This window comes from Paraburkholderia phytofirmans PsJN (assembly GCF_000020125.1).
GTDB classification, from domain to species: domain Bacteria; phylum Pseudomonadota; class Gammaproteobacteria; order Burkholderiales; family Burkholderiaceae; genus Paraburkholderia; species Paraburkholderia phytofirmans.
In genome coordinates this window covers 1,264,207-1,320,634 of the sequence record NC_010676.1, presented here as the reverse complement: position 1 = coordinate 1,320,634, position 56,428 = coordinate 1,264,207, and the positions used below count along the sequence as shown (strand labels likewise).

The following is a 56,428-nucleotide window of genomic DNA, read 5'->3' as shown; positions in this document are numbered from 1 at the left end:
TCACCGCGGCGAGGATCGCATCCGGCTCGAGCCGCTTCCGGTAATCGACCTCAATACTGGCAAGCGCAATATGCCCATCGGGGCCAATCACGTACGTGGCAGGGAGCGGCAGTTCCCAGCTCCCGTCGCCATTGATTACGGGGAGTGCCTTGTTGTTAGAGCGCAGCGCATCGCGGAGGTCCTCGGGGAGTGCATAAACAAGCCCGTAGCGGCGTGCGACGGCATCGCCGACATCGCTGAGGACATCGAAGGTGAGTGCGTTTGTCTGCGCGGTGCTGAGCGAACCGTCGGGAAGCTGCGGCGAAATCGCGACCAACCGGGCACCCAGCGCACCCATCTCTGGAAGGATTGTCTGGTAGGCACGCAACTGGATATTGCAATACGGACACCATCCGCCGCGGTAAAACGTGACGACGACGGAACCACGCAGCAACAGATCAGACAGCGAAACTGGATTGCCTCCTACATCCGGCAACGAGAAGTCAGGTGCCTTATCGCCGGTTCTCACCGCTTCCCCCAGCGCGAAGCTGGCGCGCAGTTCTTCGATCCTGGCCTCATAGAGCACGACGCGCCCCGACGGCGCAGTGCGCGCAAAGTCGGCCCTGAAGGTGTCCAATTGCTCCTGCAGTCCCACGGCTCTCTCCTCTTCAGAGCAAACCTTTCCCAAAGTTCATATGCCCACGGCTGCGTTTGCGCCGTCCTCTCATTTTAGATCATTCGCTCTATAATTGCTCAGCGGAGCGAAACTCGCAAGTGCGTTGCGCGATGAATGGACAGGTGACACAGAATGGCGAGGCGCCGGGAATTTGACGAACAGAAAGTGCTGGATGCGACGACCCAGTGCTTTTGGCGGTTTGGTTATGCGTTCCTGTAATCAGGGCACGGCCAATCGTTTCGATGGAAAGCCGCACTACATCGATATCAGACAGCCGGTCGCGGAGGTGGTCTGGAATAGTTGCTGGCATAAAGTGGCGCATACCTCCTCAGTGGCTATGAGTTCTTGCGGGAGACGGCTGCCCGTGCGCTGCGACCGCTTTCACGGCGTCCTTGGCGGCGCGGCATCAGGCAGCCGCGCTTCAGTCGTCGTCAGGACATCACGGCATTGCCGACGAGGTCGGGCAATTCCCGCAGATCGGTAACGGCGAAGTCTGGCTTTTGCCCCAGCACATCGAGCGTATTCCCGTTACGGTTGACCCAGCATACCTGGTACCCGAAGTGTCGCGCTCCACAGGCATCCCATCCATTCGACGACACGAAAAGGATCTCGTCCCTTGACCAACCGAGTGCATTTTCCGCGAGCCTGTAGACGGCGTCGTGAGGTTTGAAGACTTTGGTGCTTTCGACACTGATCAGGTGGTCAAAAAGATGGTCAAGGCCCGAATTCTTCACGACCGAGCCGATCGAGAACGACGATCCGTTGGACAGGATTGCAAGCGGTAGCCCCCTTTCCCGCAGGCTCGTAAGCGTCGCTTCAACACCGGGATAGGGTTGAAGCCGGAGATAAGCGTCGCACAGATCCTTGTGCGCCGCCGTGGTCAATGAAAGTTTCAGGTGCGATGCGACGAAGTCAAGCGCATCGTCCGTCGCTTTCTCGAATGGCACATAGTCGCCCATGAGGGTACGCAACCATGTGTATTCGAGCTGCTTTTGTCGCCAGAGAATGCTGATCTCGAGGCCCCGCCCCGGGAACCTCTCACCGCACGCGCCGGCAACGGAGTGCACGTCGTAAAGCGTGCCGTAAAGATCAAAAACGAGAGCCTTGATTGGTTTCATGATTGTTCCTTTGAGTAGATCGCCTGGAATGGGTAGCCACGGACGCCCATGGTATGGGAACGGCACTGCCGCTTACCGCGAAGATCTGGATGATGTGGCATCACACACGATGCCCGTTTGCGCACGCAGGTAGAACGCTTCGAAGTCGCCATCCTGCGTAGGTGTGGGCCTTGACAGCATGGTGCAAAGCCACGCGCTGAAGAGTCCGATCGGCAGACTGACGATCGCCGGATTGACGATCGGAAAGAGCGCATGGCTGCCCATGAAAGCAGGACCGACGAACGCAAGGGCAACCGATGAGGTAAGCCCGCCAATGACGCCACCGATCACGCCGGCCGTATTGAAACGGCGCCAGAAAATCGAAAGCAGGATGATCGGAAAATTCGAGGAGGCCGCGACCGAGATGGCGAGAATAACGAGAACGCCGACATTCAGGCCCTGGGCGAGAAGACTCAGACCGATTGCGGCTATCCCCACGGCAACCGTTGCGATACGCGCGACCCGGACCTGTTCAGCGTCGCTGACAGCCCCCTTACGCAGGACATTCACATAAAGATCGTGGGCTATAGCGCCAGAGGAAGCGAGCGTGAGCCCGGCGACAACTGCGAGTATTGCGGCAAAAGCTATCGCGCAGATGCTGGCGAGAAAGATCTGTCCGCCCAGCGAGCCCGCTCCGCCGCCGAGATACTGCGCGAGCAATGGAAGTGCGAGATTGCCCCCCTTGTCCGCGGCGCGTATTGCGTCCTGGCCGACGAACACCGCGGAAGCGAACCCAATCAGCGTGGTGACCATGAAAAAACTGCCGGCTAGAAACATGAGCCATAGGACCGATTTCCGGGCAGTCCTTGCGTCTGGGACCGTATAAAATCGCGTCATGATGTGAGGAAGTCCGGCAACACCGAAGATGAACGAAATGAAAAGCGACATCGTGTCCAGTGGATGATGGAAGTAGCCGCCGGACGCCAGCATTTTTGATCCGTAGAGTCTTTCGACAGATGCAAACAGTGCAAGCGGGTTGAACCGCACAGCCGCCAGCAGCATCGAGACAAGAACGCACGCGGCAACAAGAAGCAGCATCGCCTTCACAATCTGCACCCACGTGGTCGCAATCATTCCGCCGAACAGAACATAGACGATCATGCCAATGCCGACGAGGACGACTGCGACGTCGTAGGGGACGCCCAGCATCAGTTTGATCAACGCGCCGGCCCCGGCCATCTGCGGCACCATGTAGGCAAGATTGACCACCACCGTTCCTACAATAGTGGCGAGGCGCGCGCCCGGCCGTTTCATCCGCTCTGCGATAACGTCACCAAAGGTGTAACGTCCCGTGTTACGCACCGGCTCGGCGATCAGCATGAGTACGACGAGAAACGCAGCGAGCGCAGCGACCGCATACAGCGAACCGTCCATGCCATATAGCGAAACCAGCCCCGAAAATCCCAGAAACGCAGCGGCACTCATCCAGTCGCCGGCAAGTGCGAACCCGTTTTCCCTTGCGCTGAGGTTCCCGCCGGCTGCGTAGAACTCCGATGTCGTCCGTGTCCTGCGTGCGGCCCAGTAAGTGATCATCAGCGTAACCGCCAGAATGATCATGAAAATCACGATGGTAAGTAGCTTCACTTTGGCTCTCCCCGGTGATCGCGGGCGACCTCAAGCGCCAGCACTTCAAACTTTCTGTTCGCCAGTACAACGTAGATTATCGAGACAATCCAGCATGCGAGGTAGATCCCCAGGACGAGCAGGTAGCCAAGGGTGAACGAACCGGCTACCCTCGAAGCCATGAAGCCCGGCGCATAACCGGCCAGCAACGCAACCATGAAGGTGAACAGAAGACTCGTGCCAAGTAGCGGCACAATCGCGCGACGCTTCACTGACATCAGATGGCGGAACGACGCTGATTGCAGCACCGTACGCGCGGGACCATCGACTTTGACCTTATCGATGAATAACGCATTCGGATCAATGAGTGGCACAGTCCTCATAAGCTCAGTCATGGTTGTCTCCAGATTTCATTTTGAGTTTGGCTTGCTGCTGCATATGTTGCGTACCACTTCGCGCTATAGCGTCCGGTGATAGAGACGTTGATTGCAAGGTCTACGCCATGCCGCCCTTAGCAGGCCCACGTTCTTTGTAAGGGAGCGCCAGGCTTGCCGCTCAAGGGGAGCTTGCGCACATCGATACCTGTCGGTGGATGCGTTAATCCGGCTGTTCGAACCAGTTTCGGATCGCAACGAGTCAGATTTGACTCGCCTTTCAACAGCGTGGAACGAAGGCATTTTTCGTTGATGGGTGCTGGTGTATGCTGTCTGACAGCATGGAGGCCTCAGACAATGAAGGAGAATTCGCTTGCTGACCTGCTCGAAACTCATCCGGTGGGGATGGCATGGCAACGCGCAGGCGAACTGGTATGGCTGAACGCTGTTGCACGTTCGCTTCTCGAAGCGACCGACACGACAGTGTCGCGCGCCTGTTTAGAAGCTTTGCAGGAAGTCAGTAACGCTGATGGACGCGGAGTCCTCGTGGCCGGGGCGCAAACTTACGCGCTCAGCGTGTACCGAAAGGAGCGTGAGGCTTTGCTTATGCTGGTTCCTTACGGAGATAGCACGCGAGTCTTCCCCGGCCTGGACCGGCTTCAACAGTCCGCCCTTGACTTCGAAGAAATTTTTCGAAACTCATTCGACGGCATTTTCGTTGCCGACGGTGCAGGTATGACACTCATGGTCAACGAAGGCTGCGAGCGCAATTACGATCTCAGCGCCGCGGACATGATCGGCCGTCACGTCTCGGAGTTCGAGAAAGCCGGCTGGATCCGGCCAGTGGTTGCGGCCCAGGTTGCACGAACCGGCCAGCGGATCTCGACGACGCAGCATACTCACACTGGAAAAACGATTCTCGTCACTGGCATACCGCTGGTCGACGCGGCAGGCACTGTTCGCAAGGTCATCATCAATTCCCGCGACACGACCGAGCTACGCCAACTGCAGGACGCACTGGCACAGACTCGGGAAAAGCTCCGAAAGGTCGACGAAGAAAACGAGGCGCTGCGACTGCAGAACCTGCAGGTGGAACATGTAGTCGTTCGCAGCGAACCAATGAGACGCGTTGCTGAACTGGCGATGCGCGTCGCGCGGGTTGACGCGACCGTACTCATAACAGGACAATCTGGCGTGGGCAAAGACGTGATCGCGAGCATGATTCACGGTCACAGCGCGCGCTCGGCAGGCCCATTCATCAAGATCAATTGCGGCGCTTTACCTCATGACCTTCTCGAATCCGAACTGTTTGGGTACGAACCCGGCGCCTTCACCGGCGCACAGCGTACCGGCAAAAGCGGCCTGGTCGAGCTGGCCAACAAAGGCACGTTGTTTCTGGATGAAATCGGCGATATGCCTCTGGATCTTCAGGTCAAGCTGCTTCAGATGCTGCAGGACCGGACGGTTGTGCGGGTCGGTGGTACGCGCGCGGCTGCGGTCGACGTAAGAGTTATCGCCGCGACTAACCGGGACTTGAAGAGCATGGTCGAGGCCCGGACATTCCGCGACGATCTTTACTATCGCCTCAACGTAATTCCCATTCCGATTCCGTCGCTTGCCGACCGCAAGGACGACGTTGCTCCGATGGTGCATCAGTTCGTCGGGGAGTTCAACGAACGTTACGGCTGTCATAGAACGATGTCAGAACAGACGCTGGCGTTGCTGATCGCCTATGACTGGCCGGGAAACGTTCGTGAGCTCCGGAACGTTGTCGAGCGGCTCATTGTGACGTGTGAAAGCGATGTTATCGATCCCGAATTCCTGGACGGCGTCCTGCCACGGGAAGTGCTGGACGCCGAACCCAATTCCTTCAGACAACGAGTCGAGCGGTTCGAACGCCGCCTCGTTGAAGATGCAATGCGTCAGGTTGGAAATACGAGGGATGCTGCTCGCCTGCTCGGACTGAGCCAGTCAAGCGTTGTTCGTAAACTTCGCGCCGCGTCATAAAGACACGCTCAATTACACATCAATTCCCGCGACGCGCCGCGCGTCCGGCTCACTTACTGGCAGAACAATATGGATCGTATTGACTAAATCCACGTGTGCGCTTCGCGGCCGAGGCAACTTCTGTAGAGCTGCCTCGCTTTCCCGACGACGTCATCTATTCATCTTGTAGTCGAACAGTGCACGGGTCCCGTCTCGTTGACAGGATCCGTTTTCAGGATCGACCAGGAGTTAATCTCCGGGTCTCACACCACAGCACATGTTGGTACAGCTTGCCTATCAATCCATCATCTTGTCTCGCGTATCGCCTGTAATGAGCCGGGTGCTGCGCCGGTAGGTGAGATACGCCCAGAGCCAATCGAGAACAACGATGGCCCGGTTCCGTCCACCGACGAGGAAGGCGATATGAATTGCGCCCCAAAACCACCACGCGGGCTCCCCCCATACGCGAAGTTTGCCGATCTCGGCAACAGCCGCCTGACGCCCGATCGTGGCAAGACTGCCAAAATGCCGGTAGCGAAACGGCGGCGGCGGGCGCCGCCCCGAAAGACTGGCCGCGATCACGCCGGCCACATACAGGCCCTGCTGCTTGGCCGCGGGTGCGAGACCAGGAACAACTGCGCCGCGCCATCCCAGACAGGATGCCGTATCGCCTATCGCATAGATCCTTTGCAGGTCCGGCACGGACAGGTCGGCGCCCACGGCAAGCCGTCCCGACGGATCAGCGGTCCGGTTCAACCATTGAGCCGCAGGCGACGCTGCCACGCCCGCCGCCCATAGAACGGTACGTGCGGCGATGCGCTGCCCTCCAATGTCGACACCCTCGCTGTCGACGCCCAGCACCCGGGTGTCGAGCCGCACCTCGACCCCGAGCGCTTGCAGTGAGCGTTCTGCCGCGCCCGATAGCGTAGCGGCGAAAGTGGGCAGGATGCGCGGGCCCGACTGCAACAGGATCACGCGAGCGCGGGCCGGATCGATCTTGCGGTATTCCTCGGCCATCCCGTGCCGGGCCAGTTCGGCGATGGCACCCGCCAGTTCGATGCCGGTGGGACCGCCGCCGACGATCACGAAAGTCAGCCACGCGGCCCGCTCGGTCTCGCTCGCCGCGCTTTCCGCTTCCTCGAACGCCCGCAACAGGCGACTGCGCACATCGGTCGCATCTTCGATACTCTTCAGGCCCGGTGCAAAAGGCGCCCAACTGTCCTTGCCAAAATAGCTGTGGCGAGCGCCTGTCGCCAGCACCAGATAGTCGAATTTCACGGCTAGCGTACCAACGTGTACCTCGCGCGCGACCGCATCCACCCCCGTCACCTGCCCCAGCATGACCTGAACGTTGCGCTGCCGCCGGAACAGGCTGCGGATCGGCGTGGCGATCTCCGCGGGCGACAGCGCGGCCGTAGCCACCTGATAGAGCAGCGGCTGAAACAGATGATGGTTGCGCTGGTCGATCAGCGTGACCCGACAGCGCGCATTGCGCAGTCCCTGCGCGGCTGCGACGCCGCCAAAGCCGCCCCCGACTACGACGACATGCGGCAGATCCTCTGGGTCGGAATCGTCTTCCTGCGATTTGGTGCCCGTCCACCGGTCGAGCAGCCAATCGACGGAAAATGCGCCACCGCCTGCGACCACAAGCACCAAAAGAAGAAGCAGGACTGCCAGCCGGTCGTCGGTCGACATGGCGATACCGGCCACTGGCACCATCACCGCGATGACGAGCGCGGCAAAGCGCGTCGCGCAGCCAAGCGTCAGCGCCAACGCGAGCGCCGCCGCACACCAGGCTGGGTGAACAGGAGAAGTCGCCGCGGCGCCCAACATCGATTTCTGCAACAACGAACCCGTTGGCAATACGAAGTTAACGAGTGAAGTGGCAAGCCCGGCACGAATAACAAACTGAAGAAGCGGACCCAGATAGCGTTCGAACCAGACATAAAGCCCACGCGTGAGCCTTATCGGGCGAAATGGAATCCATGACACGCCGCGCCCCAGAAGATTGTCGAGCGACATGGCCCCCGCCCCGCTTACGATGAGCCATGAAAGGAGCGCGAGTTTGGCTCCCTGTGCGCCCACCGCCAGCGCACCGTGACTGTCGGCGATTGTTTCGATGAGCAGCACCAGCGCAACAGGACGAGCCAGCAGCCCCATGGTAAGCAGCAACGGCACCACACTGTGCAGCGCTGCATCGAGCCCGGACGGGACATGCAGGCCGCCGGAAAACAGACCATCATTTGGGCCTTCTGCCATCGTCATGATCTGATGCACGAAGACGACCTGTCCAAACCAGATCCGGGCAAACAACAGCACCCAGGGCATACATAGCACGCGCAGCGCGAGGCCGAAACCGCAGGCACGTTTAAGGGTCTTTCGTAACATAGGGATCGATCGTCCGACTATCCATGAACGGTTCGGAGTTCCGCTGCGGACAGAGAGCGGACCGCCGCACCGGTTCGTGGGGTAACGTATTGGCTCAGGACGGCAAGCCAGTCGTAGCGCCTGCCCGTGTCTGGCTGCCCGCAAGACGTCAACGGCTCTCCGAGACCACTACCGTCCACATCCGACTGATAGTTCGTCTCCGGCGGCCACACGGTTACGGCGGTCGAAGAATCTTCTTCGCCGCTCAGATGCCAGGCTGGAGGAAACATTGGATGTGCGTAATCGTCCTTTTTGTTTAGCAATACAAAATAAACATGCAAAACTCAGGCCGTCCAGTCTGTCCCGAACCCGGGTGGCACTCACGCGGTCCGTTCGTGCCCGACGACTGGAACCACTTCAGCGCGTCGACCGTCGATAAAAAAAACGGCAGTGTGCTGCAACCGGCTGGCAACCGGCAGCGAACTACTGCGAGCGGTTGGACCACGGCGCTTCTGGCAGACATCATCGCTCCACACGTCGAAAGCAAAAAAAAGCGATTCCCCTGTAACCAGACATCTACTGCCCACGAATTAGATCACGTATCCATCACGGGTACCTTCCATCCCAACTACTGGAGAAATTCCATGTCCACAAAGATCACGGTCAGCTCCACCCTCCTCGCCGGCGTTGTCGCGAGCCTGCTTGCATCAGTCGCCCATGCAGCACCACTTACACCCGCCGAAGGAGCCGCTGCTGTCGCCGCGCACAAGGAGAAGTGCTACGGCGTTGCCCTGAAGGGGCAAAACGACTGCGCCGCCGGTCCCGGTACCACGTGTCAGGGCACATCCGCGATGGATTTCCAGGGTAACTCGTGGAAGTTCGTTCAGGGCGGCACCTGCACGAGCATCCAAGTGCCGGGTGGCGGCCACGGCTCGCTCACCCCGTTGAAGTCCTGATTCGGCGAACCACACGAGGAAGGGGCGGCCATGGGCAGGTCCACGATGACAACGGCAGTTGGCCGGACAGACCGCCCCCTCCACGCGATGCCTGTCGCACACGGGCTTGCCTGGACCCGTTTCAGGCATCAGCACCTGCGTGCGAGCCTCGCGGACGTGACTGGCCAACCTGGCAGGGACGATCCCAGCCGGCGTATTTGTCGCCGTCCAACTTGGAGATTCACAGAGATGTCGAACCTATAGAACGTAAAACTGCCGATTCCGGACGTGGTCGTATCTGCGATTGGCACGGCGAGGCGGTTGATCCAGCAGCTCGCACAACCGTGGCTCGTTCAACTCGTCCTGCGGCTTGCCCTCGCTGTGCCGTTCTGGAAGTCGGGCATTCTCAAATGGCACGGCTTCCTTCAACTGAGCGATACGGCGATCGACCTGTTCACGGACGAGTTCAAGTTGCACCTCCCAGGTGGTCCGTATCCGTTTCCCGCGCCAGCTGTTTTTGCGTTTCTGTCGGGGCTCGGCGAGGTGACATTCCCTGTGCTGCTCGTGCTTGGCCTCGGAACCCGGTTCGCCGCGGCCGGCCTGATATTGATGACATGCATCGTTGAGCTGACCGTACCGGACGGCTGGCCCATCCATCTGACCTGGTTGGCAATGGCACTGGGAATTGCAGCCTGGGGGCCTGGCCTGATATCGATTGACTATCTGCTTGGCGACAGGTCGCCCAGGTCGTGATCGGGTGATTTCATGGCGATGCACGACTACGTGAGAGGGCGACAGAATCACGGCAACGATGCCACTGTCGTCTAGCGCCTCCGCTCGCTCTAGTCACGCATGCTTGTGTTCGCGTAGCTCACCCGGGATTACTCCGCGCTCAAGACCGCCTTCGTTCAACCATGCACGCGTCTTCGCAGCCGCACGCTCAATCAGGCGGTCGCACTGCGTGTAGTCGTAAGGCGACACATCGAGCGGACACAATGGCGGCACTACAAAGATCTCTGCGCGGGATGAATAGGATTCCAGATCGCGCACAAGCTGACGCGCAATGAGAAGTGTCAGCGCGTGCATGGCCTGCGCGATTGCATTACCGGGCGGCTTGCGCATTGCGCAGGCAAACCCGGCCGGAAGCACAATGACGCGTGTCGCACCAAGTGAGACGGCCACGGAGATCGGCGTATTGTTCGCCACGCCGCCGTCGACCAGATCCACCCCATCAATGCGCACCGGCGGGAACACACCGGGAATCGCAGCGCTCGCGAGGACGGCATCCACCAGCGGGCCAGACGAAAGGATAATTTCTTTGCCGCTTTGCATGTCCGTCGCGACAATGTGAAGTGGTATGGCCGCATGCTCCACCCGGGAATACGACAAATTCTTTTCCAGCAGCATGCGCAGCGCTGTGGCTTCGACAAGGTGGGAGCGCCGACTCAGAACCATCTCGAGCAACCCGAACATGGTGAGCGGCATGATGTCCCGCCTCCTGATCCGACACCACAGTAATTCGAGCATAGCTACGCAATCGCCGTCGGGCCGGCCAGCAAAATACGCCGCATTGATCGCACCGGCGGATGCGCCGATCACGCAACCCGGATGCACACCATGATCGAGCAACTCGCGCAGCATGCCAACTTCGATCGCGCCGAGGCTGCCGCCGCCTGCGAACACAAAGGCGGTCAAGCCGGGTGGAGCGGACAAATTCGGATAAGTAGACATGTCTGCCTCTGCTGCCGTGTAATACCGGGTCCGTTCTCCATGACTCATCGAGCGAACTCGCACCAATGACAGGTGGTCCGATCACAACGACGTCGCCCGGATGGAGCCGACCGCCTCACATCCGGTTGCCGAACCGCTGCTTGTGGGAATGTCGAAATCGCACACAAGGCAGAATCGGGAACGACGCACGGGACAGTATCAGTGCATTTTGGAAAGTTCCAGCAACCGGTTTTGCATTTGCATCAACTCGCGCTCGCGCTTCGTCGCCGTCTGCATCGTTGGTATTGGATCTTCAGTTTCCTTCTCAACAGCCAATCATTAGGATAACCATATACGACACCCGACTCATTCCGACCGGAACCTGGTTTTCGCATACCACGAGACGTGCCTCACGTCATGATCCTCCGTAGCCGCATTACTACCGCGAACGGATTGAACCTCGACGGTCAGTTTTCCTGGCTATTCCCTGCCCTCCGTTTAGCGCCGGATGGAATTCGGTGTGCCGCCAGGCCCATAAGGATCGGGATTGCCGAAACGCGGGATAGTACCGTTCATGCGCGCATGAGCCAGTTCTTCACGCACCTGCTCGCGAGTCTTCGGACCTTGATTCGATCCTGCCGCTATTGAGTTTCCATCAGCGCCCTGCACAGGCTGCGCACTCGCCAGCGCCGACATGCCGAGAGTTGCCACGGCCATGATAATGACCAACTTGTTCACTTTCACAATACTCTCCCAAAGGGGTATTGATCGGAGTATTGGTCGACCTGCCCGAATGCCAACCAATCCTGGCGCTCCAGGTCGTCCGGCATTCCCGGCGTCGATCGCTCAAGCACAGGCTTATACCTGTGCTTCATAAGGTATTTCGCCTATTGGCCCGGATTGGTTACAGAACACGCAAAAAGTAAGGTTGGGTTTCAGGTACGCGGCGCCAGGTGTTCAGCACGCACCTCTGCATAGCGCTGGCTGAACACAGTTTGACCTTCCAGCGGTCCAACTCACCACTTTAGCAACCGGGGCCCCAGCGCCGCGCCAGCAAGCGTGGGGATCAGCATGCCGAGGAGATACCAGACTGCCCAGAATGGCACACCCATCTCGGGGCAGTGGAAACAGTAAGCAACCGCGGCAGTCGCTCCCGCCAGCAGGCCGCCTGCGGCACCGGCCAGCCTGAGACGCGTGGGTGCCAGACCTCGCATAGCCCAGAATACCGTGATGAAAACTGGCACGGAAAGCAACGCGATATTACGTGGACATACGCGCCACGTATTGCCCATTACGAGGGGCAAGCGCGCATCGGGAGGGGCCAACCACAACAGGACGAGCGTCGCAATCCACACGGTGAGCACAGGCGCGGCAAGCGCGGCCCACGCGCGGCCTACCGCAGATCCTGGCCGGGATAGTCGCGCCGTCGCCAGCAACGCAGCGAATGCGAGGCACAGCGGAAGAGCCAGCTTGATCCAGAACAGCGGCGTCTTAATCACCGCGCCGATATCGGGGCGAACGCCATAAACGATTGCCATGAGCACCGTGGAACCGACACCGCCGCATAACATCGCCCAGCTGAATCGCTTTGCCGAAAGGTTATGATCGATCGCGGGCACCCCCGCGGCCAGCAGTGAAACAAGATCCTCTGTCTTCATGATGTGCCTTGAAACTTCAGTGCCAATGCTTTCAAACCGCGGTGCACGCCAACCTTGACCGCCGACTCCGACAGGCCAGTGAGCTTTGCGGTTTCAGTCACCGACAGCCCTTCCAGCTTGACGTGCAGAATCGGCAGGCGCTGACGGTCGGGCAACTGTTCGAGCAGCTTGCTCAGGTCACGCCGGGCCTCCGCAGGTTCGACATCACAGGTGGCGAAGATCTCGAGTTCATCGTCCAGCGGCATGTGCAAGGCTTCCCGGCGCGAGCGTGCGCGAAAAAAGTCCGCCAGTTTATAGCGGGCGATCGCATGCACCCAGGCCGTCAACGGCTGGTCCGGACGGTAGGTATGGCGTCCATTATGCACTGCCAGCAAAATCTCCTGGACCAGGTCCTCGACATCGTCTTGCAGATAGAAGAGACGCTTTCTCAGGAATCCGCGCAGATGCCCGGTCAGGTCGCTGAGAAACGCCTGATAAGCCGCCGCGTTCCCATCCAGACCGCGCACGAAGAGAGCTTTCAGTCTCTCTTCGACGGGACTCGCCGGTCCATTTTCGGTAGTTCGGTTCATTGCGGGTTCGGGTTACAGTTGGCACCAAATAAACTGCGTGATAAACATTTACGCGGATAGCAAAGAAATGTTTCCCTCCTGGAGCCGTGGTGCAAAAATCTCATGCCCGGCCTCCGGCGACAAGTCCATCAAGAACCGGAAGCAGCTCGGCGGGGTCGGGACGTTTCGTGAAGTCCGGACTCACCTCGGCGTAAGCGATGATGCCGTCCTGGTCGATGACGAACCTCGCCGGCATCGGCAGCGTCCACGAGGGGTCGTCGTTAAATGACGACAGGTCGGTCCCGAATGTGGTCAGGTACAGTTCGACAAGATAGTCCGGCAACGCGACGCGCAGTCCGTAGGCTGCCGAAAGTTCACCGCGTGGGTCGCCGAGTATCGGGAAACTGAGGCGGTTCTCATGGATCGTCCTGCGGCTATTGACCGCGTTCTGCGGCGAAATTGCCATCAGGCTCGCTCCACGGGCGACGATGTCGGGCAGTGCCGCCTGCAGCGCCTGAAGGTCCAGATTGCAGTATGGGCTCCACACGCCGCGATAGAACGTCAGTACCAGCGGACCGTCGGCAATCAGCTTGCGCGAACCGATCGGCCAGTGGTCTGGATCCTTCAGGATAAAACACGGCGCAACGTCGCCGACCTTTTTTGCTCGCTCAGCAAGACCGGATTCGATCAGTTCGTCGGTCGCCCGCTGGAGCGTATCGACGGCAGAACGGTGCACATTGTAAGGAGGTAGCCCGGACTCGAATGTCGCCTTGAAGGCATCGAGACGTTTCTGCAATGACATGACAGGGTTCTCCGGTTCGACGTCTGCCCACCGCTCGGCAAATAGCGGAAAGGCAACGCTTCACCTGACTACAACGGACACTTACCTTCCGTCCTTTGGTCGTGGCTCGGCGCCAAAGATGACACGAGATATAACCGGAATTGTTCCCCCTTTCAGGGTTCCCAATAACAACGACGCTGCTTAAGAGGCCCCTCAGCTTTTTCTCGTCGGGCTGTCATATCGCCTGCCCCACCGCGACCAATGCATGAAAGATCCTCACCAGGAGTCAACTCATGCTATCCCGTCTGCTTGCTTCCATTTCACTGCTTGTGGCTCTCCCGGTTGCTGCAGCAATGCCCCGACCGGTGGTTGTCGAACTTTTCACGTCCGAAGGCTGTTCATCCTGTCCGCCGGCTGACGCCTATCTGTCGGAGTTAAGTCAGCAGCGAAGCGACATTCTCCCTTTGGCTTTTCACGTCACCTACTGGAACAGCCTCGGATGGAAGGACCCTTTTTCCCTCGATATCGCCACTCAACGTCAGGCTGAATACGGGCGACGCTTCGGCGACGGCTCCTACACACCCGAAATGGTCGTCGACGGAACAACTGCCCTCGTGGGTTCGGACCGCTCGTCCGCCGAGGTCGCGATTCAGAAAGCGAAGGCTGCGGATTCAACGTCCGCGCCGTTGTCCGCGGTGCGCAAAGGCAACGCCATTATGGTTTCGGTCGGTGCCGGCTCCGGAAGCGCGCAGGTGATTCTGGTGGGTTACGACGCGCAGCACGTGACCGCCGTCGGGCGTGGCGAAAACGGAGGGCGAACGCTGAAGGAGTCCAACATCGTTCGCTCGTTCGAGCCGATTGGTCAATGGACTGGCAAACCGGCTATGTTCAACCCCCAGGTCCCTGTGGGCGAGAAGACCGCGGTATTGCTCGAGGCCCCGGACGGACACATTGTCGGCGCTGCCCGCGTGACAGATGAGCCTTAGCGTGCGCTCCCTCCGTCTCGGTGGGACGCCTTGTGAAAACCCGATGTACTTACAATCTTCTCGATGAGGAGCAAGCGATGCCCCGATTCACTCGTGTTGGCGCCTTCTTCGTCCTCGTCGCAACGCTTCTTCTTGCTCCATCGTTCGAGGCTCGTGCGGCGTCCTCGAACTGGGCCGGCGATCAGCGCGCCAGTGTGCGCATCATCACGGCAACCGACGGCGTAGCCGGGAACACGCTGCAGATAGGCGTCGAATTTCGCTATCCGAACGGCTGGCATGGTTACTGGCGCACCCCTGGCGATGCCGGCATCGCGCCGATTTTCGACTGGTCCCGGTCCCGGAATGTCGCATCGGCATCCGTGTCCTGGCCGGCGCCGTCCCGCCTCGTTATCTCGGGTCTGCAAAACAGTGTCTATACGGGCGATCTGATTCTGCCGGTGAGCCTTAAGCTGGACCATCCGCACGAGGCGACCCGCATTGCGCTGACGCTCGACTATGCGAGTTGCGCGAATGTTTGCGTGCCCGAACATGCGGAGGTGGCGCTCACCTTGCCGCCGGGCATGGACGGACCATCAAGCGAAGCCGCAGCTATCGCCGCAGCGGCGCAAAGGGTGCCGCAGACGCCCGCAGAGGCCGGAATCGGCGTGGTGCATAGCACGCTGGAGCAAACCTCCGCCGGCCGGCGCCTGAAGGTCGATCTGCGCAGCGAGGGCACCCCGTTTCTGTCGCCCGACCTGTTCGTCGAAGGAGCCGAGGCCGGTCTGCCCGCAGCGCCACACGTACACCTCTCAAACCACGGCCACCGGGCTGCACTGGAAGTCGAATTGCCGCCTGCCGCTGCAGCGAAAGAGCCGCTGCGCCTGACGGTGGTGGACGGATCCAGAGCGGCCGAATTCATGACCGCATCAGTCGTCCCCACGGGAGACGACGGTCACGGCATCGTCGTCATTCTGGGCTTGGCGCTGCTTGGCGGCCTGATTCTGAACTTCATGCCATGCGTGTTGCCCGTTCTTTCAATCAAGGTTTTCTCGGTAGTGAAAGCCGCAAGCACCGGACGCAAAACGGCAAGGCGGGTGGCGCTCGCAACGGCCCTGGGAATCGTCACTTCGTTCGGATTGCTTGCCGCCGTGCTGTCCATCCTCAAACTCGCGGGTGCGTCGCTTGGATGGGGCATACAGTTCCAGCAACCGTGGTTCCTCGCAGGCATGGCCGTCGTCACGACGCTGTTTGCGGCAAGCTTCTTTGACTGGCTCCCGATCGGTCTTCCGCCATTCCTTTCCGGAGGTGCGAGCGGTGCAACCAATCGGGGGCCGCTTGTCGAGGCGTTCCTCGGCGGCATGCTTTCTACGCTTCTTGCCACACCGTGCTCGGCTCCGCTCGTCGGCACCGTGGTCGGCTTTGCATTGGCACGTAGGCCGCTCGAGATTACGGCGGTGCTTCTCGCGCTCGGGGTAGGAATGGCACTTCCCTTCCTGACATTGGTACTGGCGCCGTCGCTCGCGACGCGGCTTCCGCGCCCCGGCCAGTGGATGATCCAGTTGCGCAAGATCATGGGCCTGCTGCTGCTCACGACCTCTATCTGGCTGATTGCGTCGTTGTGGAATATTGCGGGGATGGCCGTCGCGTCACTCGTCAGTATCGTGCTGATTGCCATGCTTGCCGTGCGGGCCGCCGAGACCCGATGGGGAAGCCTGCGGACCGCGCGATGGTCAGGCGCAGCGACTGCGCTCCTCGCGTGCTGCGCCATTGCAATTTCCTCGCTCCCCCCTTTCGGCACAGGAGACCGAAGCGCTCCGCCGACCGAATGGCAAGCGTTCGATCCGAATGCAATCAGCGCGCTGGTCGCGAGCGGCAAGACTGTGCTTGTCGACGTAACGGCAAGCTGGTGTCTCACCTGCAAGGTCAATGAGCTATCCGTTCTGGACACGGCTGCCGTGCGCACCCGGCTCAGACAGGACAATATCGTGCGCATGCGAGCCGACTGGAGCCGGTATAACCCCGGAGTGCTCGCCTACATCCAGCGTTTCGGTCGTTTCGGCATTCCGCTCGACGTGGTATATGGGCCTCGCATGCCACAAGGGCAATTGCTGCCTGAGATCTTGCAAACTTCGACGCTCTTCCATGCGCTCGACAACGCCACGCCCGCCAGAACAGCGAAAAGCAATTCATCCGCCGGATGACATGACACAATTTCTTCAGATGAGCGCAGGTCAGTACTCGGTTTGGACCGCATTGCCGTCGCAAATAAATACCCTCTTCCGTGTAACCCGAAGCACTTTCTGAACGAATTCAAGGGGCGAGGTCGCACTGGCATAACACGTCGACCGCACAAAACAAAATGGACAGTCCGTCGTTTGCAGCGGCTTCCCGTTTGCCAGAAATGTCCCTGAGAAATGCTTCCATTGTGACCATGACTCTAAAAACGATGCTCAGCCTCGCTTCACGTCTGTTCGGCCAGGCGGAATCCGCACACAGTGTGGATCGACCGCTTCTTGATAGTCTGCTCGCACTTGCGTGGGTGGTAGAGGCCCGAGACCCCTACACCGGCGGACATTTGTGGCGAGTCTCCCGTTACGCGAGTCTGCTGGCACGACAGATTGGTCTTTCGGATCGCGATGCGGCGAACGTCTCGGTGGGTGGATTCCTGCATGATCTGGGCAAAATCGCCGTTCCCGATTCGGTCTTGCTCAAAACAGAGCGTTTGACCGCTGCGGAGTATGCCGTCATCAGAACGCACCCTGAAGTCGGCAAACGACTGCTTGCGAAGCACCCTTTCGGCGAACGCATCGCTGACGCAGTTTACGCCCACCACGAGCGACCCGACGGCAAGGCTTATCCGTTAGGCCTCGCTGGCAATGAGATCACCCCCATGGCCGCAATCATCGGCATCTGCGACGCCTTTGACGCCATGACCAGTACACGCCCGTACCGTAAGGCAATGCCGATTGACGATGCCTTTGCTGTCGTACGCGACAATCTCGGCACGCAGTTCAATCGCGAATATGGAGAAATGTTTCTGACACTGGGTGGGAGCCTCAACCTGTACCACATCGCAGGCCATAGCGATGAAGGAATACCCCTCCAGTATTGCCAGACGTGCGGTCCAACTGTGGTCGTCAGGTCGGATACACTCAAGGATACCGAAGTATATTGTCCAGCCTGCACAGCAGGCTACCGATTCAAAGGCATGTTCTCCACGATGCTGCCGACGGGAAACAAGGCGAGTGCCGCCGACTTGGCTCCCTCACCAGACCTGGCACTCATTGCGCGCGTTACGGGGCAGCTACACACCTTGTCATGACACCGCTTGCCTGGCGAGTCATGCGGACAGTAGCTCCCTGCGCCGACGTGCCGCAGACCCGTTCTCATAGGGATGTTGTCAGAGTAGTGAGCCAGGCTGGACTGACGGACAGGAGAAGGGTTTCCAACTGACGGTCGACGCCGGTGATGACGATCGTTCCCATGACAACGAAAAGGGCACCGAGCGTCCAGCGGGCCGTCTTGCCCCACGCGGCAAGCGTGCCGCGCACCTTCGTGAGCGAAACTCTCGAGATCGTTCCGAGCAAAACGAGCGGCAGCGCCGCACCCAAACCGAACAGCGCCATCACGATGGCAATATGGCCGAGGTCCTGACCTTGTGCCGCCAGCGACGTTGCCGCACCCAGCGTCGGGCCGACGCAGGGGGTCCAGACGAACCCCAGCAACAGCCCGATCATCGCCTGCCCGAGCAATCCGTTTCCTTTCACATCGTCGAGCGCCTGCTGGCCCTTTGCACCGATGACAGAACTGAGCCGCGAAAAAGCCCTTTGAAGCGTGCCCGATAACATGACAAGACCGAAGAACAGCATCAGGCTCGCAGCCCAGCGTCGAAGAATCTCAGGGTCCAGTCCCGCTGACGCTCCAAGCGTGGCGAGAAATATGCCGACGCCCGCAAACGAAATGGCCAGGCCGGCTGCCAGCGCGATGACGCCGAATCGATGTTTAGCTAATGCTGACGTCGCGAGTATCGGGAGCAGCGGAAGGACACAGGGAGACAGCACCGATGCCGACCCGGCGACGAGACTTAACCCATACGTTGCAGCGGTGAATTGCATCACAGAGCCTGTTCAAACACGGCCCGGATGGTGGCCTCCTGGGTCTGCCCCGTCGAACGCGCCACTTCGTGGCCATCCTTGAAGACAACGAAGGTCGACTGCTGGGTTACCTTGAGTTCTCTTTTCAGTTTCGTTTCCGCATCATAGTCTGCGATGAAAATCGTCACCTGCTTCAGTTTGGGATCGGCAGACAGATGGTCGACGATCGGCTTTTGAACCCGACATGTTGGACACCAACTGGCATGCAGATAGACAACCGCCGGCCGACCCGATGAGACGGTCTGATCGAAGCTTGCCTGAGTAAATGGCATTTCACCCGCGAACGCGGCGGCTGACGCCGCCAGCAACGCTGCACCTACGATGTGTTTAACGAATCGTATCCGGTTCATGATTAGACCCTTTTGGCGGTTGGGAAAAGAGGGGAAACAGTCAATGCTCCAATCCTAGTTCGGATATTCGGCAATCTCGGTTACAGCGCGGCACAAATCTGCTGCCCCCGTCCGTAGCTCTCGACGGACCCAGACGCGTCCGGTGACGCAGAGGCCATTTTCACGTTCGGATGTAACCGAAACGGGTTTCAGATCGAACTAGCAAAGGATCGACTGCAACCGAGGTTAGGCAGTCTTTCGTTTCCCTTTGTGTGTACCTGTATTTCGCTTTCTGAAACCCGAGATCGACATGACCACGGATTTAAACTTCGCATGCACGATGTGCGGCGATTGTTGTCACAATCTTCGTCTGCCCCTGAGCGTCAACGAAGCCATACGCTGGCTGGAACGTGGCGGAGATGTCCAGGTTCTTTGCGAAGCGATGCCGTGGCCCGTCGAACCATCGACGGACGATGGCCAGGTGCAACACAGGCGAGTGCGGTCGTTTGCCGCCGAAAGCGGTGAGCTTCCGATCCGTGTGATGGTGACCGTCGCTGCCGCCTTCGACGGCGCCTGCCCGCACCTGCAACCCGATATGCGATGTGGCGCATACGAGGCAAGGCCCAACGTCTGCAGAATCTATCCGGCTGAAGTCAATCCTTTCATCGAACTTATGCCGGCACACAAGGCTTGCCCGCCTGAGGCGTGGGCCGCCGACAGACCCTCATTCATCAAAGGCAGTCGAATCGTGGATTCCATCACGGCGGATCTGATCCAGAACTCCCGTGAGGCAGCCGTTCGTGATGTTCCTGTGAAGGAGCGGCTGTGTGGAAATGCTGGTTTTCGTACCGCATCTTTGGCCAATGAGGGGTTTGTGACGTACACGCTACCTCCTCGTACAATGCTTGATGAGTTATGCAGAGCGCTGGATCCTGCTGCGCCTGCTACGCAAGCGGTGCCGTGGCGTATTCTGTCAAATCGACGCACTACTGTAGACACCCTCAATTCGGTGGGCGCTCATTCGGAAATGCACGCAGCTCTATTGCCGACTGAGGGCTACATCCCGCTCTTTGAAGCGAATTAGCGTCCGTCCCGTTGGATTCCGAAGGGCAGCAGGCTAGCCCTTGGATGCGCGAATCTGCGAATGTGCGATGCCATGCGCCGCAAATCTTCGCCGCAAGCGGTGGAAACGCCATGTCCGCCCATGCCCACCGCTCAGTCGATGTTGGGCTCGAGAAGCGCCAGCGCCGGCCGTACAACGCCCTCCAGCAGAGCACGCTGCGGCCTTGTGCGGGCAAGCACCCGTATGCCCAGATGCACCCCGAGCAGTAACCGGGCAAGATCATCGGCGGGCTGCGCACTGGAAATCTCGCCGGTCTGCTGGCCCGCGTTCACACAACGCCGGAAAAACGCTTCGACCTCCACCAGTACGTTTGCGATCATCGCCTGAAAATCGGCGTCGTGTGGTGCAACCTCAAGCGCCGAATTTACCAGCAGGCATCCCTTACGGTCCCTGTCGCGGACCGACCGCTCGACAATCTCCCGGAAGAATGCCTTGATGGCTTCCAACGGCGGCAGGCTACGCTCGAATCTCGATACCCGGTCTCCGAAGCTTCTTTCAATGTAATGCGCCAGTGCTCGTTCAAACAGCGACCGTTTGTCCCCGAACGCGTTGAACAGGCTTGCCCCCGTAATTCCCATCCCCTGCGCGAGATCCCGGACGGAAGTAGCTGTATAGCCATAGATCCAGAACTGGTGGGCGGCCGCATCAAGGACTGCATTTTCATCAAATTCCCGTGGTCGGGCCATGTTAACTCCTCACATCGCGTAACGTTTTGCCGGTCGGCATTGCAACGTCACACACGTTACGATATTCTAAATCAACTGATCTAAAATGACCTGATGCGATAGCACTTTCTGGGGTCCAACGAAAGCCATCACGCACGCATCAGGCGGTCTGAACGCAACGCACGGTAAGCTCATGATCGACTTTTATTTTCACCCTACACCCGACCCTGCAAAGGTTGCCCTGATGCTTGAAGAAACGGGCCTCGAGTATGAACTTCGGCCCGTCGACACCAAGAAGGGCGAACAGCACCTCGACGCTTTCCTCAAAGTCAACCCGAACGGCAAAGTTCCCGCCATCGTCGACAGGGCCGGGCCGGGCGGGAGGGAAACGAGGGTGTTCGATTCCAGTGCCATTCTGCTTTATCTGGCCGAGAAGACTGGACAGTATCTCGGCGCCGCAACTGATCGCCCCGAACTGCTCTCCTGGCTCTTCTTCGTCAGTTCAGGTGTCGGACCGTTCTCGGGTCAGTCGGTACATTTCCAGCACGCGGCACCGGAGAAACTGCCGTATGCGATCAACCGGTTCCGCCGTGAAGCGGAGCGGCACTATCGCGTACTCGACGAGCAGCTCGCGGGCCGCGAGTATCTCGTCGGAGAAACCTATACGATCGCCGACATGTCCGCGTGGGGTTGGATAGCACGCGCCGCTTTCGTCCGGCCGGGCACTGATGATCCGTTGGCGCCATTCGCCAATCTCAAGCGCTGGTTCACTGAAATCGACGCCCGCCCGGCTGCGATTCGCGCAAGAGCGGTCGGAACCGGCCACGCATTCAAGCAGGAGATGGATGAGCAAGCCCGGCACGCCCTCTTCCCGTCCAACTACCCAGCCGCATGACGTACAGAAGCGCAGGGGAATTCATCCCCTGCGATAGGCGATCCATAGCTCCGAAGAATCAGACCAGACAAGGAACGCGAGGAATGGAAATCAGCAACAGGCGGGGGTTGACTACGGGCGGCTCCAGCGGCATTGGCCTGGCACTCGCCCAGGCGAAGGAGACACCCATGATGCAGAGTTCACGAGCCGGGGCCGAACTGGGTTTCGTACGTGAACCGGCAATAGCTGTTGCCGATGCGATCTGCTCCGGGCTTGAACAAAAAGCCTTCGAGGTCATCCGGGGCGGTGAGACTCGCACGCAAATGATCGCACTGAATCCCAGCAACCCTGCTGCGCTCGACCGACGCTTTGCCGGCATGAAAGCCGTGCTTGAGAAAGCTGTTCGGGACCACTCTGCTCTTTGACCCGGGAGTCAGAACCGTGTATTCCGCAGAGCAGCGTCTGAAAACATTGCTTGTTGCGGGCCTCGCGGGCAACGCATCCGACTATCGCTTGTTCCTGTCCGAACTGACGCGTCACCTGCGGGGTTACCTTCGAAAGCGGATTCCACAACTCCACGACGACGTCGAGGATCTCGTTCAGGAAATCCTGCTTGCCGTGCATAATGCGCGTCATACCTACCGCCCGGATGAACCTCTCACCGCGTGGGTCCACGCGATCGCGCGTTATAAGCTGATGGATTTCTTCCGGACCCGCGCCCGACGCGAGTCGTTGCACGAACCGCTTGACGAGCACGACGACATTTTCGCCGAATGCGACGACGAGCCGGCGGATGCCCGTCGTGATGTCGGGAAACTACTGGGTCATCTGCCCGACAAACAGAGGCTCTCGATCCTGCACGTCAAGTTGCAGGGACTTTCGGTTGCGGAAGCCGCCCAGTTGACAGGGCTATCGGAATCGGCTGTCAAGGTCAGTATCCATAGGGGACTCAAGGCTCTGGCCGCACACGTCCGGAGAATTGCATGAGAACAGATGATCTTGTCGGATTGCTCTCGACCGGCATAACACCTGTGCGAAGAGGCACCGCAGCCCGTCGTTTCGGCATCTCACTGCCTATCGCCATGCTTGGCGCAACGGCGTTGATGGCTGCTGTGTTTGGCGTTCGCCCCGATCTGGCGGTCGTCGTCAAAACCCCGATCTTCTGGGAGAAGCTCGCGTTGCCGCTATGCCTCGCAATTGGTGCCCTGATTGCGACCGTTCGGCTGGCGCGCCCCGGTACCAAGGTTAAAGCCGCGTGGCCCATCATGGCGACACCGGTGCTAGTCGTCTGGATCGCTGCAATAACGATCGTCGTCACCGCGGCGCCGGAAGAGCGGCTGCCTGCGATACTCGGGCACTCGTGGCGGTCGTGTCCGTTCAATATTCTTCTGCTCGCCATTCCAGGCTTCATCGCCGTATTCTGGGCCGGCAAAGGTTTGGCACCCACGAGGCTCCGGCTTGCCGGCGCTGCCTCCGGACTGCTCGCGAGTTCGATCGCCACAGTCGCGTACTGCTTTCATTGCCCTGAGATGAGTCCAGCGTTCTGGAGCGTCTGGTATATGGCTGGTATGTTGCTCCCAGCCGCGCTCGGCGCGGTGCTTGGTCCCACACTCCTTCGTTGGTGAACAACGCTGCGACAATATGCACTGCAGTCGCCTGGTCAAATGGCTGATGTCGACCACCACAGGCAAAAAAACAAAACGCCCCTGTAACCAGACGTCTGTGACCCACGAATTAGATGACGTATCCATCACGGATACCTTCTAATCTCTGGAGAAATGCGATGTCCACAAAAGCCACTGTTAGCGCCACCCTGCTCGCCGGCGTTGTTGCGAGCCTGCTTGCATCAGTCGCACACGCAGCACCGCTCACAAAAGCGGAAGAAGGCGCAGCCATCGCGGCTCACAAGGAAAAGTGCTACGGCGTCGCACTGAAGGGGCAGAACGATTGCGCCGCCGGCCCCGGCACGACGTGCCAGGGAACCTCAGCAATGGACTTCCAGGGCAACTCGTGGAAGTTCGTTCAAGGCGGCACCTGCACGAGTATCGAAGTGCCGGGCGGTGGCCATGGCTCGCTCACGCCGCTAAAGTCCTGAACCGGCCAACGGCTTGATGAACGGAAGCGGCCATGAACGATACCTCAAGGACAACGGCGGTTTGCGAGCCTGGCTGTTCGAATGGCGTGACGCGTCGCGCTCAGGCGCCTGTCGGAACCAGTTTCAAACATGAACACCTGAGCTCGATTCTCGCGGATGGCCTGAAGGATGGCTTCTTCGAAGTTCACGCCGAGAACTATATGGGCGCCGGTGGTCCGCCCCACCGGGCACTTGCGGCGATTCGCGAGGCCTATCCGATCTCCCTTCACGGCGTGTGCATGTCGATCGGCGGACCTGGGGCGCTGGACCTCACGCACCTCTCGCGCTTTCGCGATCTGGTGACGCGCTACGAACCCGTGCTGGTGTCTGAGCACCTCGCGTGGTCGTCGCACGGCGGCACATTCTTCAATGATCTCCTGCCGTTGCCGTACACGAAAGCAACGCTTGAGCACGTGTGCGAACACATCAGCCAGGTCCAGGACGCGATCAAACGTCCCCTCCTTCTTGAGAACCCGTCGACCTATGTCGCGTTCGCGTCCTCGACATTGAGCGAAACCGAATTTATCCGCGCAGTCGTTCAACACACCGGTTGCGGCCTGTTGCTGGACCTTAATAACGTGTTCGTTTCCGCGACCAATCACGGCTTTTCCGCCGAGGCGTATCTTGAAGGATTACCGCTTGAACAGGTGGGCGAAATACACCTGGCCGGACATAGCGAGCAGCGCGACGACGAAAACGAACTGCTGCTCATTGATAGCCACGATTGCGCCATCTCCGATCCCGTCTGGCATCTCTATCGGGATCTCGTTGCGCGAATCGGGCCAACGCCCACGCTGATCGAATGGGATAGCAAGCTTCCCGCATGGCCGGTGCTGCGGGCTCAGGCACTTTCCGCGCGGCACATCACGGCTGAAGAAGACGTGTCACTCGCCGAGGAGGTCAGCCATGCAGGCTGAACATCTTTCGGGCGGCCACGCCGCCGCGTTTGCACCGGGTTTGACGGACCCATCGATCACCGCGCCAGAAGACGTCACCGCCGCGCCGGGCAAGGGTGTGGTCAAGCGCTACAACGTTTATCGCAACAACGTCACGGTCAGCCTCATCGAGGCGCTGGCGGCGGTCTATCCCGCTATCCAGCGCATCACCGGCGCCGACTTCTTCAGGGCGATGGCCCGTTTCCATCTCCGCGCGACGCCTCCCACTTCGCCGCTGCTGTTCGAGTACGGACGGGACTTTCCCGCGTTCATTGATTCCTACGAATATGCGCGCGAGATGCCCTGGCTTGCGGATATCGCGTGCATCGAGCGGGCTTGGCTGGATGCGTATCACGCAGCCGACCTGCCTGTGCTCGCTGCCGAGGCGCTAGCCGGGATCGAACCGGCGTCCCTCGCTGAAGTCCGTTTCACGCCGCACCCCGCCACGCGAGTGGTTCGATCACGCTATCCCGCCGTGGCCATCTTTGCGATGAACCGGAACGACGGCCCCGTTAGGCCGCTGCGCTCAAGCGAAGCGGAGGACGCACTCGTGACGCGGCCCGAACGTGAGGTGCTGGTATCGCGCCTGCCGGCTGGCGGTGCGGCCTTCCTGACGCGTCTCCTCGAAGGCGCGTCACTGGGCGAAGCGGTCGCGGCGGCGTTTCAGGAGGCGCCCTCCTTCGACATCCACGGCAACCTGGAAGGGATGCTTTCAGCCGGCGCATTCACCGGCATCCGGCACGGAGATTGACCAGGACGTCGGACCGTTTGCCCGGCAGACGGTGCCGGTATTGCATCGCGTATCCGCTTTCAAAAGGTTGGGACGTTTTCCGTCGGGTAACATGAGAACTTCAGATCTGATATTAAGGCTAACTAACAACCTGACACCGGTTGAATCGAATTTTGCTTCGAAGCGGCTCAATCGCGCGCTTAGTGTTGGCATGGCCAGCAGCGCGGCTTTGCTGGTAGTACTTTACGGCATCCGCAGCGACATGCCGGCATTGATATTGACGACGATGTTCTGGGTGCGACTTGCGTTTCCGGTAACGACACTCATCGCTGCGATGAACCTCGCCGGACGGCTTGGACGGCCCGGTGCACCCGTCAGGCTGGCATGGTTAGCGGTGACACTGCCATTCATTATCATGTTGCTCGCTGCCACGTTCGTCGTATTCGCGACCCCGCCAGGTTATCGCCTGCAACTGATGTTAGGTACAACATGGCGAGTCACCACGGCGAATATTGTTCTGCTCTCTCTACCATCGCTTGCCGCAGTGATGCACGCCTTGAAGGGACTCGCTCCCATCCGCCCGATGTTGTCAGGTACAGGCGCCGGGCTGCTCGCTGGCGCGCAAGGACTGCTCGTATATTCGCTTTACTGTTCAGAGATGTCGGTACCGTTCTGGGGTGTCTGGTACGTATTGGGCGTCAGCATCACCGCCGCTATCGGTGCGCTGATTGGTCCGCTCTATTTGAGGTGGTAGTCCGGGAAGAGCAGCAAGTTGAACGTGAAGTGACGCCCCTCGCCTTCGCCTGACAAATGCGGATGTGGGATCGCCCTCGCCAAACTAACATTCCTATGGTGATGCAAACCTTGCGACGGTCGTGTTTATGCTACCTGACACATGGCAGGCATGGCAGGCCGCCGCATGCCGACTCAAGCCAACGCCGTTGACACGTGTTCGACAAAGGCCCTGACCTTTGCCGCGTGCTTGCGCTCGGGCGGGCTCACGAGATGAATAGGCGATTGGGGCGACTCCCAGTATGGCATCAGCCGTACAACTTCCCCGCTTGCCAACTCATTTTCAAATAGCCAGGTGGGCGCGTAGCCAATACCCATTCCTGTCACTACCGCGAGCCGTAGCACCTCGCTGCTGTTGGTCTGGATATGCCCCGCAACACGAACACTGCGAAGGGTTCCCCGCGTGGCCGACGCACCAGCCCCGGCCGTAAATGTCCACGAATTGCTGTTGGACATCTCTGTATAGACAATGCATTCGTGCGCGAGCAGGTCTTCCGGATCGACGGGGGCGTGACTCCCTGGCGAAAGCGCACGCACGTAATCGCTGTGCGCCAACAGCATGCGCTGAGAGGTGCCAACGCGCCGCGCAACTAACCTGCTGTCGTCCAGCGCACCGATACGGACCGTGACATCAATTCCCTGGTCCACCAGGTCGATAAAGCTGTCGTGCAGCCGCAGGTCGACTCTGACATCGGGGTGGGCAGCCATAAACGACTTCACCAATGGCATCAGCTTCAAACGACCAAAGCCCACCGGGGCGGCCACTCGGATCCAGCCGCGCAATTGCTCCTCACCGGTCTTGAGGGCCGATTCCGCCTCGGCAATTTCCGCCACCAGCCTGCGCGCCTGCACGAAATAGCGCTCCCCCTCTTCGGTCAGAGCGAGCGAACGCGTTGTTCTAACCAATAGGTTGGCGCCGAGCGACCTTTCTAGCGCCGCCACCTGCTTGCTGATGGCGCTCTGGGTGGCGTGCAGCTCGTCCGCCACCGCCGAAAAGCTCCTCGACTCGACCACCCTTACGAAGGTTTGCATTGCTGAGAGCTTGTCCATGTCTGTCAATATATTCCATTAACTACTAAATGTTAGTGCGAAACCCCCTCTATATCAATCAAAAGGAATCAGTCACAGTGCGTCATCGCATCTCAACTACCGAAAGGAATTCACCGTGACCACCATCAACGTTCCCACCCGGCAAGAAGTGAGCTCAGTCAACCAGGCGATCTTTGACAATCTCGAAAGACGCTTTGGTGTGGTGCCTAACCTCTTCGCCACCATGGCGCATTCGGGAAGCGCCCTGGCCAGCTACATGGCATTGCAAAGCGCCAAGAGCACGATTTCCGGCAAAGCACGCGAAGTGGTCAACCTCGTTGTGAGTCAAGTGAACGAGTGCGAGTACTGCCTCGCGGCTCACACCATGGTGGGCAAAATGAGCGGGTTCTCCGACGAGCAAATCATCGAAATTCGCCGCGGCCGTGCCAGCTTCGACAGTAAGCTCGATGCCCTCGCCCGTCTGGCCCGGGGCATCGCCCAAAGCCGTGGCCATGTCGATCCGGCCGTGGTGGAGGCGTTTTTCGCTGCGAGCTGGACCAAGGAAAATCTGGTGGACACCATTGTCGCCATTGGCGACAAGACTATTACGAATTACCTGCATTCCACCACCCAGATTCCGGTGGATTTTCCTGCAGCCCCGGCATTGGACTGATCCGGCTAACCTTGAGAGACATACACATGAGCTCCCTTTACGACCCGCTCACCATGGGCAAGCTTCAACTCAAGAACCGCGTCTTCATGGCGCCACTGACCCGCAACCGTGCCCGGCCAGACGGAGTGCCGGGAAGCATGGCGGCCGTCTACTATAGCCAGCGTGCGTCGGCAGGATTGATCGTGACGGAGGCCACCCAGATCTCGCCCATGGGCAAGGGCTATGTGAACACGCCTGGCATACACACCGACGAACAGGTCGCGGAGTGGAAGAAGATCGTCGCGGCCGTACACCAGGCTGGCGGGCGAATCTTTCTTCAGCTCTGGCATGTGGGTCGCATCTCTCACAGCAGCCTGTTGCCAGGCAATGTCGCGCCATTGGCCCCATCGGCCATCAGGGCCAAGAGCCAGACAGTCACCGCATCGGGTTTCGTCGACGTATCCACGCCTCGTGCGATGACAGCCACCGACATCCTCCAGACCATCGGAGATTTCCGCAAGGCGGCGGCCAATGCCCATCTGGCAGGCTTCGATGGGGTAGAGATTCATGCCGCCAATGGCTACCTGATCGATCAGTTCCTCCAGTCCAAATCGAATGCTCGTACGGACGATTACGGCGGTACGACTGCGAAACGCGTCCGCTTCCTCCGCGAGGTCGTCGAGGCGGTGCTCGATGTATGGGAGCCGACGCGGGTAGGTGTCCGCATCTCGCCAGGCGGCACCTTTAACGATATGGACGATGAGGATCCCGAACAAACATTCTCCCAGGTCGTCGATATGCTCAACGGTTTTCGTCTGGGCTATCTCCACGTCGTGGAAGCCGCGCCAGAGGAGACGCCTGCGCGCGAGCAGTTGACCACCCTGTTCAAGTATCTACGGGGTGCATGGAAGGGAATTTACATCGTCAACGGTGGCTACGATGCCGCACGGGGTGAGCTCGCCGTCTCCAGCGGTGATGCCGACGCTGTGGCTTACGGCCGACTGTTCCTCGCGAATCCGGATCTGCCAAAACGCCTGAGCCATCGGGGGCCGCTCAATGCCCCCGATCCCAAGACCTTCTACGGTGGCACCGCAGCCGGTTATATAGATTATCCAGATTGGTCTGCGCATGTCTGATCTACTGGCACTTCCTTGAATCTCGCGCGCACGCTTGGGGTCGAGCGATTCCGCCAGCAACTATGCCACGGTACGCACGAGTAACGATAACTTCGGCGCGATGGCGCGTCGCGTCAGCGCCGCTCCGTCAGGGCCACTCGGCAATGAGGGCGCGGCGAATCGCAATCGGGCGCAAGATGCCGCCGATCGCCGGAGAGAGGATTCAGCTTCACGCAACCGACCTTCAAGCCCAACTAGTCCCGGCGCAGACGAGGCGCTGCAACTCGCTGCGGTGATCCGCACCGTCGAAGGTGCCTTACGCGCCTCGCTGACGGAAAAGTGGGGAGAGAGCTATTGACGGATGTCGACATCAAGGGGCGAGCTGACACGCTTGGCGCCACCCAGCTCACGATTCGTTCTGCAGTTGCGCGATCAACTGCAGAACGAACTCTTTCAATACGGCCGACAGCATGCGCCCAGACAATGTCTGAATCTGTACGCTGCGCAGTGTCATACCGGGATGGTCAATCGGAATCGCCACGAGACCGTCCTGCTCCAGCCGCGCCCGCACCGTAAACCGGCTCGTCAGTGAGACAGCGCCCGACATCTGCGTAAAAACGCACAACGTGCTTGAGTTATTACAGGTTAACACTGGGTCGAACAGCAGGCCTTCAAGACTGGATGTCACGTCGAACATTTGCCGGATCGTCGTGCTCCGATCGAGTAGCGCAATCGGAAAGGGCTGCAGATCGGCCGGCGACACGCTGCTGCGAGCAGCCAGCTCATGGGTACGCTGCATCAACGCATAGATCGGCGCGCTGCGCGCGTATTCGACGCGAATCTCCGGGTCTCGCGCGACACTAAAGGTCAGGCCGATGTCCGCATCGCCGTTGCGCACGCGCAGTGTTACGTCCTGAGGCGCAGTCACCGTCAGCTCGAAGCGCGTACCCGGCGATTTCTCCAGAAAGCGGGCGACGACGTGCGGCAGCATGTCCCGCGCAAATGCCTCCGATGAGGCGATACGAATCGTGCTTCGATCGAACGAGGCAAGCGCCTTGATCTCATCGAGCACCTGCTCACCCTCAAGCAGGGTTCTGCGCACATGAGCGGCCAGAAGTTCGCCGGCCTTGGAGAGCGCCATGCCGCGCGGTTGCCGCTCGAATAGCGGATAGCCCACTTCGTCTTCCAGCTTTGCGATCTGCCGGCTGATCGCCGAGATCGTCACATGCAATCGCTCAGACGCTTCGCTTAGCGAGCCGGTGTTTGCAACCGCCAGAAAGTAACGAAGAGCGACGCTGTGCATGCAGGATGCGCTGGTTTGCGCTTTTGGAAAAGGGAGTCCGCAAATAAGTCAATTGTGGTGCGGCTTTTGGCTTCGTACGCTTGGTTCATCGAAGCAATTACAAGCAGCGTACAAGCCTACTGGTCGGAGACATGATGACACGCGATAAAGCGATCGACAACGCCATTTCATATTTCGATTCAGGTGATTTTCTACGCGACCTGCAGCGCAGGGTCCGCATGGAAACCGAGAGTCAGGAAGCCTCCCGTAAACCGCTGCTCCAGGACTATCTGAGCCTCGAACTGAGCCCTTCGGTCGAACGACTCGGCTTCGAAACGCGCATTGTGGCGAACCCGCTCGAGGGTGGCGGGCCGTTCCTGCTCGCAGCTCGTAACGAAGATCCCGCCCTGCCCACCGTCCTTATCTATGGGCACGGCGACGTAGTGCGCGGATACGAAGGTCAGTGGAAGAACCAGATGCGCCCGTGGGACATCACCATAGACGCAGACCGCTGGTACGGCCGAGGCACGGCGGACAACAAGGGCCAACATACGATCAATCTGGCCGCGCTCGAACAGGTCATGACCGCCAAAAACCAGCGCCTCGGTTTCAACACGAAGCTGCTAATCGAAATGGGTGAAGAGGTGGGGTCCCCCGGACTTCAGGCGATTTGCGAACAGCACAAGGAAATGCTTGCTGCCGATCTTTTGATTGCTTCCGACGGCCCTCGCGCCAACGCCGGCACGCCTTGCGTTTTTCTCGGCTCGCGTGGCCTCATCAATTTCACCCTTTCGGCCAACCTGCGCGACGGCGCCCACCACTCCGGCAATTGGGGCGGCCTGCTGCGCAACCCCGGCACGGTGCTCGCCAACGCAATTGCGTCCATCGTCGACGCGCGTGGCCGGATTCTGGTCGAGCAGTTGCGCCCCCAAGGCATTCCAGACACGGTACGTCATGCGCTAAAAGATATCGCCGTAGACGGTGGACCCCATGATCCGGCCATCGACCCTGACTGGGGCGAACCGTCCCTGACCGCCCAGGAGCGCGTCTACGGCTGGAACGCGCTGGAGGTGCTGGCGTTCACGACGGGAAACCCGGCCAATCCGGTCGGCGCCATTCCTCCGACCGCACGCGCGCATTGCCAGCTCAGATATGTGGTGGGCACCGACGTCGACAACATCGCCGCGTTCCTGCGAAGCCACCTCGACCAGCTTGGTTTCAGCATGGTTGAGGTCGAGATCTGCGAACAGATGGGCGCGACACGCCTGCCGCCGGATGATCCGTGGGTCGAATGGGCACTTGACTCGCTTCGGCAAACAGCTGGAAAGAAACCGGACCTGCTGCCGAATCTCGGTGGCTCGATACCCAATAACGTCTTTATGGACATTCTGGGCATGCCGACGATCTGGATTCCCCATTCGTATGGCGCCTGCTCCCAGCACGCGCCGAATGAGCATCTGCTCGCAAGCGTGGCGCGCGAAGCGCTGCAGATCATGGCCGGCCTCTTCTGGGATCTCGGTGAAACCGGCGCGACGGTTCGAAGTCGACGCCGACGGCAGGACGTCACCGACGAAATGGCCTGAATCCCTTTTGCTCAAGCGAATACTCCTCCCATCCCCAGGACTATCACATGCACACCGCCGCGACTGTGACTGATACCGTTTCAATTGAAACCAGGCGTTCCAGCTTTTACTGGATCATCATGGCCGCCTCGATCGGAAATGCACTTGAATGGTTTGATATCCTGATCTATGGTTTTTTCGCCACCATCATCGCCAAGACATTCTTCCCAGCCTCAAACTCCACAGTGTCGCTCCTGATAACGCTTGGCACATTTGGTATTTCATACCTCGTCAGGCCGGTCGGCGCGCTCGTGCTCGGCTCCTACGCGGACCGGCGCGGCCGCAAGGCATCCATGATGGTGTCGATCGTCATGATGATGTTAGGCACCGCCGTGATAGCCCTGATGCCGGGCTACGCGACAATAGGCGTCGCGGCGCCGATCGCGGTCGTGTGCGCGCGCATGATCCAGGGGTTTTCCGCGGGAGGCGAATTCGGCAGCACAACTGCCTTTATGGTCGAACAGGCACCGGAGCGAAAAGGCTTTATTGCCAGCTTCCAGTTTGCAAGCCAAGGCCTGAGTTACCTGCTCGCAGCAGGGTTCGGGGTCTTACTGACGAATACGCTCGATACGGCTGCGCTTGAATCCTGGGGTTGGCGCTTGCCGTTTTTCTTCGGCATCCTGATCGGACCCGTAGGCCTTTATTTGCGCAAGCACGTCCACGAAGGACAAATTTTCCAGGAAGCCAAGTCGGGAGAGCATCCGGTCAGCACGGTGTTTGCGCGTCAGAAAGGCCGCATGCTCCTCGCCATTGGCACGCTGGTTCTGTCGACCGGAACCAGTTACGTCATCCTTTACATTCCAACCTACGCGGTCCGCCAGCTTCATCTTCCCGAGAGTTTCGGTTTCATGGCGACGATGCTCACAGGTGCCATTCTCACGTTCGTCACGCCGTTTGTGGGCCACCTCTCCGACCGGGTCGGACGGGTGCGCATGATGGCTTGGGCCGGCATCGTCTTCACGTTGACCATCTACCCAGTTTTTAAGGTTATCGGCGAGCATGCCGGCCTCGGCGCACTAATGGCGATGATGGCGTGGGTCGGATTGCTTAAAGCGGTCTATTTCGGGGCCTTGCCCGCTTTGATGGCGGAGACGTTCCCGGTCGAAACACGGGCGACCGGCATGGCGATCAGCTACAACATTGGCGTGACTATTTTCGGCGGCTTCGCACCGTTGATTGTGGCGTCGCTGATTCAGGCGACCGGCAGCAAGCTGGCCCCGGCCTTTTATCTGATGCTGCTCGGCGTTATCAGCCTTGTTGCCTTGTGGCGATGCCGCACGACGCTAAATCTGCGCTGATGCGGACCTGAACTGTTGGCGCTTGCAACTGATACTAGCCGCGATGACAGAAGCATTCGCAAGTTCAGTAAAACTGCGCCGACGCACTTTCAGCGCTGCGCTACGGCCTGCCCGCCGCGCGCAGTGCCGCTCTCAGACTCATTTCTATGTCGACAAGTTTCGCGCCTAGCTCCGCAAAGCTGCTGCGCCCCTCGCCGAATATCTCGCCGTTCATGTAGATCGTCGGCACAACGCTAATATCACGCGCCGACACCTCGCTTTGAAAAATTCCTCCGTCGATCGTAATGTTGTGAACCCGTGGATTGATCACCGTCATCATGTTCAGGGCTTGCACGACGTCCACACAGCTTGCGCAAGAGAGCGAAATATAGGTCTCGAAATAATAGTCACGTTCTAGCGTTCGGATTTGTTCAATGGTCGTATGGTCGGCTATTACGGGGTGTCCTCCCACCTGAAGTATTGCGAGGACAAGAGACGAAAATTCAGGTCCTGAAGGAGTGGCGGCAAACTGAATGCCAGCTTTTTCTCCGACCTGCCTGATTGAAAACGATGGCTTACGTTCGTTGCCACGCGGCTCCTCGATTACCGTCACCAGATCTGTCAACGACGCGATTTCGTTCAACATCGTCCGCATCTCGTGCGACGTTTGACCACCGCCCTGCGACACGATCAGTTCGACTGGTCTGCGGATGTTTTGCAGATATGTCTGCAGCTGTGATCTGAGACTGATGCTTAACATGATTCGATCCCGTACCAACCTGCACAAGGTTATGCGAAGAAGTGCCAGGAACTGAAAGAAATGTGCACAGAACGTGTAGCGTGAGTCTGCGATCGGACCACCCGAGAGCTTTTCGCCGTCTGTTGCACTGCCGCAATGTCGCTCGGCTGCCTGACAACACTGACCGTGGTTCAAAAGGAAGCTTATACGCCCACGGCTGACGTGCCAACCTGCCGGGTCGGGGAGCGGACATTCTCGTCGAGGGCTACGGGCCGCGAAAACACGCGAGCACCCAAAGCCGACGGCGCCCGCCGGCGCATCTGCGAAGAACGCGAGGCAATGCTGCCTCCAACGTCGGTGCCTTTGGTGGGCTAGCCGTACAGATTTAAGGTGTTGGCGATTCGTCTGGAACGGGTGCGCGCGTGCCTGCTCCGGCGGCTACTTCTCTGCGACTGCCGAGCTTGTGAACAATCTTGGGCGGCACGTCAAACTACCGCGTCATCTGCGGCGGGGTCGAAGTTACACCGGCCGCTCGTCGACTCGCATAGGGAGACGTCAGTTTGGTCATAGGCGACATTCACGTACCGTATCCCTCAGACGGCTCCGCCGTCGCTTCGGCGACATTCGCACTTCGGCGGCGGCGAACGTCAGCTTGCACTGGTAACGAATGCGTAGATGTGATCCGCTTCGGCCCGCGCGCGCGAACCCTGCACTACCTTCGGCATCGAAGGGATCAAGCATTCCGACCAGTGCCGTTCCACTTCTGAGCTTCGTCAATTCGGTCCGGGTCGGCGCTCAGACCTTCAGAACCAGTTGTGCGGCAAGCGCATCTGTATCATCGGAAAGCTCAGCGCCTGCTGTTGAATACTGCTCGTCAGAGAGACCTGCATGCATGCCGGCGCCGCGTTGCAGACGGACCGCATGACATCTTGCGACGAACTTCTTTACCGTCTCTGGCGAGGCGGCTACACGCCGCTCTTCGTGCGTCGTCTCCGCTGGAATTCCTATCGAGCCCGTCCTCACATCGTGTTATTCGACCGGGTCGAGACCGCGCGATACGGCGCAATGATCCGCTGCTGGCGAGGCCCGCGAATGTCCACGGTTTTCGCCAGGCCGCATGTTGTTCTTCAATCGGACGTACCGACGTCGTGCCCGCTTGGCGATTACGCCGACTGTTCGAGGAGGATCCTCGGGTTCACGTATTCGTATCCAAGTGCCGAAGCGACTGCTTCATGGGTGACCTGGCCGTCACATACGTTAAGACCGTTTCGCAGATGCCTGTCGGCGCGCAGTGCCTCGCGCCAACCGCGATCTGCGATGGCTAATGCGTGTCCAAGCGTCGCACCGTTGAGCGCGAACGTCGAGGTGCGGGCGACAGCGCCTGGCATATTGGTGACGCAGTAGTGGATGACGCCATCGATTTCATACGTCGGCGCGCCGTGCGTCGTTCCTTTTGACGTCTCGAAACAACCGCCCTGGTCGATGGCAACATCCACTGCGACCGCCCCTCTCCTCATCTTCGCGATCATTGCGCGGGTCACGAGTTTGGGTGCGGCCGCACCGGGCACGAGGACCCCTCCAATGAGCAGATCTGCGTCGACGACCGCGTCTTCGATACTGGACGACGTCGAATACGCGGTCGTAATCCGGTTGCCGAACACGAGGTCCAGCGATCGAAGCCGGTCAATGCTTGTGTCCAGCACCGTCACGCGTGCACCCAGACCAATAGCCATCTGCAGCGCGTTCGTGCCGACCACACCCGCGCCGATGATCACGACGTGTGCGGGCGAAACGCCCGGAACGCCACCAAGCAATACGCCTCGTCCACCCTTACTTATTTCGAGGTGCGACGCACCAGCCTGAATGCTCATTCGGCCAGCCACCTCGCTCATCGGTGCCAGCAGCGGAAGGCCGCCATTCGGTCCAGTGATGGTCTCGTAAGCAATGCAGATGGCCCTCGACTTCACGAGCGCTGCCGTCTGTTCAGGATCCGGAGCAAGATGCAAGTAGGTGTAGAGAATCTGCCCGCTGCGGAGCATCTCCCATTCAGTTCTCTGCGGCTCCTTCACCTTCACCACCATATCGGCGCGTTCGAATACTTCCACCGGGCCATTCGCGATAGTCGCTCCAGCCCATTCGTAGAGGTCGTCGTTGAGCCCAATAGCTGCTCCAGCCCCCTGCTCGACTACGACTCGATGACCGCGTCCAGTCAATTCGCGCACCGAAGAAGGCGTAAGTCCAACCCGATATTCGTGGTTTTTTATTTCTTTCGGAACTCCAATTAGCATGATGTCTCCTCTATTTCGTCAATGAAAATTTCGCCGGCAGATCTGCCGTTCGCAAGCGGCCTGATCACTTCGCGCTCGTGGCACGCTCGGGCATCGCGTAAAGCAGTACATTGCAGCCTGCCGCCAGGTGATCGCGACGAGCATCCTCAATTTCGTTGTGGCTGATGCCGTCCTTGCACGGAGTGTCCAAAGTAGTCCCCACCACCTGAAGTAACGGACATCACTTTGGAAACCCGCTTAAGTTCCGTCCATGCGGCCACGAAATGACGCTTACGTCTCTCGCTCTTATTGAAGTTGCCGATTCGTCGTGCAGTCTGTGGGCGCATTGTCACCGAAGCCCGTTTCGCTAGAGACATGGATAGCGTCGGTTACGTCATCACTCACCAACGCGACGATCGTCTCGATGAGCTTCTTCAGAGAATTAACGGACCCATAAACACTGTGATATTCAATCTGCCCGATTCTCGCATCGAGAATCACAGTCATACCTGACTTCCGAGCGATCTCTAAAACGTCCATTTTTCGCCTCCATAGCTTCCTGGCGCTTGCAGCACATTCACGCGTCGTCGAAGCGTTAGATTGCAGAAGCGTAAAAAGCGCTTCTGTTCATTTTCCTTGCCTCGGGTGGATAGACACGCCACACACCGTCCCAATGTTGGAAAAAGTAAATCACATGTGCCATATCGGCGCTTCTGGACTCGACACGAACGCAACGTCGTGCGCTGCTCACAAGCATGTTGCACTTGCTGATGCGCACACCTGATAAAGGCTCAAACCACTTATCAATCAATGCGCGTAACGACAATGAACTCTCGGCCAATTTGCGCTCCTGAAGTTCGGCTGCTTGCCATTTTGAGTGATCAGACTAGGACAACTCGCGCGTCTGTGAAATATACGGCTGTCGTTTTGCGGAGCTACCGTAGTTTCTTTCCGAAGCTAGCGCAATGTCCCGGTGGTGCACTGTACTAACGTAATCAGCAGTACAGTTTTGGCGTTCTGTGCGCGTTTCGTCGCCAATCACGGCTTAGAGCGCGTTAGGAACTTGGTGAAGGCTGCGGTGATAGAGCAGGACAGTCCTTGGGCAACCCTTGGTATGTGTCTGCGCTCCACACAACTCTCGCGTGCCGGCACGCACCGTGCGCAGCGGCAGCAAGTTCAATTGCCGCAAACCTCAGGGCCATCTCATACCCGTGCGAAGAAGTCGACCGTTTAGCCTCCTAACACCACCCGGCTTTTTGATCCGTGGCGACCTGCGGCTCGCACTGAGGCGTAAAGGAAACTGTGTTGCTCGAATTTTCTAACGGTTTCCCCCTCCCACCGAGACGCTTGACGATGTGAATTCAGAACTGCACATGTTCGGCTGCCTTTTAAACACGGACTATCCGGGCAAGCAACGCAAAGATGCGCCCCTATACGGCACCGTTCGAACTCATATGACTGGTCGTCTTGAAACGTTTTACATAGAAGATGGGGCATGGCAGGACGAGAATCACAGTCAGCAAACCAAGATCTCGCTCCGATTGCGTTCAAGTGTCCCCACCATTTCCCCTTCGATTTCGCCGCGAATTGTGGACAGCCACCACAACCCTCGCGCGCAGAGAAAATGCACTTTTTAAACACGGGAAGGACCGCCATGAAATCACGTGCTGCAGTTGCGTTTGCACCCGGCAAGCCCCTCGAGATCGTCGAGATCGACGTCGAGCCGCCCCGCAAGGGCGAGGTGCTGGTCAAGATCACGCATACCGGCGTTTGTCATACCGATGCCTTCACGCTCTCAGGCGACGACCCCGAAGGCCTCTTCCCCGTCGTGCTCGGCCACGAGGGCGCCGGGATCGTCGTGGAAGTGGGTGAAGGCGTGACCAGCGTGAAACCCGGCGATCACGTGATTCCGCTCTACACCGCCGAATGCGGCGAGTGTCTGTTCTGCAAGAGCGGCAAGACCAATCTGTGCGTGTCTGTGCGCGCGACCCAGGGCAAGGGCGTCATGCCCGACGGCACCAGCCGCTTCAGCTACAACGGCCAGCCGCTCTACCACTACATGGGCTGCTCCACGTTCAGCGAGTACACCGTCGTGGCCGAAGTGTCGCTCGCCAAGATCGACCCGCAAGCCAATCACGAGCAGGTGTGCCTGCTGGGCTGCGGCGTGACCACGGGCCTGGGCGCGGTGAAGAACACTGCCAAGGTGCAGGAAGGCGATACCGTCGCCGTATTTGGCCTCGGCGGCATCGGTCTCGCCGTGATCCAGGGCGCGAAGCTCGCCACGGCCGGCCGCATCATCGCCGTCGACACCAATCCGGGCAAGTTCGATCTGGCGCGCGCCTTTGGCGCGACCGACTGCGTGAACCCCAAGGACCACGAGAAGCCCATTCAGCAAGTGATCGTCGACATGACGGGCTGGGGCGTGGACCACAGCTTCGAATGCATCGGCAGCGTCAACGTGATGCGCGCGGCGCTCGAATGCGCGCACCGTGGCTGGGGTCAGTCGGTCGTCATCGGCGTGGCCGGCGCCGGTCAGGAAATCTCCACGCGCCCGTTCCAGCTCGTGACCGGCCGCCGCTGGCTGGGCACGGCCTTCGGCGGCGTGAAGGGCCGCTCGCAATTACCGGGCATGGTCGAAGACGCGATGGAAGGCAAGATCCAGCTCGCGCCGTTCGTCACCCACACCAAGCCGCTCTCGGGCATCAACGAAGCCTTTGATTTGATGCACGAGGGCAAATCGATCCGCACCGTCGTTCACTACTGATATACAAGGAGAGAGACCATGGCCTCAGCCATTCATCCCACCGTTGACCGCGACATTCAAGAAGGCGCCGAGGACTTCGCGGGCGGCACGCTGCGCTGCCAGTGTGCGCGCGATGCCGTCGAGGTCCGCATCGACTCGCAGGTTGCGTTCAATCATGCGTGCGGCTGCACCAAATGCTGGAAACCCGCAGGTGCGTTGTTTTCCGTCGTGGGTGTCGTATCGCGCGACAAGCTGACAGTGACGGCGAACGCGGCGAAGTTGAAGGTCGTGGACGACAAAGCCGCGATCCAGCGCCACGCCTGCGCAGCCTGCGGTACGCATCTGTATGGCCGCATCGAGAATAAGGACCACGCGTTCTACGGTCTCGACTTCATCCACACGGAACTGTCGAACGATACCGGCTGGGACGGCCCCGGCTTCGCCGCTTTCGTCTCCTCGATCATTGAAAGCGGCACGCCGCCCTCGACGCTGCCCGAGGTCCGGCAGACGCTGCGCGACAAAGGTCTGGAGCCGTACGACTGTCTCAGCCCCACGCTGATGGACGTTCTGGCCACTCACGCAGCCAAGGCCAAAGGCGTCTACCGCGAGGCCTGATTTTCCACGGAATGCATTGACGATCCGGCAGGCGCTGATGAGCAAGCGCAAACGTATGAAAGGATCGTCTGATGGCCGTCATTTCGATCGGGAAATCATCGTGCTGTGTGTGCGCTGGTGGCAGCGCTACAAGCTCAGTCCGCGCGACCAGGTGGAGATGATGGCCGAACGGGGCCTGTCGCCGGCGCGCATGACGACATGCTTTGGGTGAAGCGCTTTATATCGGCATTCGTAAAGAGCTGGAACGGTTCGGGAATCCTGTGGGGTGACCCCTCGGGAGTCCCGCGAACCGCTGCATCGTCAACCTAACCGCGTCCAAGTGTCCTGAGTTACAGGGTCAACTCCCCTGCTCCGTGGCCGAGTTTTTAACGCATGCCGCAGTCGATATCGATCGTCATCGCGTTCAGATACGCGTTCTCGACGATGTGCCGCACGAGCCCGGCAAACTCTTCCGCCTTACCCATACGCCTTGGAAACAGCATCTTTTCGATCAAGCTGTCCGAGACTTTCTGCGGCATGCCGGCCGACATGCCCGACTCGAAAAGTCCCGGCGCAATCGACACGACCCGGATACCGTGTTCGGCGAGATCGCGCGCGATCGGCAGCGTCATGCCGATCACGCCCGCCTTGCTCGCGCTATACGCGGCCTGTCCCATCTGCCCGGCACGGGCCGCGCCCGAAGACGTGTTGATGATCACGCCACGCTCTCCGGTTTCTTCGGGATCGTTTGCGCTCATCACGAGCGCGGCGTGACGAATGACATTGAAAGTCCCGGTCAGGTTAACGCCCAGCACGCGATTCCACAGGTCGGAGGGAAACAGTTGTCCCTTCGATAACGTCTTGCAAGGACCGAGGATGCCTGCGCAATTGACCGCCACATGCACGCGTCCATGCATAGCCACCACGGCGTCGATACCGGACTTCACACTGGATTCATTGGAGACGTCGACCGCGAGACCCTGCATGTCAGCACCCAGCGCTTCGTCGAGCCGTGCCTGGTCGAGGTCGAAACCAACCACCATGGCGCCGGCTGCCGCCAGTCCCTTGCATGTTGCAAGCCCGAGCCCTGAGGCTGCGCCGGTCACAATCGCCACCTTGTTCTGAAGATTCATCTTCTTACTGACTTCCTGTTACACAACGAAAAGAACTGCCCGAACGATGGGCGCGAGCCGCAACGCCCATTCGAGTTCAGAAGCGATACGACATGCCCGTGGCCACCATTGTCTGTGTGGCGTTCTGCCCGCTTACGCTAATACCGGGCCAGCTCATCATCGCGGAACCGTTGTTCTTCATATAACCTGCGCGTGCGTAAAGTGTCGTCCGTTTGGACAACAGGTGCTCGAAGCCGAGCTGCACACCGGGCGTGTTGTCATGCACGCCTCGCACGTCGCGCTCGATAGCTGCTATTTCCACCGTATCGGCCGGGCTCGCCTGGATCGTCGCCCCGACTTCCGCGATGCTGTAGGAATTATTGGCACCCAGACGCGCGGCCAGTGATCCGGCGGGTGCGTCTTTCGAGCGGTTGTATGTGTAGTTGAACTGCAGGTTCACGATGCCGATCCGGTAACCCAAAGCACCGGTAAAGCGCTCCGTGCCAAGCAGATTCAGCGCTGAAGGCAGCCCCGGAATCGCTGCAGTGCCTGCGTGCTGATTCTGGTACGCGAGACCCACGTACGCGCCATAACCGGAATAGGTCAGCGCTAGATCAAGGATATTGCCAAGGGTCTGCGGAACAGGCTGAGTGACGGTCGCGGAGAAACCGTACATCGCGTACAACTTCAGCCCCGCTACTATCGGCGACTGATAGACAATCGCGTTGCTACTGCGCCCGGCGGCACTCTGCGTGGCAAACGTGTGCCTGTCGAGAGCACTCGCCGCAGCCGACAACGGCGAAAGAACCTCATCGCCGCGGAACGGATCGGTGGGATACACCGCCCAGAAAGTAGGTTGATATTGGCGCCCAAAAGTGAGCGAACCATACTTTTCGGCGCTCAAGCCCACCCAGGCTTGCCGATAGAACATCGTGGAACTGTCGACGAAGAATCCGCCATTATTGATGGTGTATCCGTTCTCCAGCGTAAATATGGCCTTGAGGCCGCCGCCAAGATCTTCACTGCCCTTCAGCCCGAAATTGGAGCCCGAATTGCCGCCGCTTCTCATCGACCACGAATGAACTGCGCCGTTGCCGAGAAATTGCACGAATGTATCTGCCACGCCGTACAAGGTCACACTGGATTGCGCTGCCGCTCCGCCTGCCGCGATGAGCATCGAAGCGCCCACGAGGCCTTTACCGATATTACGCATGCATGTCTCCTTCATTGTCGACCGCGTCTTGGACTGCGCGGGTAGAGCGCTTGAGTCGACATCAACCGGAAACCGCTGGGCGTGTTACGGGATTGATCTCGAACTCGGGTTGCGGCGCTTGCGATCAAGGATAGGCGTTTCGACTCATGCGCTACCCCCTCGCTAATGGGGGGCCTCAATCTGCTGTCGTATGGCACGGATCGAACGGAAAAACGCGAGGCGCAACGAGCTGTAGTGCGGCGCCTCGCAAGAATAGGCTCCGTAAAAGTCGCGCCGTCCCCCCTCAAGATTGGGGGAGCAAGGCACTACTCGCACTCTCTACGATGGCTCCTGTCAACATGTACCGAGACCATCACCCATGACAACAAAACGACAAGGTCCGCTCGCCGGGCTAAAAGTTCTGGAAATCGCCGGCATCGGCCCCGGTCCGTTCTGCGCCATGCTGTTCGCCGATCTCGGCGCGGATGTGGTCGTGGTGGATCGCATCGAAGCCGGTCCCGATGCGCTCGACCTCGGCGGCACGCAACTCGCCAATCGCGGCAAACGCTCCGTGGCGGTCGATCTCAAGACGGTCGAAGGCGTCGAGACCGTCTTGCGTCTCATCGAGCAGAGCGACGCCCTCATTGAAGGCATGCGTCCGGGTGTGATGGAGCGACTAGGCCTCGGTCCCGACATTTGTCTTGGGCGTAATTCGCGCCTCATTTACGGACGCATGACAGGCTGGGGGCAGGACGGCCCGCTCGCTCACGCGGCCGGCCACGACCTGAATTACATCGCGCTGTCCGGTGCGCTCTGGTATGCAGGACAGCCCGGCGAAGCGCCCGTGACACCCCCGAGCCTGGTTGGCGATGTGGGCGGCGGAGCGATGTATCTCGCGGTGGGCCTGCTCGCCGGAATCATGAACGCGCGCGCGACAGGCGTGGGCCAGGTGGTGGACGCTGCCATCGTGGACGGCAGCGCGCACATGACGACGCTGCTACTCGCATTGCAAGCGTCGGGGCAGATGCGCAGCGAGCGCGGCCAAAGCCTGCTGGACGGCCCGCATTGGTACAACACTTACCGCTGCGCCGAAGGCGGCTTTATTTCCGTCGGATCGCTCGAACCCAAGTTTTATCGTGAACTGCGAGAAAAGCTCGGCCTCGGCGCCGACCCGCTCTTCGACAGGCCCTACGACGCGAGCAGTTGGCCACAGTTGCGCGAACGCTTCGCCACGCTTTTTCTCGAGCGCAGCCGCGATGAGTGGTGTGCGCTACTCGAAGGAACCGACGCCTGCTTTGCGCCGGTGCTCAGCCCTGACGAGGCGGCGACCCATCCGCACATGCATGCACGCGGTGTCTATACGCGTGATGACGGTGTGCTGCAAGCCGCGCCGGCGCCACGCTTCTCGGCAACCCCGGCAAGCCGCCCCGGACCAATTCCGCGGCGCGGCGAGCACCAGGACGATGTGCTGGGCGACTGGCTGCCTAACCAACCGAAACCTGCCTCAAACGTGAACGGACCCAACCCATGACCGACTCCAACCGCTCGTTCCTCACCGAGCAACAGACGTTGATTCGCGACACCGCGCGCCGAGTGGCGAACGAAATCATCGCACCCACCGCCGCCGAACGCGATCTCCAGTCCGCCTGGCCGCGCAGCGAATTGAAGGCGCTCGCCGAACTCGGTTTTCTCGGCATGCTGATCCCCGAGCAATACGGAGGATCCGGTGCGGGCATCCTCGACTTCTGCATCGCGCAGCACGAGTTCGCGGCGGTCGATGCCGGACTCGCCACCATCATGCACGTGCACAATTTCACTGCGCTCACGATCGTCGAGCACGGCACCGAAACGCAAAAGCAGCGTTACCTGCCCGCCATGGCATGCGGCGAGTCGATCGGTGCGTTCTTGCTGACCGAACCGCACGCGGGCTCCGACACCGCCTCGCTGCGCGCGAGTGCCCGCCGCGAGGGTGATCACTACGTGCTCAACGGCACCAAGCAGTTCATTTCGAATGGCAGCGAGGCCGGCGTCGGGATTGCGTTCGCCATTACTGACAAGGCTGCGGGCAAACGCGGCGCGAGCACCTTCATCATCGACCCGAACGCGCCGGGCTACAGCGTCACTCGTATCGAAAGCAAGCTCGGTCAGCACACCGCGCACACGGCACAGATCGCGCTCGAAGGCTACCGGGTGCCGGCGGAAAACCTGCTTGGCCTGGAGGGCGACGGTTATCGCACCGTGATGGCGGGTGTCTCGGACGGCCGCATCGGCATCGCGTTCATCTCGGCGGGCGTAGCGCGGGGAGCGCTGGACGCCGCCGTCAAATACGCGCGCGAACGCGAGGCGTACGGCGGCCCGCTCACCAAACTTCAAGCCGTCGCTTTCGATCTCGCGGATATGGCCGCGCAGGTCGACGTTGCATGGCAATACTGCCTTCACGCCGCACGACTGCGCGATGCCGGTTTCGACTGTATCAAGGAGGCGTCCATTGCCAAATTGTTCGCGAGCGAGATTGCGGAGAAGGTATGCTCCGACGCCTTGCAGATTCATGGCGGGTATGGCTACCTGACTGATTTCCCGGTCGAACGATATCTGCGCGACGTGCGCATCTGCAAGATCTACGAAGGAACGAGCCACATCCAGAAGCTGATCATTTCGCGCAACCTGGATTGAGCGACCATTAAGACGTTAAGGTCGAAACGAAGTCCGGCTTGCATGAAAGAACTTCATGCAAGCTTTTTTTCGCCCATCGTTTGCACGTGCCCTTGAATTGCATTGAGCAAGCGCTTGAGCGACAAAAAAACCGCCGCAAAAGCGGCGGTTCGTGCGGTTCACGTCAAGTTGATACGGTTACATGTCGCAGACGAGCTTCAGGAAACGCTGCACCTGTTCGCCCGACTCGCCGTATGCACGCGCAGTGCTCCAGTCAGCGATATCGCCGAAGCGAGCGGCGACGCCTTCCGGCGTGACGTCGTCATCGGACAGCAGCACCGGCGCGCATTCGACGATGGTCGCCGCGGCGAATGCGCCGCCGCCCGCTGCGATGATGGTTTTCGACGGCGCGTTCTCGCTCGCGAGGAACAACACGGCGGGCGTCACGCGCTCCGGCTGGATACGCTCGAGCATTGCTTCCGGCAGGATGTCCGCGGTCATGCGCGTCGCCGCAACCGGTGCGATCGTGTTGACCAGGATGTTGTTCTTCCGGCCTTCGGTCGTAAGCGCATTCATCAGGCCAATCACCGCCATCTTCGCCGCGCCGTAGTTCGATTGCCCGAAGTTGCCGTACATGCCGGACGACGAAGTGGTCATGACGATGCGGCCGTAGTTCTGCTCGCGCATGACGTCCCATACCGCCTTCGAGCAGTTGATCGCACCCATCAGATGAACGTCGAGAACCGCCTTGATGTCGGTCATTTCGAGCTTCGTAAAGCTCTTGTCGCGCAGGATGCCCGCGTTATTGACGAGAATGTCGACGCGGCCGAACTCGCTCACCGCGCGCTTGACCATTGCCTGCACCTGCTCGTAGTCCGCCACGTTCGCGCCGTCGGCGATCGCCGTGCCGCCTGCCTGGCGGATCTCTTCGACCACCGCGAGCGCTGCCTCGGACGAACCGCCCGTGCCATCGCGCGCGCCGCCGAAATCATTGACGACCACCTTCGCGCCACGCGCCGCGAACGCCAGCGCATGTGCTCGGCCAAGACCCGCGCCCGCGCCGGTCACGATCGCGACCTTGCCATCGAAACGAATACTCATGCTTGAATCTCCTCGAACATTGTCACTCATGGAATATCAGGGAAATAGGCGCGTGATCGACTCCGCGACGCATGCGGGCTTGTCCGCGCCCTCGCATTCGACGGTCATTTCGATCTTCAACTGCGCGCCGCCGCCTTTTAACTCGCTCCACTCCATGAGTTTGAAGTGCGCGCGGAGCCGTTTGCCGACCGCGACCGGCGCAATGAAGCGCACCTTGTCGAGCCCGTAATTCAGGCCACTTTTCGTTTCCTTGATTTCGAAGGCGGTCGCGAAGAACGCGGGCAGCAGGCTCAGCGTGAGGAAGCCATGCGCGATCGTCCCGCCGAACGGACCCTTCTGCGCGCGCTCCACGTCGACGTGGATCCACTGGTGGTCCCCTGTTGCGTCCGCAAACTGATTGACACGCTGCTGATCGATCGACAGCCATTCGCTCGTGCCGAGCGATTCGCCGACCAGCGGTTGCAGATCGGCGATTTTCTGGAAACTCTTCATGCGTGGTTTTCCTTTTGAAGCAATTCGTTTTGCAGTTGCGCGGCGCAAGCGGCGTCGTGCTGGTCGCTGCTGCCGAACAGCGCGTCGGCGACGACCGCCCGTTTGTAGTAGTGACCGACCTGGTATTCCTCGGTCATGCCGATGCCGCCATGCAACTGGATCGCCTGGCCGCACACGAAGCGCGCGGCGCGGCCGATCACCGATTTGGCCTGAGAGACCGCTCGCAGGCGAGCGGGTGGCGCGTCGTTTTCAAGCGAGCCGAGCAGCGCATGGAGCATCGAGCGCGCGAGCTCCATTTCCGCCGCCATGTCCGCGAGACGGTGCTGCAGCGCCTGGAAGCTGCCGATGGGCACGCCGAACTGCTTGCGCACCCTCAAATATTCGGCGGTGAGTTCGATGGACTTTTCCATCGCGCCGACCAGTTCCGCGCCGAGCGCCGCTGTCGCGTGAGAGAGCGCGTGCCGGAGCGCCGTGAGTCCGGGTCCCGGCACACCGAGCACCGCTTCACGGGTCACGCGCACGCCGTCGAGCGTCAGTTCGGCGGCGAAGCTGCCGTCGTGCAACGGCAGCACACGGCGAGCGAGGCCCGGTGCGTCCCCCGGCACCAACATGAGCGTGATGCCCTCGGCGTCCTGCGCACGCGCCGAAACGATGAAGCTGTCGGCATCCGCGCCGCCCAGCACGAGTGTCTTGGAGCCGGCGAGCGAGTAGCCATCCGGCGTCGGCGTCGCGCTCGTTTCGACGAACTCGGGAAAGCCACGCGACTGCGCCTCGCTGTACGCGAGCGCGAACTTGCGCGAGCCGTCGGCGAGCGCCGGTAGCCATTGCTCGCGTTGCGCCGGCGTAGCGCCCGCGAGCAGCGTTTGCGCCGCCAGCACCGCACAGCCGAGATAAGGCTCGATGACGAGTCCACGACCGAGTTCCGAGGCGATCAACACCGTGTCGGTCAGCGAACCGTCGAAGCCGCCGCAAGACTCGGGCAACGCCGCTGCGAGCCAGCCGTTGTCCGCGAAAGTTTGCCAATGCGTTGCGCTGCACGTCGAACGTGCCTTGACGAACGCCATGCGCGTTTCGAAGCTGTAATCCCTGTCGACGAAGCGCCGGACGCTATCCTGCAGCAACTGCTGCTCTGCACTGAGAGTAAAGTTCATGATTCTTCCGCCGACTCAGAGTTGAAACAGCATCTTCGCGATGATGCCGCGCTGGACTTCGCTCGTGCCGCCGTAGATCGTCGACGCGCGGCGGAAAAACATCTCGTTGGCAAGGCCACGCGCCACGTCCTGGTGCGGCAAGGGTTCTGCCTCGCACGTATCGTGCGGTTCGGGGTAAGCCACCGCGCCGTAGTCGCCGAGCGCTTCGACCATCAGCTCGCTGATGCGCTGCTGAAGCTCCGTGCCTCGCACCTTGAGGATCGATCCCATTGCATGGGCGGCGGGACTGTGGTCCTGCTCCATCGCCGCGACGCGCTTGACCATTGTGGCGACCGCGCTCACTTCGGCTTCGAGACGCGCCAAGCGCAACGCGAAGGCCGGCTGTGCAATCAACGGCTCACACCCCACGCGCTGCGTTGCCGCCAGCGTGCGGAGTTGCATCAGATAACGCCGCAGGATCGGCAGGTCCGCTGCGCTCGCGTGCTCGTTGTTGAGCAGGAACTTTGTGATCGTCCAGCCTGCGCCTTCCGCACCGACGCGGTTGGCTACCGGCACGCGCACGTTGTCGAAGAAAGTCTCGTTCAGATGATGGCAGTCGTCGATGCTGCGGATCGGACGCACCGTGATGCCCGGCGTCTTCATGTCCACCAGCAGGAAGCTGATGCCGGCCTGCTTCTTCACTTCGGTATCGGTCCGCACGAGCAGAAAAATCCAATCCGATTCATGCGCGTAGCTTGTCCAGATCTTCTGGCCATTGACGATGTAATGATCGCCATCGCGCTCGGCGCGCGTGCGCAGCGACGCGAGGTCCGAGCCCGAGCCCGGCTCCGAAAAACCCTGACACCAAAGCCGCTCGCCAGCGAGAATGAGCGGCACATGCTCGCCCTTCTGTTCCGGCGACGCAAATTCGTTCAGCACCGGACCGAGCAGCTTCTGCGCGAATCCGTCCTGGGTCGGCGCGCCCGCCGCGATGCACTCTTCGTCGAAGACGAGACGCTGCAGAACCGACCAGCCCGTGCCACCGTCCTTTTTTGCCCAGTACGGCGCGCCCCAACCTTGCTGATTCAGGATCTTTTGCCAGCGCACAAGATCGGGCCGCATGGAGCGAACGCTGCCCACCGGTTTGCCTGCAAGATCGCGCGGCAGGTGCTCGCGCAGGAATGCACGCACTTGCTCACGAAATGCCTCGAGCCCTGCATCGGGTTGAAAATCCATCTGCGCCTCCCGGTCAGTTGCAGTACATGGTCACCACGCACGCACCGCCGATGCCCACGTTGTGCTGCAAGGCAACGCGCGCGCCTTCGACCTGCCGCTCAGCAGCTGTGCCGCGCAGTTGCTGGACCAGTTCCGTGCATTGCGCGAGTCCTGTCGCACCGAGCGGGTGTCCTTTCGAAAGCAGGCCGCCCGACGGATTGACGATATAGCGCCCGCCGTAGGTGTTGTCGCCATCGTCGATGAATTTCGCCGCGCCGCCTTCCGGGCACAGTCCGAGCGCTTCATAGGTAATCAGTTCGTTGTGCGCGAAGCAATCGTGCAGTTCGATCACGTTCACGTCTTCGGCGCCGATGCCCGCGGCCTCGTACACCTGGCGCGCCGCGTTTCTCGCCATGCTGAAGCCGGCCACGTCTCGCAGGTCGTCCCCTTCGAGAGATTCCGGGCCGTCTGTCGTCAGCGCCTGGGCGGCAATCCACACGCGTGTGTCGAGGCCGTGCTTCTTCGCGTAATCCTCGCTGCACAGTACGGCGGCAGCCGCGCCGCAAGTCGGCGGGCACGCCATCATGCGCGTCATCACGCCGGACCACATGACCTGGTCGGCCATCACGTCTTCAGTTGTGACTACCTTGTGGAACACCGCGTGCGGGTTGTTGGCCGCGTGACGGCTCGCCTTCGCGCGAATCTTCGCGAAACTTTCGAGCGGTGTGCCGAAGCGCTTCATGTGCTCCATGCCCGCGCCGCCAAAAATGCGCAGGGCCGGCGCAATTTCAGGCGGCACGCCGAGGCGATCGCACTGCTTAAGAAACAGTTCGGAAGGCAGCGGCCGGTCGTGGAAATAGCTGCCGAGTGCGCCCGGATTCATCTGCTCGAAGCCGAGCACGAGCACGACGTCGAGCGCGCCGGCCTCGATGGCCTGGCGCGCGAGGAAGAGCCCCGTCGAACCGGTGGAGCAATTATTGTTGACGTTGATGATCGGCAGGCCGGTCATGCCGACGTGGTAAAGCGCGCGCTGACCAGCGGTCGAATCGCCATAGACAAAGCACGCGTACGCCTGCTGGATCGCCTGGTACGCGACTCCGGCATCGGTCAGCGCGAGGCGCGCCGCCTCGGCGCCCATCAGGTCATAAGTTTCGCTGGCACCAGGCTTCCGGAACGGGACCATCCCCACGCCCGCGACGACGACTTTGCGCGTCATACGATCTCCTTCAGTTGTTGTGATCGCTGATCGGATCGATCAGCATTGGCTCATCATAGGCAGACGGCTGCCGGGCCGGCACCCCTCCTTTCAAGGGGTGCATGCTTTGCGTCGGCGCGGACCGCCCGAGGTCTGCCCGCCCTGCAAAACGAGGGGTGATGCCGCGCCCGGCAGACGTCCCGCGGGGATCGACGAAAGTCGATCATCAACTTTGCCCGAATAGTCGAGCAGATGTCCATCTGCTACGGCAAAAAAGAACGCGCCCCAGAAAGAAAGAAGGCTCTCCACGCGAATGCGCGAAGAGCCGCAGAACAGGCCGGCGCAAAAGCTGCCGGCCACTCAGCCCTCCGTCAAACGAACGCCGCCACTCCGGTCAGCGCGCGCGAAATGATGAGCTGCTGGATCTCCGTCGTGCCATCCGGGATCGGGATGATGATCGCTTCGCGCAACAGACGCTCGACGTTGAACTCCTTCGTGATCCCGTTGCCGCCGTGCAGTTGCACGGCGTCCCGGCACACCTTGACAGCAGCTTCAGTGGCGAACGCCTTGGCCATCGAAGCCTGCATGTCGCAACGAACGCCCGCGTCGATCAGGCCGAACACGCGCTGACACATCAGGCGCGACGCGTCGACCATGATCGCCATGTTGGCGAGCTTCGCCGCGATCAGCTGATGCGCCGCGATCACCTTGCCGAACTGCTTGCGCTCCTTCGCGTATGCGATAGACTCCTCCAGCGCGGCGCGCATGATCCCGACCGACAGCGTGCCCACGTGCGCGCGCGCGTGCTCGAAGACCTTCATCGTATTGCGCAGCCCTTCTCCTTCCTCGCCAATCACGTTGGTGGCCGGCACGCGAGCATCGGTGATGAAGATCTGTGCGGTGGATTGCGACCCGAGCGCGATCTTGTCGATGTTGCGCGACTCGTAGCCATGCTCCTTGCGGTCGATAAGAATGTGCGAGAGACCTTTTTCGCCGCGCACGGTGCAGATCAGCACGTCGGAATAAACGCCGTTGGTGATCCAGGTCTTTTCGCCATTGACGATGAAGTGGTCGCCGTCGCGCACGGCGCGCGTTCTCAGTTCTGCCACATTCGAGCCCACGTCCGGCTCGCTGATGCCGATCGAGCCGAAGATCTTGCCGGCCAGCACACCGGGCATATAGCGCTCGCGCACTTCGGGCCGGGCGTTGGTCAGCATGGCCGCGAGGCCCATGTTGAGCATGACGCACAGCGCGATATCGCATGAGCAGGCCACGAGTTCCTCGAAAAGCATGCCCTGCGTGGTGAACGACCAGCCCATGCCGCCGTATTCAGCAGGGATGGTGCAGCCAGGCAGACCGAAATCGGCGATGCGCTCCGTGAGCTCGCGCATCTTCTCTTTCGGAATGAAGCGGTCGCGATACTCCCTGGCAACGGGTTTGACTTCCGCTTGCAGAAACTTCCGAAAGCTCTCGACGGCGAGGTTCTGCTCTTCAGTGGGCAGTTGATACGGCATGGTATGTATTCCCTGAATGGTTCTGGTTAGGCGCGACCGAAGATGCCGATGTGGTCGATACTCTCTTCCACACCCCACAGGCCGCCGCCGTTGCCCTGGATCGCCAAGCGCGCGCCTTCGACCTGGCGCGGACCGCATTCGCCTCGCAGTTGCCCGACCAGTTCGAAGATCTGTCCGAGGCCCGTCGCGCCGATCGGATGTCCCTTCGATTCGAGGCCGCCTGACGGGTTGATCGGCAGACGCCCGCCAATCGTGCTCTCGCCGCGCTCGGCCATCACGCCGCTCTCGCCCGGCTTGCACAGGCCAAGGTTCTCGCACAGCGCGATTTCGCCGATCGACGACGCGTCGTGCAGCTCGGCTACGTTGATGTCGTCGGGCCCGATACCCGCTTCTTCATAGGCGAGCTTCGCTGCATGAACCGTGATGTGGTTGGCGAGATCCTCGCCTGCGCGCGCCGACGCCGAGCGCACGATTGTCGCAAGCACGCGTACCGCACGATTGCGGTCGAAGCCATATCGCTTCATCGCGGACTCCGTGCACAGGATCGCGGCGGCGGCGCCATCGGAGATCGGCGAGCACATCGGCAATGTGAGCGGAAACGTGATCGGCGGCGCCGCGAGAATCTCCTCGATCGACATCGGCTTGCGATATTGCGAGCGCTCGTTGTGCACCGAATGACCGTGATTCTTCGACGACACAGCGGCGAACTGCCGCTGCGTGATGCCGTAGCGCGACATCAGCTGGCGGCCGATGCCGGCATAGACATCCATGAATACGCTGTAAGGCTTGTCGGACTGCGTGCCCTCCGGCACCGTGACGCCTTTGCCCAGCTCGACCATCTGCGCCCCGTTGGCTTCGGCTGTTTCGATGTCCCATGCGGAGTCGAACACGGATAACATGCGCGCCTTGTCGCTCGAGTACATCTTCTCCGCGCCCACGGCCAGCACGACATCCGCCATGCCCGCGCGCAGCTGCGTCACGGCGAGGTGAAATGCGCTGCTTGCCGACGCGCAGGCGCTTTCGATGTTGTGGATCGGAATACCGCCGAAGCCGAGCGGGATCAGCGACACCTGGCCACGGATCATGTGCTGGCCCTGCATGTGGCCCTGCGTGGTGTTGCCGAAATAGGCCGCTTCGACCCAGCCGCGCTCACAGCCCGAGTCCTTCAAGGCGTCTTCGACCGCCCAGGCCGTGAGCTGCTTGACCGATTTGTCGAGATGACGACCGAACGGGGTCATGCCCATGCCGACGATGTAGATGTTTTCCATTGTGTGTCCGATAGCTTCGTGTAGAGTTCAGCAGCCCTTGAACTGCGGCTCGCGCTTTTCTGCAAACGCGCGCAAGCCTTCCTGAACGTCGTATGAGCGCTGATGGTTGCGCAGCTCCAGCAATTCGTGGCGCAGTGCATCCGCTGCCGATTTGTCGGCGGTCTCGTTGGCCACGCGCTTCATACGCGCCAGCACGAGCGGACTCTTCTTCGCGAACTTGTGGGCGAGCGCCTGGGCGCGAGGCCTGAGTTCCGCGTCGGCCAGCACCTCGTTGACGAGGCCGTAGCCCTTGAGCTCGGCGGCACTCATCGCATCGCCTGTGAAAAGCAGGTAGCGCGCAACGTTCGCCGGCACCTTGCGTGGCAGAATCGCCGCGCCGCCGGCGCCAGGGAAAACGCCGAAATTCGAGTGTGCGTCGCCAAGACGCGCCGACTCGGCGGCGAGCACCACGTCGCACGCGAGCACCACTTCGAGACCGCCCGCCAGCGCAAGACCGTTGACCGCGGCGATCACCGGCTTCGGGAACGCGCGCAGCGTGTCGAAAAACTCGACGATCAGTTCCAGGAATTCCCGCCTGCCCGGCTGCGTGGCCTCGGCGGCCTCGATCAGGTCGGCACCCGCGCAGAAAGCGCGGCCGTTGCCGGTTACGACGAGGACCCGTACGGCGTCGTCGTTGCGCCACGCTTTCAACTGCGCGATCAGGCCCGTCGCCATCTCACGATTCAAACTGTTCATGGCGGCGGGACGGTCCAACGTCAACCAGCCGACCGAGTCCACCACTGCATGCGAATAACTCATCTCCCCTCCGGAATCTCGCGAACGAATGTGATCGCCGCTTCGGTTGTGGTAAGTTAGTTTTCACAACCTCGGATAGCACCCCTCGTTGTGAGGGGGCCACCCGCAGGCACATATTTGCGAAGGTGCAGACAACGGTGTTCAGCACCCGCCTTCACATGCCGTATCGCCCGGACTGGGTCACGCCTTGAATACACCAACGCCCAAACATCTCGTTTCCACCAAGTTTTCCCCGCCGCGTATCGGCGCGAAGTACATCACGCGCGTGGATCTGCTTGCGCAATTGCAGCGCAAGCGTCATTGCCGGTTGGCTCTCGTCACTGGCAGCGCGGGTTATGGCAAGACAACGCTGCTCGCGCAGTGGCGCAAGGTTTGCCTGAAGGCGTCCGCCGAGGTCGCGTGGCTCGCGCTCACCGCCGACGACAAGAGCTACGCCGATTTCTCCACGGCGCTGTTCGCCGCGATGCAGCGCATCGGCATCTCGGTGGCGACGGACCTGTCGCTCGAAGTAGCCAGCGCCGCGGCCATGGATGCAGCCATTGCGGCCATCGTCGAAGCGGCGGTCGGATTGCCCAAAGAGCTGTACCTGATGATCGACGACTATCAGTACGTCGAGGCGCCGCTCGCGCACAAGTTCATGCAGAAACTGGTCGATCAGGGGCCGGGCAATCTGCATTTCGTGATCGGCTCGCGCCTTACGCCGCCGCTGAGCCTGAGCCGCCTGCGGATGATGGACCAGATCGTCGAACTGGACAGCGACGGTCTGCCGTTCGATCTTGCGGAGACACGCAGCTTCGTCGACGAAAACCTCGGCCCCGGCAAGATCAACGCCGACGAACTCACGCTCATTCACGAACTGACCGGCGGGTGGCCGTCGTGCATCCAACTCATCATCATCATGCTCAGGAACCGGCCCGATGCGCGGGCCACGCTCGGCGACCTGATCTGGCGTTCCAGCGACCTGCAGGCTTATCTGAGCGAAGAGGTCATGGCGCAGCTTCCCGCCGAGCTGTCCGAATTCGCCGTGGCGCTCTCGATCTTTCGCCGCTTCAGTGCGCCACTTGCCCGTGAGGTCACCGGCAACGAACACGCCGCCGATCTGCTCGAACGCATGGAAGACGAAAACCTGCTGATCACGCGCGTCGACTCGGACGACCGAACAGCCTGGTATCGCTTTCATCCGCTTTTCGGGGAGTTCCTTGCAACCCGCCTCGCACGTCGTGAAGGCGATGCCGTGCGCGAATTGCATCGGCGCGCGAGCCGCTGGTTCGCGGCGCACGGGCTGCTCGCCGAAGCGGTGCGCCACGCGAGCGCGGGCGAAGACGTGGAGTTTGCCGCGTCGGTCATCGAGCGCGCGGCGCCGGCCACGTGGAGCGTCGAATATCTGGGTCCCACGCTGCATCTGCTTGAACGATTGCCGGAACAAACACTGCTCAGCCATCAGCGGCTGCTGTTCATCGCATGCCTGACGGTTGCGCTCACCACGCGCCCGGCCAAGGCGAAGGCATGGCTCGCGCACCTGCAGGCAAACGCGGCGTCGGCGGATCCGGAGATCGCCAGTAGCCTGCCGCTGGTTCATGCCGCCATCGCGTTCCAGCACGACGACACGCAACGCATGATCGACCTGCTCGAACCCCATCGCGGCGACACGTTCGACAATCCCTTTCTGCAGTATCTGCTGGTCGCCGAACTGTGCGCGGCCTACGCCGCGGCGGGGCGCTTTACCGAAGCGCGGCGCCTCTTCAATCTGCACCCGGTTCCGCCGGCCGAACGCAACAACGACATGGCGCTCGTCGCACAGGCGACCCGCGCGTCGACGATACTGCTCGAAGGCAATGCGCGCGAGGCCGAACGCGAGAGCGCGGGCCTGCTCACGCGTTCGGTGCAGGCCGTGGGCCGCCATTCGATCAGCGCCAACATCTGTGCGAGCGTGCTGGCCGATGCCTGCTATGAACTCGACCGCATCGACGTGGCCCGCGAAACCATTGCGAACCGTCGTGGCCTGCTTCATTCTTCCGGGCCCGACGTATTGATTCACACGTCGCTCTGCCGGGCGCGTCTCGACCTGCTTCAGGAGAGCGCCGACGCTGCGCTCGACTTCGTGCAGCAGCAAACCGCACACCTGCGCAGCATGCGCCAGATCCGCGCGGTCGCGCACATGCTGGCCGAACAGGTCAAAATCCTGCTCCTCAAGCACGACCACGCGGGCGCGCTCGAAACGCTGACCCTGCTCGATGAAATCGCCGAGGCTCATACCGCCGAACAAGGCTCCAAGGCGGAAATTCCTGCGATTGCAGCGCTCGCGCGGGCGCGCGTGCTGCGTCACGACCAACCTGAGGAAGCACTGCGGGCACTGCAAATCACCCGTCGCCATGCCGAGGCGTTCGGCCGGGGCCGGCTTGCCGCACTCGCGGATCTGCTGTCGGCCATCGTCCTCGCCGAGCAGCGCAGCGACAGCGATGCGCAGGCATGCTTCGTCCGCGCCGTGGAGGCGGCGCAGCGCTTGGGTCTCGTGCGTACCTTTGTGGATGAAGGCGCGGCCGCCGGCAGGCTGCTCGCAAAGGTGGTGCGCGAGGGCAAGCTGGAGGGTGCAACGCTGCAATATGCAACTGGCCTGCTCGAAAAGTTTCCGGACAGCGCGATTTCCGAGGGGCTGGCAGGCAATGCGCGCCGTGCGGGCGCATCGAAATTGCAGCCGGTGCTCACGCAGCGCGAGCTCGAGATTCTAAGTCTCGTCGGCCAGGCCATGTCGAACAAGCGTATTGCCCTCGCGCTCGACATTACGATCGAGACGGTGAAGTGGAATCTGCGCAATATTTTCAGCAAACTCGGCGTGTCGAGCCGCTATGACGCGATGGTCTGGGCCCGCAAGCAGGAGCTGATCCGCTAGCCTCGATCCGTTTGGCCTGCCGGACCGGCGCGCGTGATCGAGCCGGTGATATCGGATATCCGCCATAGCGGATACCCTTTTTGCTAACGGATCATTGCGTCTTGACGGACTGCGTTT

55 protein-coding genes and 1 pseudogene (2 of these 56 running past the window's edge) are annotated in these 56,428 nt (G+C 60.4%); 25 read left to right on the top strand and 31 right to left on the bottom strand.

What is annotated here, in order from left to right; all coding sequences use genetic code 11:
* From BPHYT_RS25615 to BPHYT_RS25600, 4 genes are all read right to left on the bottom strand, one after another.
* Positions 1-634, bottom strand: the 5' portion of a protein-coding gene (locus BPHYT_RS25615) for a peroxiredoxin-like family protein (RefSeq protein ID WP_012427026.1). 20 nt of this gene lie to the left of the window's left edge; only the first 634 of its 654 coding nucleotides appear in the window; its start codon is at positions 632-634; its stop codon lies beyond the left edge, outside the window.
* Between the two features lie 452 nt (positions 635-1,086).
* Complete coding sequence (locus tag BPHYT_RS25610) at positions 1,087-1,773, bottom strand: haloacid dehalogenase type II (RefSeq protein ID WP_012427025.1); 687 nt, start codon at positions 1,771-1,773, stop codon at positions 1,087-1,089.
* Positions 1,774-1,845: 72 nt separating this feature from the next.
* Positions 1,846-3,396 carry a solute symporter family protein gene (locus BPHYT_RS25605; RefSeq protein WP_012427024.1) on the bottom strand — a complete coding sequence of 517 codons (1,551 nt, stop codon included), beginning with the start codon at positions 3,394-3,396 and terminating at the stop codon, positions 1,846-1,848.
* Positions 3,393-3,770 (bottom strand): DUF485 domain-containing protein, encoded by a 378-nt coding sequence (locus BPHYT_RS25600; protein ID WP_012427023.1) that lies wholly within the window; start codon positions 3,768-3,770, stop codon positions 3,393-3,395. The genes BPHYT_RS25605 and BPHYT_RS25600 overlap by 4 nt, the downstream gene beginning before the upstream one ends.
* Before the next feature lie 336 nt (positions 3,771-4,106).
* Here BPHYT_RS25600 and BPHYT_RS25595 point away from each other — a divergent pair, with 336 nt between their 5' ends.
* On the top strand, positions 4,107-5,756 hold the full coding sequence (locus tag BPHYT_RS25595; RefSeq protein ID WP_012427022.1) for a sigma-54 interaction domain-containing protein: 1,650 nt from the start codon (positions 4,107-4,109) through the stop codon (positions 5,754-5,756).
* 276 nt (positions 5,757-6,032) lie between these two features.
* Here the strand turns inward: BPHYT_RS25595 and BPHYT_RS25590 are convergent, their stop codons facing one another.
* Positions 6,033-8,123 (bottom strand): FAD-dependent oxidoreductase, encoded by a 2,091-nt coding sequence (locus BPHYT_RS25590; RefSeq protein WP_012427021.1) that lies wholly within the window; start codon positions 8,121-8,123, stop codon positions 6,033-6,035.
* Between the two features lie 623 nt (positions 8,124-8,746).
* On the opposite strand from BPHYT_RS25590, the gene BPHYT_RS25585 reads away from it, so the two are divergent.
* Entirely contained in the window at positions 8,747-9,058 is a 312-nt protein-coding gene (locus BPHYT_RS25585) for a BufA1 family periplasmic bufferin-type metallophore (protein ID WP_012427019.1), read from the top strand.
* Positions 9,059-9,310: 252 nt separating this feature from the next.
* Complete coding sequence (locus tag BPHYT_RS25580) at positions 9,311-9,790, top strand: DoxX family protein (protein ID WP_049869280.1); 480 nt, start codon at positions 9,311-9,313, stop codon at positions 9,788-9,790.
* A gap of 93 nt (positions 9,791-9,883) precedes the next feature.
* Here BPHYT_RS25580 and BPHYT_RS25575 read toward each other — a convergent pair whose 3' ends face one another.
* The 5 genes from BPHYT_RS25575 to BPHYT_RS25555 all read right to left on the bottom strand — a co-directional run bounded on the left by BPHYT_RS25575 (position 9,884) and on the right by BPHYT_RS25555 (position 13,755).
* Positions 9,884-10,768, bottom strand: coding sequence for a patatin-like phospholipase family protein (locus tag BPHYT_RS25575; protein ID WP_012427017.1), 885 nt, complete (start codon positions 10,766-10,768; stop codon positions 9,884-9,886).
* Between the two features lie 477 nt (positions 10,769-11,245).
* Positions 11,246-11,491, bottom strand: a complete 246-nt coding sequence (locus tag BPHYT_RS25570; RefSeq protein WP_012427016.1) for a DUF4148 domain-containing protein — start codon at positions 11,489-11,491, stop codon at positions 11,246-11,248.
* A 272-nt stretch (positions 11,492-11,763) separates the two neighbouring features.
* On the bottom strand, positions 11,764-12,405 hold the full coding sequence (locus BPHYT_RS25565; protein WP_012427015.1) for a DUF1109 domain-containing protein: 642 nt from the start codon (positions 12,403-12,405) through the stop codon (positions 11,764-11,766).
* On the bottom strand, positions 12,402-12,974 hold the full coding sequence (locus tag BPHYT_RS25560; protein ID WP_012427014.1) for a sigma-70 family RNA polymerase sigma factor: 573 nt from the start codon (positions 12,972-12,974) through the stop codon (positions 12,402-12,404). The genes BPHYT_RS25565 and BPHYT_RS25560 overlap by 4 nt, the downstream gene beginning before the upstream one ends.
* A 100-nt stretch (positions 12,975-13,074) precedes the next feature.
* Positions 13,075-13,755 carry a peroxiredoxin-like family protein gene (locus BPHYT_RS25555; protein ID WP_012427013.1) on the bottom strand — a complete coding sequence of 227 codons (681 nt, stop codon included), beginning with the start codon at positions 13,753-13,755 and terminating at the stop codon, positions 13,075-13,077.
* Positions 13,756-14,027: 272 nt separating this feature from the next.
* Between BPHYT_RS25555 and BPHYT_RS25550 the strand changes: the two genes are divergently transcribed.
* From BPHYT_RS25550 to BPHYT_RS25540, 3 genes are all read left to right on the top strand, one after another.
* A complete protein-coding gene (locus tag BPHYT_RS25550; protein WP_012427012.1) occupies positions 14,028-14,720 on the top strand; it encodes a DUF1223 domain-containing protein in 693 nt (230 codons plus the stop codon).
* A 32-nt stretch (positions 14,721-14,752) separates the two neighbouring features.
* A complete protein-coding gene (locus BPHYT_RS25545; RefSeq protein ID WP_148225148.1) occupies positions 14,753-16,900 on the top strand; it encodes a protein-disulfide reductase DsbD family protein in 2,148 nt (715 codons plus the stop codon).
* Positions 16,901-17,058: 158 nt separating this feature from the next.
* Positions 17,059-18,021, top strand: a complete 963-nt coding sequence (locus BPHYT_RS25540; protein ID WP_238535748.1) for an HD-GYP domain-containing protein — start codon at positions 17,059-17,061, stop codon at positions 18,019-18,021.
* A 64-nt stretch (positions 18,022-18,085) separates the two neighbouring features.
* Here the strand turns inward: BPHYT_RS25540 and BPHYT_RS25535 are convergent, their stop codons facing one another.
* Positions 18,086-18,814 carry a cytochrome c biogenesis CcdA family protein gene (locus BPHYT_RS25535; protein ID WP_012427009.1) on the bottom strand — a complete coding sequence of 243 codons (729 nt, stop codon included), beginning with the start codon at positions 18,812-18,814 and terminating at the stop codon, positions 18,086-18,088.
* Complete coding sequence (locus BPHYT_RS25530) at positions 18,814-19,203, bottom strand: thioredoxin family protein (protein WP_012427008.1); 390 nt, start codon at positions 19,201-19,203, stop codon at positions 18,814-18,816. Before BPHYT_RS25530 ends, BPHYT_RS25535 begins: the two co-directional genes overlap by 1 nt.
* 289 nt (positions 19,204-19,492) lie before the next feature.
* Here BPHYT_RS25530 and BPHYT_RS37500 point away from each other — a divergent pair, with 289 nt between their 5' ends.
* A complete protein-coding gene (locus tag BPHYT_RS37500) occupies positions 19,493-20,266 on the top strand; it encodes a YkgJ family cysteine cluster protein (RefSeq protein ID WP_012427007.1) in 774 nt (257 codons plus the stop codon).
* Between the two features lie 131 nt (positions 20,267-20,397).
* Here the strand turns inward: BPHYT_RS37500 and BPHYT_RS25520 are convergent, their stop codons facing one another.
* Entirely contained in the window at positions 20,398-20,991 is a 594-nt protein-coding gene (locus BPHYT_RS25520; protein ID WP_012427006.1) for a TetR/AcrR family transcriptional regulator, read from the bottom strand.
* 172 nt (positions 20,992-21,163) lie between these two features.
* Here BPHYT_RS25520 and BPHYT_RS25515 point away from each other — a divergent pair, with 172 nt between their 5' ends.
* The 8 genes from BPHYT_RS25515 (at position 21,164) to BPHYT_RS25480 (ending at position 26,397) form a co-directional block, all read left to right on the top strand.
* Positions 21,164-21,865: a glutathione S-transferase family protein gene (locus BPHYT_RS25515; RefSeq protein ID WP_012427005.1), complete on the top strand. Its 702-nt coding sequence runs from the start codon at positions 21,164-21,166 to the stop codon at positions 21,863-21,865.
* 83 nt (positions 21,866-21,948) lie between these two features.
* Positions 21,949-22,269, top strand: a complete 321-nt coding sequence (locus BPHYT_RS25510) for a hypothetical protein (RefSeq protein WP_012427004.1) — start codon at positions 21,949-21,951, stop codon at positions 22,267-22,269.
* 16 nt (positions 22,270-22,285) lie between these two features.
* Entirely contained in the window at positions 22,286-22,831 is a 546-nt protein-coding gene (locus tag BPHYT_RS25505; RefSeq protein WP_012427003.1) for a sigma-70 family RNA polymerase sigma factor, read from the top strand.
* The gene (locus BPHYT_RS25500; protein ID WP_012427002.1) at positions 22,828-23,469 is read left to right on the top strand and encodes a DUF1109 domain-containing protein; all 642 of its coding nucleotides are present in this window, start codon (positions 22,828-22,830) and stop codon (positions 23,467-23,469) included. Before BPHYT_RS25505 ends, BPHYT_RS25500 begins: the two co-directional genes overlap by 4 nt.
* A 158-nt stretch (positions 23,470-23,627) precedes the next feature.
* The gene (locus BPHYT_RS25495) at positions 23,628-23,939 is read left to right on the top strand and encodes a BufA1 family periplasmic bufferin-type metallophore (protein ID WP_012427001.1); all 312 of its coding nucleotides are present in this window, start codon (positions 23,628-23,630) and stop codon (positions 23,937-23,939) included.
* A gap of 32 nt (positions 23,940-23,971) precedes the next feature.
* Positions 23,972-24,895: an MNIO family bufferin maturase gene (gene bufB / locus BPHYT_RS25490; RefSeq protein ID WP_012427000.1), complete on the top strand. Its 924-nt coding sequence runs from the start codon at positions 23,972-23,974 to the stop codon at positions 24,893-24,895.
* Positions 24,885-25,664: an HvfC/BufC N-terminal domain-containing protein gene (locus BPHYT_RS25485; protein WP_012426999.1), complete on the top strand. Its 780-nt coding sequence runs from the start codon at positions 24,885-24,887 to the stop codon at positions 25,662-25,664. The genes bufB and BPHYT_RS25485 overlap by 11 nt, the downstream gene beginning before the upstream one ends.
* A gap of 91 nt (positions 25,665-25,755) precedes the next feature.
* Positions 25,756-26,397 carry a DUF1109 domain-containing protein gene (locus BPHYT_RS25480; protein WP_012426998.1) on the top strand — a complete coding sequence of 214 codons (642 nt, stop codon included), beginning with the start codon at positions 25,756-25,758 and terminating at the stop codon, positions 26,395-26,397.
* 173 nt (positions 26,398-26,570) lie between these two features.
* On the opposite strand, the gene BPHYT_RS25475 is transcribed toward BPHYT_RS25480, so the two are convergent.
* The gene (locus BPHYT_RS25475) at positions 26,571-27,485 is read right to left on the bottom strand and encodes a LysR family transcriptional regulator (protein WP_012426997.1); all 915 of its coding nucleotides are present in this window, start codon (positions 27,483-27,485) and stop codon (positions 26,571-26,573) included.
* Positions 27,486-27,600: 115 nt separating this feature from the next.
* Between BPHYT_RS25475 and BPHYT_RS25470 the strand changes: the two genes are divergently transcribed.
* Together BPHYT_RS25470 and BPHYT_RS25465 are read left to right on the top strand one after the other, a co-directional pair.
* A complete protein-coding gene (locus BPHYT_RS25470) occupies positions 27,601-28,137 on the top strand; it encodes a carboxymuconolactone decarboxylase family protein (RefSeq protein ID WP_012426996.1) in 537 nt (178 codons plus the stop codon).
* A gap of 26 nt (positions 28,138-28,163) precedes the next feature.
* Positions 28,164-29,252 carry an alkene reductase gene (locus BPHYT_RS25465; protein WP_012426995.1) on the top strand — a complete coding sequence of 363 codons (1,089 nt, stop codon included), beginning with the start codon at positions 28,164-28,166 and terminating at the stop codon, positions 29,250-29,252.
* A gap of 385 nt (positions 29,253-29,637) precedes the next feature.
* Here the strand turns inward: BPHYT_RS25465 and BPHYT_RS25460 are convergent, their stop codons facing one another.
* Complete coding sequence (locus tag BPHYT_RS25460) at positions 29,638-30,534, bottom strand: LysR family transcriptional regulator (protein ID WP_012426994.1); 897 nt, start codon at positions 30,532-30,534, stop codon at positions 29,638-29,640.
* Between the two features lie 134 nt (positions 30,535-30,668).
* Between BPHYT_RS25460 and BPHYT_RS25455 the strand changes: the two genes are divergently transcribed.
* Both BPHYT_RS25455 and BPHYT_RS25450 read left to right on the top strand, forming a co-directional pair.
* Positions 30,669-32,096: a M20 family metallopeptidase gene (locus BPHYT_RS25455; RefSeq protein ID WP_012426993.1), complete on the top strand. Its 1,428-nt coding sequence runs from the start codon at positions 30,669-30,671 to the stop codon at positions 32,094-32,096.
* Between the two features lie 47 nt (positions 32,097-32,143).
* On the top strand, positions 32,144-33,433 hold the full coding sequence (locus BPHYT_RS25450) for an MFS transporter (RefSeq protein ID WP_012426992.1): 1,290 nt from the start codon (positions 32,144-32,146) through the stop codon (positions 33,431-33,433).
* 100 nt (positions 33,434-33,533) lie between these two features.
* Here BPHYT_RS25450 and BPHYT_RS25445 read toward each other — a convergent pair whose 3' ends face one another.
* The 4 genes from BPHYT_RS25445 to BPHYT_RS25435 form a co-directional block, all read right to left on the bottom strand.
* A complete protein-coding gene (locus BPHYT_RS25445; RefSeq protein ID WP_012426991.1) occupies positions 33,534-34,172 on the bottom strand; it encodes an alkyl hydroperoxide reductase subunit F family protein in 639 nt (212 codons plus the stop codon).
* Between the two features lie 774 nt (positions 34,173-34,946).
* Positions 34,947-35,174 (bottom strand): hypothetical protein, encoded by a 228-nt coding sequence (locus tag BPHYT_RS39715; protein ID WP_083772096.1) that lies wholly within the window; start codon positions 35,172-35,174, stop codon positions 34,947-34,949.
* A gap of 140 nt (positions 35,175-35,314) precedes the next feature.
* Positions 35,315-36,439 (bottom strand): alanine dehydrogenase, encoded by a 1,125-nt coding sequence (gene ald, locus BPHYT_RS25440; RefSeq protein ID WP_012426990.1) that lies wholly within the window; start codon positions 36,437-36,439, stop codon positions 35,315-35,317.
* Positions 36,440-36,724: 285 nt separating this feature from the next.
* Complete coding sequence (locus tag BPHYT_RS25435; RefSeq protein ID WP_012426989.1) at positions 36,725-36,958, bottom strand: hypothetical protein; 234 nt, start codon at positions 36,956-36,958, stop codon at positions 36,725-36,727.
* Positions 36,959-38,072: 1,114 nt separating this feature from the next.
* Here BPHYT_RS25435 and BPHYT_RS25430 point away from each other — a divergent pair.
* The 3 genes and pseudogenes from BPHYT_RS25430 to BPHYT_RS39710 all read left to right on the top strand — a co-directional run.
* Complete coding sequence (locus tag BPHYT_RS25430; protein ID WP_012426988.1) at positions 38,073-39,182, top strand: S-(hydroxymethyl)glutathione dehydrogenase/class III alcohol dehydrogenase; 1,110 nt, start codon at positions 38,073-38,075, stop codon at positions 39,180-39,182.
* 18 nt (positions 39,183-39,200) lie between these two features.
* Positions 39,201-39,776: an S-(hydroxymethyl)glutathione synthase gene (gene gfa, locus BPHYT_RS25425; protein ID WP_012426987.1), complete on the top strand. Its 576-nt coding sequence runs from the start codon at positions 39,201-39,203 to the stop codon at positions 39,774-39,776.
* Between the two features lie 37 nt (positions 39,777-39,813).
* Positions 39,814-39,972: pseudogene (locus BPHYT_RS39710) on the top strand (IS6 family transposase); the annotation flags it as partial.
* 169 nt (positions 39,973-40,141) lie between these two features.
* Here the strand turns inward: BPHYT_RS39710 and BPHYT_RS25415 are convergent.
* Both BPHYT_RS25415 and BPHYT_RS25410 read right to left on the bottom strand, forming a co-directional pair.
* Positions 40,142-40,888 (bottom strand): SDR family NAD(P)-dependent oxidoreductase, encoded by a 747-nt coding sequence (locus tag BPHYT_RS25415; RefSeq protein ID WP_012426985.1) that lies wholly within the window; start codon positions 40,886-40,888, stop codon positions 40,142-40,144.
* Between the two features lie 76 nt (positions 40,889-40,964).
* The gene (locus BPHYT_RS25410; protein ID WP_012426984.1) at positions 40,965-42,080 is read right to left on the bottom strand and encodes a porin; all 1,116 of its coding nucleotides are present in this window, start codon (positions 42,078-42,080) and stop codon (positions 40,965-40,967) included.
* Between the two features lie 358 nt (positions 42,081-42,438).
* On the opposite strand from BPHYT_RS25410, the gene BPHYT_RS25405 reads away from it, so the two are divergent.
* Together BPHYT_RS25405 and BPHYT_RS25400 are read left to right on the top strand one after the other, a co-directional pair.
* Complete coding sequence (locus tag BPHYT_RS25405; RefSeq protein ID WP_012426983.1) at positions 42,439-43,590, top strand: CaiB/BaiF CoA transferase family protein; 1,152 nt, start codon at positions 42,439-42,441, stop codon at positions 43,588-43,590.
* Positions 43,587-44,732, top strand: a complete 1,146-nt coding sequence (locus tag BPHYT_RS25400) for an acyl-CoA dehydrogenase family protein (protein ID WP_012426982.1) — start codon at positions 43,587-43,589, stop codon at positions 44,730-44,732. The genes BPHYT_RS25405 and BPHYT_RS25400 overlap by 4 nt, the downstream gene beginning before the upstream one ends.
* A gap of 177 nt (positions 44,733-44,909) precedes the next feature.
* Here BPHYT_RS25400 and BPHYT_RS25395 read toward each other — a convergent pair whose 3' ends face one another.
* The 9 genes from BPHYT_RS25395 to BPHYT_RS25360 all read right to left on the bottom strand — a co-directional run bounded on the left by BPHYT_RS25395 (position 44,910) and on the right by BPHYT_RS25360 (position 53,424).
* Positions 44,910-45,812, bottom strand: a complete 903-nt coding sequence (locus tag BPHYT_RS25395; protein ID WP_012426981.1) for an SDR family NAD(P)-dependent oxidoreductase — start codon at positions 45,810-45,812, stop codon at positions 44,910-44,912.
* A gap of 36 nt (positions 45,813-45,848) precedes the next feature.
* Complete coding sequence (locus BPHYT_RS25390) at positions 45,849-46,304, bottom strand: MaoC family dehydratase (RefSeq protein ID WP_012426980.1); 456 nt, start codon at positions 46,302-46,304, stop codon at positions 45,849-45,851.
* Entirely contained in the window at positions 46,301-47,455 is a 1,155-nt protein-coding gene (locus tag BPHYT_RS25385; RefSeq protein ID WP_012426979.1) for an acyl-CoA dehydrogenase family protein, read from the bottom strand. Before BPHYT_RS25385 ends, BPHYT_RS25390 begins: the two co-directional genes overlap by 4 nt.
* A 15-nt stretch (positions 47,456-47,470) precedes the next feature.
* Entirely contained in the window at positions 47,471-48,670 is a 1,200-nt protein-coding gene (locus tag BPHYT_RS25380) for an acyl-CoA dehydrogenase (protein ID WP_012426978.1), read from the bottom strand.
* A 13-nt stretch (positions 48,671-48,683) separates the two neighbouring features.
* Positions 48,684-49,865: a lipid-transfer protein gene (locus BPHYT_RS25375; RefSeq protein WP_012426977.1), complete on the bottom strand. Its 1,182-nt coding sequence runs from the start codon at positions 49,863-49,865 to the stop codon at positions 48,684-48,686.
* Between the two features lie 90 nt (positions 49,866-49,955).
* Complete coding sequence (locus tag BPHYT_RS38345) at positions 49,956-50,204, bottom strand: hypothetical protein (protein WP_148225147.1); 249 nt, start codon at positions 50,202-50,204, stop codon at positions 49,956-49,958.
* Positions 50,205-50,215: 11 nt separating this feature from the next.
* Positions 50,216-51,358 carry an acyl-CoA dehydrogenase family protein gene (locus BPHYT_RS25370; protein ID WP_012426976.1) on the bottom strand — a complete coding sequence of 381 codons (1,143 nt, stop codon included), beginning with the start codon at positions 51,356-51,358 and terminating at the stop codon, positions 50,216-50,218.
* 26 nt (positions 51,359-51,384) lie between these two features.
* Positions 51,385-52,626: a thiolase family protein gene (locus BPHYT_RS25365; RefSeq protein ID WP_012426975.1), complete on the bottom strand. Its 1,242-nt coding sequence runs from the start codon at positions 52,624-52,626 to the stop codon at positions 51,385-51,387.
* Between the two features lie 27 nt (positions 52,627-52,653).
* Complete coding sequence (locus BPHYT_RS25360; RefSeq protein WP_012426974.1) at positions 52,654-53,424, bottom strand: enoyl-CoA hydratase/isomerase family protein; 771 nt, start codon at positions 53,422-53,424, stop codon at positions 52,654-52,656.
* Positions 53,425-53,608: 184 nt separating this feature from the next.
* Between BPHYT_RS25360 and BPHYT_RS25355 the strand changes: the two genes are divergently transcribed.
* Positions 53,609-56,311, top strand: coding sequence for a LuxR C-terminal-related transcriptional regulator (locus tag BPHYT_RS25355; protein WP_012426973.1), 2,703 nt, complete (start codon positions 53,609-53,611; stop codon positions 56,309-56,311).
* A gap of 91 nt (positions 56,312-56,402) precedes the next feature.
* Here the strand turns inward: BPHYT_RS25355 and BPHYT_RS25350 are convergent, their stop codons facing one another.
* Positions 56,403-56,428 carry the final stretch of an AMP-binding protein gene (locus BPHYT_RS25350; RefSeq protein WP_012426972.1) on the bottom strand. It continues 1,675 nt past the right edge of the window, so only the last 26 of its 1,701 coding nucleotides appear in the window; its start codon lies beyond the right edge, outside the window — the gene reads right to left on this strand; the stop codon is at positions 56,403-56,405.

Coding starts and splice junctions, on each gene's coding strand:
- BPHYT_RS25610 (WP_012427025.1), bottom strand. CDS start 1,773: ATGAAACCAATCAAGGCTCTCGTTTTTGATCTTTACGGCACGCTTTAC.
- BPHYT_RS25600 (WP_012427023.1), bottom strand. CDS start 3,770: ATGACTGAGCTTATGAGGACTGTGCCACTCATTGATCCGAATGCGTTA.
- BPHYT_RS25595 (WP_012427022.1), top strand. CDS start 4,107: ATGAAGGAGAATTCGCTTGCTGACCTGCTCGAAACTCATCCGGTGGGG.
- BPHYT_RS25590 (WP_012427021.1), bottom strand. CDS start 8,123: ATGTTACGAAAGACCCTTAAACGTGCCTGCGGTTTCGGCCTCGCGCTG.
- BPHYT_RS25585 (WP_012427019.1), top strand. CDS start 8,747: ATGTCCACAAAGATCACGGTCAGCTCCACCCTCCTCGCCGGCGTTGTC.
- BPHYT_RS25575 (WP_012427017.1), bottom strand. CDS start 10,768: ATGTCTACTTATCCGAATTTGTCCGCTCCACCCGGCTTGACCGCCTTT.
- BPHYT_RS25565 (WP_012427015.1), bottom strand. CDS start 12,405: ATGAAGACAGAGGATCTTGTTTCACTGCTGGCCGCGGGGGTGCCCGCG.
- BPHYT_RS25560 (WP_012427014.1), bottom strand. CDS start 12,974: ATGAACCGAACTACCGAAAATGGACCGGCGAGTCCCGTCGAAGAGAGA.
- BPHYT_RS25555 (WP_012427013.1), bottom strand. CDS start 13,755: ATGTCATTGCAGAAACGTCTCGATGCCTTCAAGGCGACATTCGAGTCC.
- BPHYT_RS25550 (WP_012427012.1), top strand. CDS start 14,028: ATGCTATCCCGTCTGCTTGCTTCCATTTCACTGCTTGTGGCTCTCCCG.
- BPHYT_RS25540 (WP_238535748.1), top strand. CDS start 17,059: ATGGACAGTCCGTCGTTTGCAGCGGCTTCCCGTTTGCCAGAAATGTCC.
- BPHYT_RS25535 (WP_012427009.1), bottom strand. CDS start 18,814: ATGCAATTCACCGCTGCAACGTATGGGTTAAGTCTCGTCGCCGGGTCG.
- BPHYT_RS25530 (WP_012427008.1), bottom strand. CDS start 19,203: ATGAACCGGATACGATTCGTTAAACACATCGTAGGTGCAGCGTTGCTG.
- BPHYT_RS37500 (WP_012427007.1), top strand. CDS start 19,493: ATGACCACGGATTTAAACTTCGCATGCACGATGTGCGGCGATTGTTGT.
- BPHYT_RS25520 (WP_012427006.1), bottom strand. CDS start 20,991: ATGGCCCGACCACGGGAATTTGATGAAAATGCAGTCCTTGATGCGGCC.
- BPHYT_RS25515 (WP_012427005.1), top strand. CDS start 21,164: ATGATCGACTTTTATTTTCACCCTACACCCGACCCTGCAAAGGTTGCC.
- BPHYT_RS25510 (WP_012427004.1), top strand. CDS start 21,949: ATGGAAATCAGCAACAGGCGGGGGTTGACTACGGGCGGCTCCAGCGGC.
- BPHYT_RS25500 (WP_012427002.1), top strand. CDS start 22,828: ATGAGAACAGATGATCTTGTCGGATTGCTCTCGACCGGCATAACACCT.
- BPHYT_RS25495 (WP_012427001.1), top strand. CDS start 23,628: ATGTCCACAAAAGCCACTGTTAGCGCCACCCTGCTCGCCGGCGTTGTT.
- bufB (WP_012427000.1), top strand. CDS start 23,972: ATGAACGATACCTCAAGGACAACGGCGGTTTGCGAGCCTGGCTGTTCG.
- BPHYT_RS25485 (WP_012426999.1), top strand. CDS start 24,885: ATGCAGGCTGAACATCTTTCGGGCGGCCACGCCGCCGCGTTTGCACCG.
- BPHYT_RS25480 (WP_012426998.1), top strand. CDS start 25,756: ATGAGAACTTCAGATCTGATATTAAGGCTAACTAACAACCTGACACCG.
- BPHYT_RS25475 (WP_012426997.1), bottom strand. CDS start 27,485: ATGGACAAGCTCTCAGCAATGCAAACCTTCGTAAGGGTGGTCGAGTCG.
- BPHYT_RS25465 (WP_012426995.1), top strand. CDS start 28,164: ATGAGCTCCCTTTACGACCCGCTCACCATGGGCAAGCTTCAACTCAAG.
- BPHYT_RS25460 (WP_012426994.1), bottom strand. CDS start 30,534: ATGCACAGCGTCGCTCTTCGTTACTTTCTGGCGGTTGCAAACACCGGC.
- BPHYT_RS25455 (WP_012426993.1), top strand. CDS start 30,669: ATGACACGCGATAAAGCGATCGACAACGCCATTTCATATTTCGATTCA.
- BPHYT_RS25450 (WP_012426992.1), top strand. CDS start 32,144: ATGCACACCGCCGCGACTGTGACTGATACCGTTTCAATTGAAACCAGG.
- BPHYT_RS25445 (WP_012426991.1), bottom strand. CDS start 34,172: ATGTTAAGCATCAGTCTCAGATCACAGCTGCAGACATATCTGCAAAAC.
- ald (WP_012426990.1), bottom strand. CDS start 36,439: ATGCTAATTGGAGTTCCGAAAGAAATAAAAAACCACGAATATCGGGTT.
- BPHYT_RS25435 (WP_012426989.1), bottom strand. CDS start 36,958: ATGGACGTTTTAGAGATCGCTCGGAAGTCAGGTATGACTGTGATTCTC.
- BPHYT_RS25430 (WP_012426988.1), top strand. CDS start 38,073: ATGAAATCACGTGCTGCAGTTGCGTTTGCACCCGGCAAGCCCCTCGAG.
- gfa (WP_012426987.1), top strand. CDS start 39,201: ATGGCCTCAGCCATTCATCCCACCGTTGACCGCGACATTCAAGAAGGC.
- BPHYT_RS25415 (WP_012426985.1), bottom strand. CDS start 40,888: ATGAATCTTCAGAACAAGGTGGCGATTGTGACCGGCGCAGCCTCAGGG.
- BPHYT_RS25410 (WP_012426984.1), bottom strand. CDS start 42,080: ATGCGTAATATCGGTAAAGGCCTCGTGGGCGCTTCGATGCTCATCGCG.
- BPHYT_RS25405 (WP_012426983.1), top strand. CDS start 42,439: ATGACAACAAAACGACAAGGTCCGCTCGCCGGGCTAAAAGTTCTGGAA.
- BPHYT_RS25400 (WP_012426982.1), top strand. CDS start 43,587: ATGACCGACTCCAACCGCTCGTTCCTCACCGAGCAACAGACGTTGATT.
- BPHYT_RS25395 (WP_012426981.1), bottom strand. CDS start 45,812: ATGAGTATTCGTTTCGATGGCAAGGTCGCGATCGTGACCGGCGCGGGC.
- BPHYT_RS25390 (WP_012426980.1), bottom strand. CDS start 46,304: ATGAAGAGTTTCCAGAAAATCGCCGATCTGCAACCGCTGGTCGGCGAA.
- BPHYT_RS25385 (WP_012426979.1), bottom strand. CDS start 47,455: ATGAACTTTACTCTCAGTGCAGAGCAGCAGTTGCTGCAGGATAGCGTC.
- BPHYT_RS25380 (WP_012426978.1), bottom strand. CDS start 48,670: ATGGATTTTCAACCCGATGCAGGGCTCGAGGCATTTCGTGAGCAAGTG.
- BPHYT_RS25375 (WP_012426977.1), bottom strand. CDS start 49,865: ATGACGCGCAAAGTCGTCGTCGCGGGCGTGGGGATGGTCCCGTTCCGG.
- BPHYT_RS25370 (WP_012426976.1), bottom strand. CDS start 51,358: ATGCCGTATCAACTGCCCACTGAAGAGCAGAACCTCGCCGTCGAGAGC.
- BPHYT_RS25365 (WP_012426975.1), bottom strand. CDS start 52,626: ATGGAAAACATCTACATCGTCGGCATGGGCATGACCCCGTTCGGTCGT.
- BPHYT_RS25360 (WP_012426974.1), bottom strand. CDS start 53,424: ATGAGTTATTCGCATGCAGTGGTGGACTCGGTCGGCTGGTTGACGTTG.